The organism is Pseudoalteromonas denitrificans DSM 6059, from assembly GCF_900112265.1.
In the GTDB taxonomy this organism is placed as follows: Bacteria; Pseudomonadota; Gammaproteobacteria; order Enterobacterales; family Alteromonadaceae; genus Pseudoalteromonas; species Pseudoalteromonas denitrificans.
Genome location: NZ_FOLO01000024.1, coordinates 1 through 57,671 on the forward strand (window position 1 = coordinate 1; position 57,671 = coordinate 57,671).

The 57,671-nt window shown below is 34.6% G+C and carries 43 protein-coding genes; 30 read left to right on the plus strand and 13 right to left on the minus strand.

The features are described from left to right. Positions 1-22 precede the first annotated feature (22 nt). Positions 23-1,000, plus strand: coding sequence for a sensor domain-containing diguanylate cyclase (locus BM088_RS14715; RefSeq protein ID WP_091985601.1), 978 nt, complete (start codon positions 23-25; stop codon positions 998-1,000). A 73-nt stretch (positions 1,001-1,073) separates the two neighbouring features. Here the strand turns inward: BM088_RS14715 and BM088_RS14720 are convergent, their stop codons facing one another. From BM088_RS14720 to BM088_RS14735, 4 genes are all read right to left on the minus strand, one after another. Further along, positions 1,074-2,636 (minus strand): SpoVR family protein, encoded by a 1,563-nt coding sequence (locus BM088_RS14720; protein ID WP_091985604.1) that lies wholly within the window; start codon positions 2,634-2,636, stop codon positions 1,074-1,076. A gap of 135 nt (positions 2,637-2,771) precedes the next feature. Next, positions 2,772-4,046, minus strand: coding sequence for a YeaH/YhbH family protein (locus BM088_RS14725; protein WP_091985612.1), 1,275 nt, complete (start codon positions 4,044-4,046; stop codon positions 2,772-2,774). Between the two features lie 22 nt (positions 4,047-4,068). Beyond that, positions 4,069-5,991, minus strand: a complete 1,923-nt coding sequence (locus tag BM088_RS14730) for a PrkA family serine protein kinase (protein WP_091985616.1) — start codon at positions 5,989-5,991, stop codon at positions 4,069-4,071. 211 nt (positions 5,992-6,202) lie between these two features. After that, the gene (locus tag BM088_RS14735; protein ID WP_091985619.1) at positions 6,203-6,784 is read right to left on the minus strand and encodes a Fe-Mn family superoxide dismutase; all 582 of its coding nucleotides are present in this window, start codon (positions 6,782-6,784) and stop codon (positions 6,203-6,205) included. A 160-nt stretch (positions 6,785-6,944) separates the two neighbouring features. Between BM088_RS14735 and BM088_RS14740 the strand changes: the two genes are divergently transcribed. The 4 genes from BM088_RS14740 to BM088_RS14755 all read left to right on the plus strand — a co-directional run bounded on the left by BM088_RS14740 (position 6,945) and on the right by BM088_RS14755 (position 14,578). Next, positions 6,945-7,289, plus strand: a complete 345-nt coding sequence (locus BM088_RS14740) for a Grx4 family monothiol glutaredoxin (RefSeq protein WP_091985623.1) — start codon at positions 6,945-6,947, stop codon at positions 7,287-7,289. A 115-nt stretch (positions 7,290-7,404) separates the two neighbouring features. Continuing rightward, a complete protein-coding gene (locus tag BM088_RS14745; protein ID WP_091985808.1) occupies positions 7,405-8,298 on the plus strand; it encodes a substrate-binding periplasmic protein in 894 nt (297 codons plus the stop codon). 396 nt (positions 8,299-8,694) lie between these two features. Then, entirely contained in the window at positions 8,695-13,152 is a 4,458-nt protein-coding gene (gene gltB, locus BM088_RS14750) for a glutamate synthase large subunit (RefSeq protein WP_091985627.1), read from the plus strand. Positions 13,153-13,162: 10 nt separating this feature from the next. Next, positions 13,163-14,578 carry an FAD-dependent oxidoreductase gene (locus BM088_RS14755; protein WP_091985631.1) on the plus strand — a complete coding sequence of 472 codons (1,416 nt, stop codon included), beginning with the start codon at positions 13,163-13,165 and terminating at the stop codon, positions 14,576-14,578. Positions 14,579-14,641: 63 nt separating this feature from the next. On the opposite strand, the gene BM088_RS14760 is transcribed toward BM088_RS14755, so the two are convergent. Then, positions 14,642-15,175, minus strand: coding sequence for a hypothetical protein (locus BM088_RS14760; RefSeq protein ID WP_091985635.1), 534 nt, complete (start codon positions 15,173-15,175; stop codon positions 14,642-14,644). Positions 15,176-15,269: 94 nt separating this feature from the next. Beyond that, a complete protein-coding gene (gene nadK / locus BM088_RS14765) occupies positions 15,270-16,151 on the minus strand; it encodes an NAD(+) kinase (protein WP_091985638.1) in 882 nt (293 codons plus the stop codon). Positions 16,152-16,257: 106 nt separating this feature from the next. Here nadK and BM088_RS14770 point away from each other — a divergent pair, with 106 nt between their 5' ends. Beyond that, on the plus strand, positions 16,258-17,193 hold the full coding sequence (locus BM088_RS14770) for an HrcA family transcriptional regulator (protein ID WP_091985642.1): 936 nt from the start codon (positions 16,258-16,260) through the stop codon (positions 17,191-17,193). A 118-nt stretch (positions 17,194-17,311) separates the two neighbouring features. Then, positions 17,312-17,899 carry a nucleotide exchange factor GrpE gene (grpE, locus tag BM088_RS14775; RefSeq protein ID WP_091985646.1) on the plus strand — a complete coding sequence of 196 codons (588 nt, stop codon included), beginning with the start codon at positions 17,312-17,314 and terminating at the stop codon, positions 17,897-17,899. A gap of 41 nt (positions 17,900-17,940) precedes the next feature. Here grpE and BM088_RS14780 read toward each other — a convergent pair whose 3' ends face one another. After that, the gene (locus tag BM088_RS14780) at positions 17,941-19,140 is read right to left on the minus strand and encodes a multidrug effflux MFS transporter (RefSeq protein WP_091985651.1); all 1,200 of its coding nucleotides are present in this window, start codon (positions 19,138-19,140) and stop codon (positions 17,941-17,943) included. A gap of 183 nt (positions 19,141-19,323) precedes the next feature. On the opposite strand from BM088_RS14780, the gene BM088_RS14785 reads away from it, so the two are divergent. After that, complete coding sequence (locus BM088_RS14785; RefSeq protein ID WP_091985655.1) at positions 19,324-20,121, plus strand: M48 family metallopeptidase; 798 nt, start codon at positions 19,324-19,326, stop codon at positions 20,119-20,121. A gap of 89 nt (positions 20,122-20,210) precedes the next feature. Here the strand turns inward: BM088_RS14785 and BM088_RS14790 are convergent, their stop codons facing one another. Continuing rightward, positions 20,211-21,530: a Na+/H+ antiporter NhaC family protein gene (locus BM088_RS14790; protein WP_091985659.1), complete on the minus strand. Its 1,320-nt coding sequence runs from the start codon at positions 21,528-21,530 to the stop codon at positions 20,211-20,213. A gap of 245 nt (positions 21,531-21,775) precedes the next feature. Here BM088_RS14790 and dapB point away from each other — a divergent pair, with 245 nt between their 5' ends. From dapB to BM088_RS14825, 7 genes are all read left to right on the plus strand, one after another. Further along, complete coding sequence (dapB, locus tag BM088_RS14795; protein WP_091985663.1) at positions 21,776-22,579, plus strand: 4-hydroxy-tetrahydrodipicolinate reductase; 804 nt, start codon at positions 21,776-21,778, stop codon at positions 22,577-22,579. 203 nt (positions 22,580-22,782) lie between these two features. Beyond that, on the plus strand, positions 22,783-23,916 hold the full coding sequence (carA, locus tag BM088_RS14800; RefSeq protein WP_091985668.1) for a glutamine-hydrolyzing carbamoyl-phosphate synthase small subunit: 1,134 nt from the start codon (positions 22,783-22,785) through the stop codon (positions 23,914-23,916). A gap of 32 nt (positions 23,917-23,948) precedes the next feature. After that, positions 23,949-27,167 carry a carbamoyl-phosphate synthase large subunit gene (carB, locus tag BM088_RS14805; protein WP_091985673.1) on the plus strand — a complete coding sequence of 1,073 codons (3,219 nt, stop codon included), beginning with the start codon at positions 23,949-23,951 and terminating at the stop codon, positions 27,165-27,167. Positions 27,168-27,274: 107 nt separating this feature from the next. Next, positions 27,275-27,751, plus strand: coding sequence for a transcription elongation factor GreA (gene greA, locus BM088_RS14810; RefSeq protein ID WP_091985678.1), 477 nt, complete (start codon positions 27,275-27,277; stop codon positions 27,749-27,751). A gap of 134 nt (positions 27,752-27,885) precedes the next feature. After that, on the plus strand, positions 27,886-29,151 hold the full coding sequence (locus tag BM088_RS14815) for a tetratricopeptide repeat protein (RefSeq protein ID WP_177208062.1): 1,266 nt from the start codon (positions 27,886-27,888) through the stop codon (positions 29,149-29,151). Positions 29,152-29,357: 206 nt separating this feature from the next. Then, positions 29,358-29,756 carry a hypothetical protein gene (locus BM088_RS14820; RefSeq protein ID WP_091985687.1) on the plus strand — a complete coding sequence of 133 codons (399 nt, stop codon included), beginning with the start codon at positions 29,358-29,360 and terminating at the stop codon, positions 29,754-29,756. A gap of 267 nt (positions 29,757-30,023) precedes the next feature. After that, positions 30,024-30,242 carry a hypothetical protein gene (locus BM088_RS14825; RefSeq protein ID WP_091985692.1) on the plus strand — a complete coding sequence of 73 codons (219 nt, stop codon included), beginning with the start codon at positions 30,024-30,026 and terminating at the stop codon, positions 30,240-30,242. Between the two features lie 272 nt (positions 30,243-30,514). On the opposite strand, the gene BM088_RS14830 is transcribed toward BM088_RS14825, so the two are convergent. From BM088_RS14830 to BM088_RS14840, 3 genes are all read right to left on the minus strand, one after another. Beyond that, on the minus strand, positions 30,515-33,685 hold the full coding sequence (locus tag BM088_RS14830) for an efflux RND transporter permease subunit (RefSeq protein ID WP_091985696.1): 3,171 nt from the start codon (positions 33,683-33,685) through the stop codon (positions 30,515-30,517). Between the two features lie 58 nt (positions 33,686-33,743). Further along, positions 33,744-34,943 carry an efflux RND transporter periplasmic adaptor subunit gene (locus BM088_RS14835; protein ID WP_091985699.1) on the minus strand — a complete coding sequence of 400 codons (1,200 nt, stop codon included), beginning with the start codon at positions 34,941-34,943 and terminating at the stop codon, positions 33,744-33,746. Positions 34,944-35,225: 282 nt separating this feature from the next. Further along, positions 35,226-35,792, minus strand: a complete 567-nt coding sequence (locus BM088_RS14840; RefSeq protein WP_091985703.1) for a DUF4136 domain-containing protein — start codon at positions 35,790-35,792, stop codon at positions 35,226-35,228. Positions 35,793-35,960: 168 nt separating this feature from the next. Between BM088_RS14840 and radD the strand changes: the two genes are divergently transcribed. Continuing rightward, positions 35,961-37,718 (plus strand): DNA repair helicase RadD, encoded by a 1,758-nt coding sequence (gene radD / locus BM088_RS14845; protein WP_091985707.1) that lies wholly within the window; start codon positions 35,961-35,963, stop codon positions 37,716-37,718. 48 nt (positions 37,719-37,766) lie between these two features. Here radD and BM088_RS14850 read toward each other — a convergent pair whose 3' ends face one another. After that, a complete protein-coding gene (locus BM088_RS14850; RefSeq protein WP_091985711.1) occupies positions 37,767-38,108 on the minus strand; it encodes a ribonuclease E inhibitor RraB in 342 nt (113 codons plus the stop codon). Positions 38,109-38,294: 186 nt separating this feature from the next. Between BM088_RS14850 and BM088_RS14855 the strand changes: the two genes are divergently transcribed. The 4 genes from BM088_RS14855 to BM088_RS14870 are packed head-to-tail and all read left to right on the plus strand — an operon-like array spanning position 38,295 to position 45,452. Further along, complete coding sequence (locus BM088_RS14855) at positions 38,295-40,022, plus strand: autotransporter assembly complex protein TamA (RefSeq protein WP_425439318.1); 1,728 nt, start codon at positions 38,295-38,297, stop codon at positions 40,020-40,022. Continuing rightward, complete coding sequence (tamB, locus tag BM088_RS14860; RefSeq protein WP_091985714.1) at positions 40,019-43,684, plus strand: autotransporter assembly complex protein TamB; 3,666 nt, start codon at positions 40,019-40,021, stop codon at positions 43,682-43,684. The genes BM088_RS14855 and tamB overlap by 4 nt, the downstream gene beginning before the upstream one ends. Before the next feature lie 3 nt (positions 43,685-43,687). Further along, positions 43,688-44,509 carry a type 2 periplasmic-binding domain-containing protein gene (locus tag BM088_RS14865; protein ID WP_091985719.1) on the plus strand — a complete coding sequence of 274 codons (822 nt, stop codon included), beginning with the start codon at positions 43,688-43,690 and terminating at the stop codon, positions 44,507-44,509. Continuing rightward, entirely contained in the window at positions 44,499-45,452 is a 954-nt protein-coding gene (locus BM088_RS14870) for a peptidylprolyl isomerase (protein ID WP_245763832.1), read from the plus strand. The genes BM088_RS14865 and BM088_RS14870 overlap by 11 nt, the downstream gene beginning before the upstream one ends. Before the next feature lie 69 nt (positions 45,453-45,521). On the opposite strand, the gene BM088_RS14875 is transcribed toward BM088_RS14870, so the two are convergent. Further along, a complete protein-coding gene (locus BM088_RS14875; RefSeq protein ID WP_177208063.1) occupies positions 45,522-47,591 on the minus strand; it encodes a winged helix-turn-helix domain-containing protein in 2,070 nt (689 codons plus the stop codon). 168 nt (positions 47,592-47,759) lie between these two features. Here BM088_RS14875 and BM088_RS14880 point away from each other — a divergent pair, with 168 nt between their 5' ends. The 10 genes from BM088_RS14880 to BM088_RS14925 all read left to right on the plus strand — a co-directional run bounded on the left by BM088_RS14880 (position 47,760) and on the right by BM088_RS14925 (position 57,600). After that, entirely contained in the window at positions 47,760-48,842 is a 1,083-nt protein-coding gene (locus BM088_RS14880) for an efflux RND transporter periplasmic adaptor subunit (protein ID WP_091985725.1), read from the plus strand. Next, on the plus strand, positions 48,839-51,934 hold the full coding sequence (locus tag BM088_RS14885; RefSeq protein WP_091985728.1) for an efflux RND transporter permease subunit: 3,096 nt from the start codon (positions 48,839-48,841) through the stop codon (positions 51,932-51,934). The genes BM088_RS14880 and BM088_RS14885 overlap by 4 nt, the downstream gene beginning before the upstream one ends. A 105-nt stretch (positions 51,935-52,039) precedes the next feature. Continuing rightward, positions 52,040-52,339: a hypothetical protein gene (locus tag BM088_RS14890; RefSeq protein ID WP_091985732.1), complete on the plus strand. Its 300-nt coding sequence runs from the start codon at positions 52,040-52,042 to the stop codon at positions 52,337-52,339. 96 nt (positions 52,340-52,435) lie between these two features. Further along, a complete protein-coding gene (locus BM088_RS14895) occupies positions 52,436-52,834 on the plus strand; it encodes a PaaI family thioesterase (RefSeq protein ID WP_091985736.1) in 399 nt (132 codons plus the stop codon). 49 nt (positions 52,835-52,883) lie between these two features. Beyond that, positions 52,884-53,351, plus strand: coding sequence for a GNAT family N-acetyltransferase (locus tag BM088_RS14900; RefSeq protein ID WP_091985743.1), 468 nt, complete (start codon positions 52,884-52,886; stop codon positions 53,349-53,351). Between the two features lie 373 nt (positions 53,352-53,724). Continuing rightward, on the plus strand, positions 53,725-54,069 hold the full coding sequence (locus BM088_RS14905) for a 5-carboxymethyl-2-hydroxymuconate Delta-isomerase (RefSeq protein ID WP_091985748.1): 345 nt from the start codon (positions 53,725-53,727) through the stop codon (positions 54,067-54,069). Positions 54,070-54,081: 12 nt separating this feature from the next. Further along, the gene (locus tag BM088_RS14910) at positions 54,082-54,489 is read left to right on the plus strand and encodes a hypothetical protein (RefSeq protein WP_091985753.1); all 408 of its coding nucleotides are present in this window, start codon (positions 54,082-54,084) and stop codon (positions 54,487-54,489) included. A gap of 678 nt (positions 54,490-55,167) precedes the next feature. After that, complete coding sequence (locus BM088_RS14915) at positions 55,168-55,512, plus strand: hypothetical protein (protein ID WP_091985756.1); 345 nt, start codon at positions 55,168-55,170, stop codon at positions 55,510-55,512. Between the two features lie 15 nt (positions 55,513-55,527). Then, positions 55,528-56,292, plus strand: coding sequence for an alpha/beta hydrolase (locus BM088_RS14920; RefSeq protein ID WP_091985761.1), 765 nt, complete (start codon positions 55,528-55,530; stop codon positions 56,290-56,292). A gap of 75 nt (positions 56,293-56,367) precedes the next feature. Next, complete coding sequence (locus tag BM088_RS14925) at positions 56,368-57,600, plus strand: MDR family MFS transporter (protein WP_091985765.1); 1,233 nt, start codon at positions 56,368-56,370, stop codon at positions 57,598-57,600. The last annotated feature ends 71 nt before the right edge of the window (positions 57,601-57,671 follow it).

Sequence of the window (57,671 nt, forward strand, 5' to 3'; positions counted from 1 at the left end):
CTTATTTTAGAAGATTTATATTATGCCTGCTGCCGATTTTGAAATGAATGAAATTCATTGGATGATGGATATGTTTAATACCATTGACGTTGGGTTAGTGGTTTTAGATCGAAAATATAATATCTGTGTTTGGAATGGTTTTATGGAAAACCATTCAGGTTTATTACCCAGCGCAGTAAAAGATAAAGATGTTTTTGACTTATTTCCAAGCATAGATGAAAAATGGTTTCGAAGTAAAGCAGAAGCTGTTTTTGTATTAAAAAATCGCTCATTTACCATTTGGGAACAGCAACCTTATATATTTAAGTTTAAAAACTATCGCCCAATCACAGGTAAAGCCGATCATATGTATCAGAATGCGACCTTTATACCTCTAACAAATACATTAGGTGAAGTAGGGCATTTATGTATTATTTTATATGATGTTACTGATGAAGCTGTCAATAAGCTAGAATTAGAGCTTGCCAATAAAAAATTAGCAGAATTAAGTCGTATAGATAAATTAACCGGTTTATATAATCGTGGTTTTTGGGAAGAAAGTTTACATAAAGAATTTAAACGTATTAATAGAAATAATAATGAAAGTTGTTTATTAATGTTTGATATCGATCATTTCAAATATGTGAATGATAATTTCGGGCATGCGGGTGGAGATGCAGCAATTCGCCATATTGCTGATGTATTAAAAAAGACACTGCGAGAGTCAGATATTGCTGGGCGGTATGGTGGTGAAGAGTTTGCAGTTACTTTGGTGGATACAGATGTTGAAGGTGCTGTTATTTTTGCGGAACGTTTGCGTAAGATTATTGAGAGCTCGACTATTTTTTATGAAGAAAGTGAAATTAAGATAAAAGTGAGCTTAGGTATTGCTAAGCTAGATACACATTTTGCTAAACATGAAGATTGGATTGTCGCAGCTGATAGTGCATTGTATTGCTCTAAAGAAAATGGTCGCAATCAAGTTAATGTCTATAAAAAAGAAAATAATAACCCCGAATAATATCGGGGTTTTCTGAAAAACCATCTGATTTTTTGATCTTAATGCTTACATTATAAAAGCTGTAATAGATAAGCTAAATGGCTCCTTGATCATCCTCATCTATGGGGCATTGTGCTATATCTGAAACAACGCCGGTGGAAGAAATTGACTCTAACTTTACTTTAAATCCCCATAATCTATGTAAATGTCTTATGACCTCTTCTTTAGAGTCTGCTAAAGGAATGTCGTTATGTGGTATGTATCTAAGTGTTAGTGAGCGATCACCTTTTAAGTTCACGTCATATACCTGAATATTAGGCTCTAAGTTACTTAGGTTATATTGAGCTGATAAGGTTTGACGTATATCTTGGTATCCTTGTTTATCATGAATTGCACTAATATTTAAATAACTTTGTTTTTCATCATCTAAAATTGAAAAAAGTTTAAACTCCCTGATGAGTTTAGGTGATAAATACTGACTTATAAAACTTTCATCTTTAAAGTTACGCATTGCAAAATGTAAGGTATCTAGCCAGTTACTACCTGCAATATCTGGGAACCACTCTTTATCTTCATCTGTTGGGTTTTCACACATTCTGCGTATATCAACCATCATATTGAATCCTAAAGCATAGGGGTTTATTCCTGAATAATAATTACTATGATAAGGGGGTTGATAAACAACATTAGTATGGCTTTGTAGTACTTCAAGCATAAAGGCATCTGTCACTTTACCTTCATCATATAAGTGGTTCAGTATTGTATAATGCCAAAAAGTTGCCCAGCCTTCATTCATGACCTGAGTTTGTTTTTGAGGATAAAAATACTGTGAAATTTTTCTTACTATGCGAATTATTTCTCGCTGCCAGGGTTCAAGAAGGGGTGCATGTTTTTCAATAAAATAAAGTATATTTTCCTGTGGTTCAGCTGGAAAACGCAGAGTATCTTGTTTTGCTTCTTGTTGCTGTTGCGGAATCGTTTTCCAAAGCTCATTAACTTGAGATTGCAGATAATCAGCACGCTGCTCTTGTCTTTTTTGCTCTTCATATAATGAAATTGACTGAGGGCGTTTATAGCGATCTACGCCATAATTCATCAATGCATGGCAAGAATCAAGGAGTGACTCTACTTGAACTAAGCCATGTTTTTGTTCGCAATTTGCAATATAGTTTTTAGCAAAAACAAGATAATCAATGATTGAACTAGCATCTGTCCAAGTTTTAAATAAATAATTGCTTTTAAAAAAAGAGTTGTGGCCATAGCAAGCATGAGCAATTACTAGCGCTTGCATAGGTAGGGTATTTTCTTCCATTAAATATGAAATACAGGGTTCAGAATTAATTACAATTTCGTAGGCTAAACCCATTTGACCGCGTTTGTAGCTTTGTTCAGTTTGTATAAATTTTTTACCAAATGACCAGTGGCTATATCCGATAGGCATACCAATACTAGAATATGCATCCATCATTTGCTCGGCTGCAATGACTTCTATTTGATTTGGATAAGTGTCCAATCGATAATGCTTGGCAACCCGAGCAATGTTTGTTTGATACTGCCCAAGAAGCTCAAATGTCCAGTCTGGCCCATCACTTAATCTATTATTTGATTTATCAGTTAATTTATTTTCAGGCTTATCAATTATGCTATCTTCTGTCATATTGAATTTCCTTTTAAAATACGGAACCAAAATTGAAGGTAAATAAATTTAAAAACAACCATGTTATTTAATTTTTTATTAGGTTCGTTAAATACTTTATTGTTTAGCATATTGACCCCTTAATTATTATTTTAGTTAAGCTTTCTGGCTATTTTTTTTGAAAAGCTCTCTAAAAATAGGGTAAATATCTTCCACAGAGCGAATATGTTGGATTGCAAAGTTATCAAAAGTCTGTGTTATTTTTTCATACTCACGCCATAAACTTTGATGAGCTCGGTTTGTAATTTCAATGTAAGAATAATATCTTACTTTAGGTAAAATATTATTAAGTAATAAATCAGTGCAGTTGGGGGAGTCATCAGCCCAGTTATCACCGTCCGAAGCTTGAGCAGCATATATATTCCACTGAGTTGGGTCATACCGTTTAGCTACAATTTCATCCATGAGTTTCAAAGCACTTGATACAATTGTGCCACCGGTTTCTTGAGAGTAAAAAAATTCTTGCTCATCAACTTCTTTTGCTTGTGTATGATGTCGAATATATACAACTTCAATATCTTTATATGTTCTGGTTAAAAACATATAGAGTAAAATATAGAACCTTTTTGCCATTTCTTTTGTTGCTTGATCCATAGAACCAGATACATCCATTAAACAAAACATTACGGCTTTACTGGTTGGTTTTGGCCTAAGCTCATAATTACGGAACCTTAAATCAAATGAATCAATAAAAGGGACTTTTTTGATTTTTGCTTTAAGTTCTTCAATTTCTTTAAGCAAAAGCTTTATAGCGGCTAAATCAGGTTCAATATTTTGCTCAAGTTCTACTAATGAAGCTTCTAAAGCCTTTAGTTTTCTTTTTTTTCCAGCTGACATTGCAATGCGACGAGCCAGTGAACCTTGAAGAGAGCGGACTATGTCAATATTCGTAGGCACACCGTCAGAGCAAAAACCAGCCCTATGAGTTTCCATTTCCATTAATTTATCTAGCTGTGTTTTTTGCAAGTTAGGAAGTTCTAAATCTTCAAATAACAAATCTAAATATTCATCTTTAGAAATTGAAAAGACAAAATCATCTTCGCCTTCACCTTTATCGCTGGCTTCACCTTCTCCGCTACCAGATCCTTGACCACCTAGAGGGCGTTTTATTTTATCTCCTTTGGTAAATTGATCGTTTCCTGGATGAACTGTATTTCTGGTACCACCTTTTCCTTGATGAAAATTAGGTTCACCGATATCTTTGCTGGGAATAGATACACTTTCTCCTTGATCAATATCTGTCACACTACGTTTATTTATTGCATCTGATACTGCTTTTTTTATTTGTTGTTTGTAACGGCGAATAAATCTTTGTCTATTCACCGTACTTTTATTTTTGCCATTTAATCGGCGATCTATAAAGTGGGCCATATATTTCCCCCTTTGATTAAAATTACTGCGACTTACGTACGCGTAAGTACCATTCAGATAATAGTCTTACTTGTTTTTGGGTATAACCTTTTTCAACCATGCGATTTACAAAGTCTTGATGTTTTTTCTGATCATCACCTGATGTTTTTGCATTAAATGAAATAACAGGTAATAAATCCTCGGTATTAGAGAACATTTTTTTCTCAATTACTGTTCTTAATTTTTCGTAACTTGTCCAAGTTGGGTTTTTACCATTATTGTGCGCTTTAGCCCTTAGTACAAAATTAACGATTTCATTTCTGAAATCTTTAGGGTTGGAAATTCCAGCTGGTTTTTCAATTTTTTCAAGTTCTGCATTTAATGCAGCTCTATCAAATAATTGGCCAGTATCCGGATCTCTATATTCTTGATCTTGAATCCAAAAATCTGCATAAGTGACATATCTATCAAATATATTTTGTCCGTACTCTGAATATGATTCTAAATAAGCTGTTTGAATTTCTTTACCAATAAACTCGACATACTTTGGAGTTAGGAACCCTTTTAAAAACTCAAGGTAGTGCTCTTGAAGATCTTGAGCAAATTGCTCCCGCTCAATTTGTTGTTCTAATACATAAAACAAATGAACCGGGTTGGCTGCTACTTCGGTATGATCAAAATTAAATACTCGTGATAATATTTTAAAAGCGAATCGAGTTGAAAGCCCTTGCATACCTTCATCAACACCCGCATAGTCTCTATACTCTTGATAAGATTTAGCTTTAGGGTCTGTATCTTTTAAAGTTTCACCATCATATACACGCATTTTTGAATAAATACTTGAATTTTCGGGCTCTTTTAAGCGAGATAAAACACTAAACTGCGCTAATGTTTCAAGCGTACCTGGCGCACATTGTGACGTTTTTAGTTCACTGCTTTGAATTAACTTCTCATAAATTTTTATTTCTTCTGATACACGTAAGCAATAAGGAACTTTTACAATATAAACACGATCTAAGAATGCTTCATTATTCTTGTTATTTCTAAATGTTTGCCATTCAGATTCATTTGAGTGAGCTAATATTATTCCTGTAAAGGGTAATGCCGACAGCCCTTCAGTACCGTTGTAGTTGCCCTCTTGTGTTGCAGTTAATAAAGGATGCAATACTTTAATAGGTGCCTTGAACATTTCAACAAATTCCATTAAACCTTGATTCGCGCGACATAAAGCGCCAGAAAAGGCGTATGCATCAGGATCATTTTGTGCAAAATGTTCTAATTGTCTAATATCTACTTTACCAACTAAAGCACTGATATCTTGATTGTTTTCATCACCTGGTTCCGTTTTAGCTATGGCAACTTGATCTAAAATTGAAGGATAACGTTTTACAACTTTAAATTGACTTATATCACCATTAAATTCATGTAAACGTTTTGCAGCCCAAGGTGAAATAATTGTTTTTAAATATCTTTGATTAATGCCGTATTCTTTTTCTAACAGCTCACCATCTTCTAAAGAATCGAATAAGGATAAGGGGTGATCATTTACAGGAGAGCCTTTAATGCAATATATTGGCATTTTCTGCATCAAAAATTTTAGTTTCTCTGCTAATGATGATTTACCACCACCTACAGGGCCAAGTAAATACAGAACCTGTTTGCATTCTTCAAGACCTTGCGCTGCATGTTTTAAATAAGAAACGATTTGTTCAATCGCTTCTTCCATACCATAAAATTCATTAAAGGCGGGATAACGAGCAATTACTCGGTTCGAGAAAATGCGACTTAGTGTAGGATCTTGAGAAGTATCAACCATTTCAGGGTCACCGATTGCTAATAAAAGGCGTTCTGAAGCACTCGCATAGGCTGACTTATCATTTCGACAAATTTCTAAAAATTCAGAAATTGTATATTCTTCTTCTTTGGCCGCTTCATATCTGGCCTGGTAGTGATCAAATATTGTCATATGGACCTCCAATCAGTATCACAAAAACATTGTTAAAATGAATCGCTGTATTTTAAGCTTAGTCGCAGTTATGAAATAAAGTGAAGATTTTTAAAGAAAAATTTTACTATTGAATTGTAATTGTTGATGTTTTTGCAATAAAGGCTTGTTCATTGATAGATGTGGAAATAAAAAAAGCACTCAATGAGTGCTTTTCATCTTTGATTTGAAATTATGCAAAGTTCTTATTTGCAAATTCCCAGTTCACTAATGACCAGAAACCTTTCAGGTAATCAGGACGAACATTACGGTAATCTATGTAATATGCATGCTCCCATAAATCAACTGTTAAAATTGGTGTAAGGCTTTCATCAGTTAACGGTGTTGCCGCATTTGAAGTGTTCACGATATCAAGAGAGCCATCAGCAAGTTTAACTAACCAAGTCCAGCTTGAACCAAAATTGTTAACTGCTTTATCATTTAATGCAGCTTTAAATTCTTCAAAAGAACCCCACTTTGCATTTATTGCATCAGCAATTGCACCAGTTGGTTCTCCACCTGCATTTGGTGCTAGTGAGTTCCAGTAAAAAGTATGGTTCCAGATCTGTGCTGCGTTATTAAAAACACCACCTTCAGAAGAGCATACAATTTCTTCTAAAGTTTTGTTTGCAACATCAGTACCTTCTATTAAACCATTTAATTTTACGACATAAGTATTATGATGTTTTCCGTGATGAAACTCTAAAGTCTCTTTTGAAATATGAGGTTCAAGTGCATCGATTGCATAAGGTAGTGACGGTAATTGAAATGCCATTTTTTATTTCTCCATGGGCTTTTGTTAAGTACAACGGTTAATAATGTGGTAATATACCTGAGTATTTTACTCAAGTTTTACTAAACAGCAATATTATTGTTGTTTAGATTAAATTACTTATATATTTTCTGTAGCCAATTATGGCGTTTTGAGGTTGTAGATGGAAACCATTGATAAAATTAAACAACAAATTTCTGAAAATCCAATAATTCTTTATATGAAAGGTTCACCAAAATTACCAAATTGTGGCTTTTCATCTCAGGCAACCCAAGCTTTAATGGCTTGTGGTGAGCAATTTGCCTATGTAGATATTTTGCTAAACCCTGATATAAGAGCTGAATTACCAGCTTATGCAGATTGGCCTACTTTTCCACAATTATGGGTTGAGGGTGAATTAGTTGGCGGGTGTGACATTATCATGGAAATGTTTCAAAAAGGTGAACTTCAACCTTTAATAACTGAAACAGCTGCAAAGTATAAAACAGAAGATGACTCAGCAGAGTAATATTTCAGGCGTCAATATACTTTATAGAAAGCGAGCTTAGCTCGCTTTTTTTATGTCTGAAATTTGTTTACTATACTACTCATTACAGAATTTAGCACAGCCATGCTGCAAAGAAATGAGTCAAAAATATTACCTTATATTATTGTTTTTTGTTTTCGCAATCCAAGCGCGTGATGTGAATGTGCAATACAAAATAAATGAACATGTATATAAAGTAATAGGAAATGAAAAAAAAGGTCTTTATATATTTAATAAAGGAGCGACGAAGCAGGTTAAACTTGTCACATTAAACTGGCCTCCTTATATATCTGAACATATGTGTGGGCAAGGTTGGGTGCAGCAACTGGCAATTTCTCTTTTAAGTCATAGAGGTTACCAAGTCCAAGTACAATTTTTACCTTGGGCAAGGGCGGTGAGAAATACAGAACTTGGCAATGTAGATATATTATATCCTGAATATTTTATAGAACAACTTGCTCAGAGTGATGTGACCCCCAATACGACTAGAAACCAACATTTGATTTTATCAGATCCCTTTCTTGGTGGAACGATTGGCTTTATTAAGCGTAAAGGTGAAAAAGATAAGTACCAAGGTCAATTTGAGAACTTAAAGAATGTGAAAATCGGCGTTGTAAGAGGGTACCAAAATACACCTGAATTTGACTCCCTTTTAGATCAAAACTATTTCACGAGGCAACTTGCCAGAGATGATTTGCAGAATGTACGGTTATTATTAGCTAAAAGAGTTGACCTTATTATTGGTGATCCTCTTGTGATTAAGCACACAATTTTAAGCTCTCAATTAAGTGACGCCATCAAAAAAAGCATGCTTGAAAGTATAGAAACTGTTTTACCTCTCATTCAATATAAGCCTTTACACTTTGCTATTTCAAAAAAAGTACCGTATTGGAAAATTTTATTACAAGATATAAACCATGCTTTAAAAGAATTTGAGAAAAAGGGTGTAATTACTTATATCAAAAATCAAGCCAAAAACTGTTTAAACTAACCCTCTATTTGCCTATTTCTGTCTATAAATTCAATTCATTTTTAATTAAAAACCTTAAAAAGGTTAATTGGTATTACCATGAATAGTTATTCAGCGTTTCTATGCTTTACGTTTACGTAAACGTATTTGCATTGTTTTTTGTATTTACATTTTTAACAATATGACACCAGTGTCATGAATTTTTAGCAGGTGTTTTTCCGTGATTTATGCGAAATGTTAATTTTAATGTGTATTTGTACATTGTGGGAAATATTCAGTTTAATGAATAGCTATTCAAAAAAGAATTGACTAAGAGTGATTAAATGGTTAATTTTACTCACTACTAGGGTTCATTACTTTTAAAACTGAGCACGTCGCATTTTCAAGCTCTGGTGATAGCAAGGGAGAGGTTCATACATGTTATATGACTCAACATATGAAAAAGATAACTGTGGCTTTGGGTTAATTGCTCATATAGATGGGCAGCCAAGTCATAAATTAGTTCGCACGGCCATTACGGGTTTAGATCGTATGCAGCATCGTGGCGGTATTGCTGCTGATGGTAAAACGGGCGATGGTTGTGGCTTATTGTTGCAAAAGCCTGATAGTTTTTTCCGTGCTATTGCCGAGGAAAATAAGTGGCATTTAGCTAAAAATTACGCTGTCGGTATGGTTTTTTTTAATCTTGATATTGACATCGCATCTCGTACTCGCGCTATTATTAATGAAGAACTAGAAAAAGAAACATTATCAATTGCAGGTTGGAGAGAAGTACCAACAGATACATCAAGTTTAGGTCCGATTGCAATAGAGCAATTACCTCGTTTTGAGCAGGTTTTTATTAATGCGCCGGAGGGCTGGCGTTCAAAAGATTTAGAGCGTAGGTTATACATAGCACGAAGAAGAATTGAAAAACGCATTGATTTTGATAGTGACTTTTATTTTTTGAGTTTATCGGGGTTAGTCACTATTTATAAAGGCTTGGTTATGCCAGCTGATTTACCGAACTTTTATCTTGATTTAGCGGATATGAGAATGCAATCGGCAATTTGTGTATTTCATCAAAGGTTTTCTACGAATACACAACCTCGTTGGCCATTAGCGCAACCATTTAGATATTTAGCCCATAATGGTGAAATTAATACTATTGCAGGTAATCGCCAATGGGCAAGAGCAAGAGAGTATAAGTTTTCATCACCGTTATTACCGGATCTAAAAACCGCTGCACCTTTTGTAAATGAATCAGGTTCAGACTCTTCTTCACTAGATAATATGCTTGAAGTTTTTTTAGCTGGAGGCATGGATATTTTCCGTGCTATGCGTATGTTAGTGCCCCCTGCTTGGCAAAAAAATCGCGCTATGGATGATGACTTACGTGCTTTTTATGATTTTAACTCTATGCATATGGAACCTTGGGATGGTCCTGCTGGTATTGTTATGTCTGACGGGCGATTCGCAGCCTGTAATTTAGATAGAAACGGTTTACGTCCTGCACGTTATGTGATCACTCAAGATGGGTTTATGACACTAGCATCAGAAGTCGGTATTTGGGATTATTCACCTGATGAAGTTATTGAAAAAGGCAGAGTTGGACCAGGTGAGTTGCTCGTAATTGATACTTTAAAAGGTAAAATTTGGCAGTCAGATGAAATAGATCAAGATTTAAAATCACGTCATCCTTATAAAGAATGGTTAGAAAAAAATGTAAAGCGTTTGGTCCCATTTGAAAAAGTTGAAAATGCATTAGATAGTGTCCGAAAGTGGGATGCTGAACAATTACATTTATATCAAAAAATGTTTGGTTATTCGAATGAGGAATTAGATCAATCACTTAGGATTATGGGTGAAAATGGTCAAGAAGCAACAGGGTCTATGGGTGATGATACACCATTTGCTGTACTTTCAAGTAAAGAACGTTCTTTATTTGATTATTTTCGCCAAAAGTTTGCACAAGTCACAAATCCTCCAATTGATCCGTTACGTGAAAACCATGTGATGTCGTTAGCAACTTGCATAGGTCGTGAGCAAAATGTATTTAATGAAACCACAGGTCATGCCAAACGGTTACAGTTTGATACTCCGATTTTAATGTGTTCAGATATTGAACAACTTGTAAATGAAGATCAAGCGCATTATTCAAATGCAAAAATTAGTTTAAATTATGAAGCAAAAGAAGGTTTAAAATCTGCAATAGAACGTATTTGTGATGAGGCACAATCATTAGCTAAAGATGGTACAGTACTAATTATTTTATCTGATAGAAATTTAACAAAAGAGACTTTACCAGTGCCAGCAGCTATGGCAGTAGGTGCGGTTCAAAGGCGTTTGGTTGATAACAGTTTAAGATGTGATACTAATGTTGTAATAGAAACAGGAACGTGTCGTGACCCGCATCAGTTTGCCGTCTTACTTGGTTTTGGTGCAACTGCTATTTATCCATATTTAGCATTTGCTTCGCTTGCACGAATGGTACGAGACAAAGTAATAGAAAAAGATGAGTCGCAAGTTTTTATCTCTTATCGAAATGCGATTAATAAAGGTCTGTATAAAATCATGTCCAAAATGGGCATTAGCACTATTGCTAGCTATCGCTGCTCTATGTTATTTGAAGCAGTAGGTTTAGCTGATGATGTTGTTGAACTTTGTTTTAAAGGTGTGGCAAATAGAGTGCAAGGTGCTGATTTTAATGACTTTCAGCAAGATTTAATTAACCTTTCTCGAAAAGCTTGGATCAAGCGTAAAGCACTTGATCATGGTGGTCTATTAAAATATGTCCATGATGGTGAATATCATGCTTATAATCCTGATGTGATTGATACATTACAAAAGGCTGTTAGGTCAGGTGAATATAATGACTATGTAAAATATGCAGATCTTGTAAATAATCGCCCCGCAACGACATTCAGAGACTTGGTAACATTGAAGTCGAATGAAAATGCTATTTCAATTGATAGCGTAGAGCCTGCCACTGAGTTATTTAAACGCTTTGATTCCGCCGCAATGAGTATAGGCGCACTATCACCTGAAGCGCATGAAGCTTTAGCAATAGCAATGAATACTTTAGGTGGTCATTCAAATTCAGGTGAGGGTGGTGAAGATGTTAAACGTTACGGCACCATTAAAAACTCACGTATAAAACAAGTTGCATCAGGCCGATTTGGTGTTACCGCACATTATTTACGAAATGCTGATGTCATTCAAATTAAAGTTGCACAAGGTGCTAAACCTGGTGAAGGCGGGCAGTTACCCGGCGATAAAGTAACTCCTTATATTGCCCAGTTGCGATATTCTGTACCAGGAGTGACATTAATTTCACCACCACCACATCATGATATTTACTCTATTGAAGATTTAGCACAACTTATTTTTGATTTAAAGCAAGTGAACCCTGATGCACTTATTTCAGTAAAACTAGTATCAGAACCAGGTGTTGGCACTATTGCAACGGGTGTTGCAAAAGCATATGCCGATTTGATCACTATATCTGGTTATGACGGTGGAACAGGAGCAAGCCCACTAACATCGGTAAAATATGCGGGAAGTCCATGGGAGTTAGGTCTGGCTGAAACACAGCAAGCTTTAGTTGAAAATGGTATGCGACATAAAATTCGTTTGCAAACAGATGGCGGATTAAAAACGGGTCTTGATATTGTTAAAGCTGCTATTTTAGGTGCTGAAAGTTTTGGCTTTGGAACCGGGCCTATGGTTGCTTTAGGTTGTAAATTTTTAAGAATTTGTCATTTAAACAACTGTGCTACCGGAATAGCCACACAGGACGATAAACTTCGACAAAATCACTATCACGGTCTACCTGAAATGGCGATGAATTATTTTAGATTTATTGCACAAGAAGCACGTGAAATTATGGCTGGTTTAGGTATTACACGTTTAGTGGATTTAATTGGTCGTACGGATTTACTTGAAGTACTTGAAGGTAAAACATCTAAGCAAAGTAAAATTGATTTATCAGGGTTACTTGCAAAACCACATAATAAATCAGGTGAAACTTTATATAATTCAGCAAAAAATATTTCACACTATTGTGGTGAACTAAATGAAACTTTGTTAGCACAAGCAAAAGAAGCAATAGACTCTAAATCCGCAATACAATTACGTTCTTTTGTAAGTAACACAGATCGTTCTGTGGGAGCCATGTTATCTGGCTATATTGCACAGCAATATGGCAATCAAGGCTTGGCAGCTGAACCTATTCATATCGAATTAACCGGAACTGCAGGGCAGTCTTTTGGTGTTTGGAATACGGGTGGATTAGATATGACTTTAATTGGTGATGCTAATGATTATGTTGGTAAAGGTATGGCAGGAGGTAAGCTTGTGATACGTCCACCTGTAGGCTCTGCATTTAAATCACATGAAGCGAGTATTATTGGAAATACATGTTTATATGGCGCAACAGGTGGAAAACTACTTGCTGCAGGATGTGCAGGTGAGCGTTTTGGTGTTCGCAATTCAGGTGTTATTGCTGTTGTTGAAGGAGTTGGTGATAACGGTTGTGAATATATGACAGGTGGAATAGTGTGTATTTTAGGGTCTTGTGGGATCAATTTTGGCGCTGGTATGACGGGCGGTTTTGCTTATGTATTAGATGAAGAAGGCGATTTTGAAAAACGTATTAATTCTGAGCTTGTAGAGTTAGTTGAAATGCAAGATTTAACAATTCATCATGAACATTTACGTGGTTTAGTTGCAGAGCATTTAGATGAAACAGGTTCCTGTCGAGCTGAAATGATCTTAGCGGATTTTGAAACTTACTTAACGAAATTCTGTTTAATAAAACCAAAATCTAGTGATGTAAGCAGTCTTTTAGGCCATCGCGCCAGAAGTAGTGCCGAGCTAAGAGTTCAGGCACAATAGGAGTATTCTGATGCCAAAAAATGTTTATCAATTTATCGATGTACAACGTGTTGATCCACGAAAAAAGCCCATATCTTCACGGAAAAAAAAGTTTGTAGAAATTTATGAACCATTTTCAGACAAGCAAGTAGATTCTCAAGCGGATCGTTGTCTCGATTGTGGTAATCCATATTGTGAGTGGAAATGTCCAGTTCATAATTATATTCCACAGTGGTTAAAGTTGATTAAATCAGGTCGCATTTTAGAAGCTGCCGATTTATCACATAGAACAAATAGTTTACCTGAAGTATGTGGAAGAGTGTGTCCGCAAGATAGATTATGTGAAGGTGCATGTACTCTAAATGATGAGTTTGGTGCTGTCACTATTGGTAATATTGAAAAATATATTACTGATACGGCTTTTGAAATGGGTTGGAAGCCTGATATGTCACATGTTGTTTTTTGTGATAAAAAGGTGGCCATTATTGGAGCCGGTCCCGCTGGTTTGGCTTGTGCCGATATTCTGGTCAGAAATGGTGTAAAACCTGTTGTTTTTGACCGCCATCCTGAAATTGGTGGTTTATTAACTTTTGGTATTCCATCATTTAAGCTTGAAAAAAGTGTAATGCAAAAGCGCCGAGCAGTATTTGAAGAAATGGGTGTTGAATTTCGCTTAGGAATTGAAATTGGTAAAGACATTACACTGAAGCAAATAGAACAAGACTTTGATGCAATATTCTTAGGTGTCGGTACATATAAAAATATGCGCGCAGGTCTTGAAAATGAAGATGCTCCAGGTGTATATGATGCATTGCCATTTTTAATATCTAATACAAATCGTGTTATGGGTTATGAAAAAAATATCGATGAATATATCGATATGTCTGATAAAAAAGTGGTGGTATTAGGTGGTGGTGATACGGCAATGGACTGTGTACGAACTTCTGTACGCCAAGAGGCAAGTGAAGTTATTTGTGCTTATCGCCGTGATAAAAAAAGTATGCCTGGCTCTAAACGTGAGGTTAAAAATGCTCAGGAAGAAGGCGTGAAGTTTATGTTTAATTTACAGCCTCTGGGTATTGAGCTTAATGACTCAGGAAATGTATCAGGTATTAAAATGGTAAAAACCCAGCTTGGTGACCCGGATGAAAAAGGTCGTCGCCGTGCTGAAGTGATTGAAGGTTCTGAGCATATTGTAGCCGCAGATGCCGTTATTATGGCATTTGGCTTCCAACCTCATGCAATGCCTTGGCTTGAACCATTAGATGTTGAACTTGATCAATGGGGTAGAATTAAAGCACCAGAAAATGCAACCTTCACCCATCAAACAAGTAATCCTAAAATATTTGCTGGTGGAGACGTGGTTAGAGGTTCTGACTTAGTTGTTACTGCAATATTTGAAGGGCGAAATGCGGCAGAGGGTATTATGGATTATTTAGAAGTTTAAATTTGTTAACAAATAAAAAAAGGCTTGATTTATCAAGCCTTTTTTAGTGTCAAAATTAGAGGGTTAGTCTTTTTCTAATTCATTTTCTGGTGTTAATAAAGGGTCTTCTGCAGCCTCATCTTCAATAACTAAATCTGGTGTTTTAAGAGTTACAATTAATGCGGGCATTATTTGTGTGTAAAATTCATTATGATAATCGCGAGCGCTAGTTGGTAATTCTTGGATAAAATCTAAAATTTTATTTGCAATCGTTTCTTTGTCATTGGAAATATTCGCTTTTGCTAATTCACTGTTTAACGTATTAATTAAATTTTCTAAAGTAGATTCAAGGATTAATAAATTATCTTCGTTGTGTGCTTGAACAACAAAGAAATTTCCCGCAATGGCTTGCAAGTTTTGACCATGTTTTGGTCTTAAAATTTTAGCTTCTATAAATTGTGATATTTGAGTTTTAAAATGTGAAATAGCGTGATTTTGTCTTTCAGTAAAATTTTGCTTTTTAAGTAAAATGGCTTTTTTCTTATTACTTTCAATGGTTAAGAAAACACCTAAAAGTGTAATTAATAAAATAATGGTGAAAAATACTACGTAAGTCATAAATATTCCGTATAAAATAAACTGTGCTTCAATAAGGGAGCACTTCTTCTTGTTAAAAATCTAATTATAATTATATAAACAGAGTGTGAATGAATTAATACAATGGGTTACCCCAATTTAATTTTTGTCTTAAAACATTAAAATATGAATAATCTTTTGGATGAACCAATCTAAGTGGGCTATCTCCTTTTTTAATAACAATTTCATCACCAGGCATCACAGCTAAAACAATATGGCTATCACAGCTTACTTGTAAATTATCATCGTTATTTAAACTTAATTTTAGTCTGATTTCACTTTGTGCATCTACCACTAATGGCCTACTTGATAAAGTATGTGGAAACATAGGCACAAGTGCCATGGCATTGAGATCAGGTGTTAAAATGGGACCTCCACCAGATAGAGAATAGGCAGTTGAGCCTGTTGGTGTTGATATAATTAAACCATCAGAGCGTTGCGAAAAAACAAAATCATTATCAATAAAGGCTTCAAATTCAATCATGTGAGCTACTTTATCAGCATGTAAAACAGCTTCATTTACGGCTGAATTGGAACTTTTCAACTTTTCGTGACGGTATACTTCAACTTCAAGTAAAAACCTTTCTTCTTCTCTGTATTCACCGCTTATAACTTGCTCCAATGCGGCTTCAAATGAATCTGGATTTAAATCGGTTAAAAACCCAAGGTTTCCCCTATTAACGCCAATAACGGCAATGTTGAAGCGAGAAAGTACTCTAGCCGCGCCTAACATATTGCCATCACCGCCAACAACAATGGCTAAATCACATAATTTTCCGAGGTCAACTAAATCCACTAATTCTTTGTCTTCTAGTTGCATTTGTTGGCCAGCTCTTTGTTCAATCAATACGTCACAGCCAAGTGCGATAAGAAAAGAATGTAGGCTTTGTAAAGTTGAATTAGCGCCATCATGGTTAGGTTTACCAATCAAGCCTATTTTTTTAAATTTTTGAGTCATAATTCATCTACAAATTATTAGGTACTTAACTGAGTCTTAAGTATATAGAAAGGTTAACTTAAAAACACCACTTGAAATCAAATGATCTTGCCCCATATCATTGTTTATGAAGTTAAGTTCCCGTGATCAACAAATATTTACAGCAATAATGAGTCTTTACTGTGATGGTAAAGGTTGTGCAATTGCATCTTCCAAAATTGTGAAGCAAAAAGGCATGTCAATGTGTTCTGCCACTGTCAGAAATGCAATGGCACGACTAGAAAAACTGGGTTATCTTTACTCCCCTCATACCTCTGCTGGACGGATCCCGACAAAAAAAGGGTATCAGTATTGGTTTGATGAGTTTTTTTCTTTAAAAAATATTGCACCTTTTTGGCAGCCAACCCAAGAAGCATTGATTGAACTTTCTCATTTTATTAGTCAAAAATATCAAGTCTGTATTTTTGCAGGCTTAGGTCAAAAAATTTCACAAAATGTATTTAGAGTTGAAGTTTTGGACTTTGATAAAACGCATTGGCTTGTGTTATTAATTGACAGACAAGGTCAGAGTCAAAATATAAAAATCACTAAGCCTTTAGAAGCGAATGAAGATATTAGAAACCAATTTAATGCTTGGTTAAATATGGTGTTTGGTCAACAAACATTAGCCGAAGGTTTAAAAAGAATGCAGGCTATGGCAAATACCGCGCCTATGTTCTGTCATGGCTCTTTAACACAGTGGACTCGCGCTCTGGCAGAAAAACTGGGTGATGAAAATTGCATCGTTGTTGGCGATAGCTATTTATTTAATCATATTAAGCTCTCAGAGCAGCCTTTAATTGGTGCGCCATTATTAAATTATGTTGAGGATAAATTAGCACTTAAAAAAGGGATTTCAGTTATTTATGGTAATGATTTACCGTATGAAGGGTTTGAAAATTTAATACTTTTAAGTTTGCCATATTTTTCAGAGCAATATTATCAAAGTCGCTTTACTATTTTATGTGAAAGCTCGGCTAAAATTGAAGCAATCATTAATGAATTTGCAACTTTTGATATGTAATTTTTTAAGTTTTATACTTGAAACTTTATTTTAGATCCCCATCTAAGTTATTATAAAATTTTGAAGCTGTACCACGTTAATAACGGGTAACAAAAGAATTACAATCGGAGAAAGATTAATGTCTGAGCAGACAAACCAGACTTCACCTGAAGTAGAAAATATTGAAGAAGTAGTAGAGCAAGCTGAAACAGTGAATGATGATGCATCGTTAGAGCAAAGTCCTGAAGCTGAAATTGCTGCTTTATATGCTGAATTAGAAGATGCTAAAAATACGATTGTTAATCAAAAAGACAGTGTTGTACGTGCAGCAGCTGAAGTTGATAATGTTCGCCGCCGTGCTGCATTAGATGTTGAAAAAGCACATAAATTTGCACTTGAAAAGTTTGTAAATGAGCTTTTACCAGTTGTTGATAACTTAGATCGCGCAATTGAATTTGCAGATAAAGAAAATGAAGCATTAAAACCTTTGCTTGAAGGCATAGATATGACGTCTAAAAGCTTTGTTGATGCAGTGAAGAAATTTGGTGTTGAAGTCGTAGACCCACAAGGTGAAACATTTAATCCAGAATTCCATCAAGCAATGTCAATGCAGCCAAATGCTGATTTAGCACCAAATACAGTTATGGCTGTAATGCAAAAAGGCTACACATTAAGTGGTCGTTTATTACGCCCTGCTATGGTTATGGTATCTAAAGCCGCTGAATAATGAATTGCGTTGTCTTTAGAAATAAAAAGGTTTAACTTAGGTTAAACCTTTTTTAGTTTTTCTTTACTCAAATTTAATTTAATTTTCCACTGACATAAAATTATTAAAATAACAGCGGATAACATCAAAGTTGAAAAGGGCAGTGTGTTTTTTACCCAGAACAATGCCAATAAAGGTCCAGCTAATGCACCCACCCCAAATCGTAAAGTGCCGATTACTGCAGTTGCTGTGCCAGACTTCTCTTCAAAACGTAATAAAACAAGCGAGTCAGAATTACTGGCCATCACACCTAAACTCATCATTAAAGGCGCTAATGCAGCAATTGTATAATATAACCCTGAATCATAAAGGCTTGTGGTAAACAATAAACTTGATGAAATAAGTGCTAATAACAAACCATAATGTAACATTTTTCTTGAGCCGACTTTAGGCACTAATCTTGTATTTAAAAAGTTTCCTAACATAAGAGCGATAACATTAAAGGCAAACAAGAAGCCAAAGCGACTTTGTGGCACTTCAAAATAATCAAGGTAGATAAAGGGTGCCGAAGTTAAAAAGCAAAAGAAAGCAAAAGAGGCTAATACTGAAGTTGCAATATCTAAGCGTGCTTTTTTATTGCTGAATACAGCACCGTAATTATCTAAAAATAAACCAAGACCTGTTTTATCTGATTTAAAAATAGGTATCTCAATAAAATATTTAGCGACTAATAACAAAATTATTAAGCTATAGGCAGATAATACAAAAAATATACTCGACCAATGCCAGTAACTTATTAAACTGGCACCAATTGTTGGTGCGATTAAAGGGGCTAACATCATGATCATAGAAACATATGACATGCCTTTAGCTGTATCTTTTTGATAAATATATCGGATGACACCAGGGACAACCACTGTTGCTGCTGCACCAGTAAATGCTTGAATAGCCCTGAATATAAAAAATACTTCAATTTGTCGTGTAAAAGCTAAGATTAATGAGCTAACAAGAAAACCAGACAATCCTAAAATAGCTAATTTCTTGCGTCCAAACTGATCGGCTAAAGGACCAAAAAATAACATTCCTAGCGCATATCCAGCTAAATAAACACTTAAAGAAATTTGGATATTACTAATTGATGTATTGAAATCTTGACTCATAATCAACATAGCAGGTAAGTACATATCAATTGCCAGGGGTGTGATAGCCACTATACTTGCAAACAAAGGCAGTAATAAACGTGTATTAAAAGTTTTGATCATGGGTATTTCTTACATGGGATACAAAATTGAGAGCGCATATCATACTCTGCAAAAGACTGCGCGTGAATATAAAGTGTATTCTAAATTGTATCTTGTTATGTAAGTTTATTTTGTATACCAGAGTAATAAACTGCTTTAAAATAATGCTATAAAATTGGTTTTGATTGAATGAAGAGATTATTAATGAAAAAAACACTCATTGCATTTGTTACTTTAGCGACATTAGTTGGTTGTAAAACATCACCCACAGGTAGAACACAAATTGCGCTTTATTCAGATACTCAAATGAATAAAATGGGCGTGCAAAGCTTTGAACAACTAAAAGCAGATAAAGCGATTAATACCGATGTTAAAATAAACCGCTATGTGCAATGCGTTGCTGATAATGTCATTTCTGTATTACCGACGAAATACACAAATCAACAATGGGAGGTTGTTGTATTTGAAGATGATTCAGCCAATGCTTTTGCATTACCAGGCGGAAAAATAGGCGTTCACACTGGGTTATTAAAAATAGCTGCAAACCAAGATCAGTTAGCAACAGTATTAGGGCATGAAGTTGGTCATGTAATAGCAGAGCATTCAAATGAACGTGCGTCTCAAGGCAACCTTTTACAATATAGTATGCAAGCGACCAGTGCGGTGTTACAAACTCAGAATGTTAAATATCAAAATGAAATTATGTCGGCATTGGGGATGGGGGCACAATATGGTGTCGTATTGCCTTTTAGCCGAACGCATGAAACTGAGGCTGATTCAATCGGTTTGGATTTAATGGCAAAAGCGGGGTTCAACCCAAAAGAGTCTGTTACTTTATGGCAGAACATGTCAAAGGAGGGTAGTGGTGCAACTCCTGAATTCTTGTCTACACATCCAGCCCCAACCAGCCGCATTAGTGAGTTACGTTCTAAAATGCCTGATGCAATGAAATTTAAAAATGTAGCTGCAAAATCAGGATTAAAACCGGGTTGTAAACTTTAGAAATATACTTATAAAAATATTGCGCAATGGAATTGCGCTATTTATAAAAAGCTAAATATATTAATAATATTGAATCAAAGTGGGTATTTCTATTTTTCTTTATTACTTCTGAAGCAGATCACCAAAATTGCCGTCAATGCCAATATAAAACAATAAAAAGCTGATGTAGATACTTCCCATGGTGATAATTTAAATGTAGCACCTAAAAGTAGAGCCTGTGCTCCATAAGGTAAAATACCTTGTACAATACATGCAAAAATATCTAACAAGCTTGCAGAGCGTTTTGAACTAATTTTTCCATCTTCTGCTAACTTTTTAGCGATCGGTCCAGAAACAATAATCGCAACAGTATTATTTGCGATACATAAATTTGAAGCAAATACTAAGGCTGCAATACCAAGTTGGTCAGCAATTTTTTTATTGAATTTATCTGAAATGATATGAGTTAAAAATTGAATTTTTTTCGCGATATATTCCAACCCCCCATTGATGCGAATAAACTCAGATAATCCGCCGATTAACATAGATAAAAGAAAGATCTCTTGCATGCCACTAAAACCTTTATAAATATCTTTTACAAAAGCACCGGCTTCATAATTACCTGTGAAACCAATTACTCCCGCAAATATAATACCGCTTATTAATACGGCAAAAACATTAAATCCCATTACAGCTAAAATAAGTATAAAAGCATAAGGTAATACTAATAATAAATCGTATTCTGTTACATCAAATGCTTGTGTTTGTGGGCTTAGAATAAATAAAAGTATCATTGTTATGATAGCTGCAGGTACAGAAAAAGATAAATTTTCTTTAAATTTATCTTTCATTTCACAGCCTTGAGTTTTGGTCGCTGCAATTGTGGTATCAGAAATAATAGATAAATTATCACCAAATATAGCCCCTGATACAACAGTACCAGCTATCAATGCGGGGTCTATACCTGTTTTGATAGAAACAGCATAAGCTATGGGTCCAATGGCACCAATTGTGCCCATTGAAGTGCCCATAGCAGTTGCAATTATACCTGATATTAAAAATAGTCCAGGTAATAAAAATGCTGCGGGGATCACATCAAGTCCTGCATTTACAATTGCATCAACGCCCCCTGTTGCACCAGCGACGGTAGAAAAAGCACCAGCCAATAAATAAATTAAGCACATGGTAATGATGTTGTTATGTCCAGCGCCATTAACAAATGTCTCAACTGATGAATTGATGGTTTGTTTATTTAGAAAAAAAGCTAATAAAATTGCAGGTAATATAGCAACAGGTGCTGGAAGTTGATAAAAAGCGTAATCAACGCCATTTGATTGTAAATATATACCTGTACCTAAAAATATACTGACAAAAACCAATAAAGGGAGCAAAGATAACTTAGCCTGCATTTTATTATAATCGTATTTCATAAATTACCTTTTTTCTTGTTTTCCTATTGTTTACTGATTTCATTTAATATTTCAAGTGAAACTCAGTATTGTGTGTTTAGAACTGTATGGAATATAATTTGGATGCGTGAATGTATAGACGTCTAGATGTTTTGTCAATCAATTCTTGATAGACTAAGAAACAATAAATAAACTGGCAAAACTTAGTCGCTTGTAAGTTTGTAGGCAGGTAAAATAATATTAATTGCAAATAAAAAGAGAATAAAATGAATCGAATTGGAGTTTTTGGTGCAAATGGTCGTATGGGCAGAGCCTTATTAGAAGTGATTTCACAAGACAATAATTGCCAATTATCTGCATTTTGTCGTACAGGATCTGACTTAATAGGTTTTGATTTGGGGCCAACTACGATGGGGGCGAAAGGTCCTATTTTACTCAAAAGTGAGCAAAATATTAACCATAATGAAATAGATGTTTTAATTGATTTTACTTTGGCTTCAGGTTTAAAAAATCATTTAGCTGATGCAGTAAAAAATAAAACAGCTATGGTTATTGGCACAACAGGTTTAACTGAAAATGAAATGTTGGCACTTGAGCAAGCAAGTAAAACTATTCCTATTGTTTTTGCGCGTAATTTTAGTGTAGGTATTAATGTATTGCTTAGTTTAGTTAAGACTGCAGCAACAACATTAGATGAAAATATTGATATTGAAATATTTGAAGCTCACCATAGAAATAAAATTGATGCTCCGTCGGGTACAGCTTTAGCGATTGGAGAAGCAATTGCTGATGCAAAAGGTTGGCAGCATGACAAAGTCGCAAAATTTGACCGTTCTAGCGATGAAGTTGCAAAAACACAAAATGAAATTGGCTATTCTGTGTTGAGAGCTGGGGACATAGTTGGTGAACATACGGCTTACTTCGCAACTATGGGGGAAAGACTTGAGTTAACCCATAAAGCGAGTTCTAGAATTACCTTTGCACAAGGAGCTGTAAGGGCTGCGGCTTGGTTGAAAAACAAACCACCTGGACTTTATACTATGCAAGATGTGCTAAGTTTGCATGACTAAAGTGTTTTTTATAGGGGTTTAAAGGTTTTTTTTGATTGAAATGGTTATTTTTAGTTAAATTGTATTTTTAGTTAGATTTTTTCACCTTTTTATTCTAAAATACTTCGGATTTGCCAAATTTTTGTTTTATGTGTCTAAAATGCTTTAGATGTGTTGTAAATCGTCAGTTTTTACAGCACATATTTTCCTGTTAGGAGGTTAACTTGACTAAATCCGCTTTGTTAGTTCTAGAAGACGGTACAGTATTTCGCGGTACTGCCATTGGTGCTGAAGGTATATCAGTAGGTGAAGTAGTATTTAATACGTCTATGACGGGTTATCAGGAGATATTGACTGATCCCTCATACGCTGAGCAAATTATTACACTGACTTACCCGCACATAGGTAATACAGGTACTAACAGCGAAGATGAAGAAGCGAATAAAATCTGGGCGAAAGGATTGGTCATTCGTGATTTGCCTTTATTGGCGAGTAATTTCCGTAACGAACAATCGTTAGGTGAATATTTAAAACAACGCAATATTTTAGGTATTGCTGACATAGATACACGTAAGCTCACACGTATATTACGTGATAAAGGTGCGCAAAAGGGTTGTATTCTTGCTGGCGACATCGATGAAAATAAAGCATTGGAAGCTGCTAAAGCATTTCCTGGCCTAAAAGATATGGATTTAGCCAAGGTTGTATCGACATCAAAAAATTATCAATGGAATGAAACAAGTTGGGCTTTAGGTAAAGGGTTTTCAACATTAAGCGAAGCAGATGAAAAGTTTCATGTTGTTGCTTATGATTTTGGTGTTAAACGTAATATTTTACGTATGTTAGCAGACCGTGGTTGTAAATTAACCGTTGTACCGGCTCAAACTTCCGCTGCTGACGTATTAGCATTAAATCCAGATGGAATATTTTTATCAAATGGACCTGGTGATCCTGAGCCATGTACTTACGCGATAGAAGCAATTAAAAGCTTTTTAGAAACTGATATTCCTGTTTTTGGTATTTGTCTGGGACATCAGCTTTTAGCCTTAGCTTCGGGTGCTACAACTAGCAAAATGAAATTTGGTCATCACGGTGGTAACCACCCGGTTAAAGATCTTGATAAAGATGTAGTGATGATCACAGCTCAAAATCATGGTTTTGCAGTTAATGAAGATACTCTTCCTAAAAATTTACGAGCAACACATAAATCATTATTTGATGGCACTCTTCAAGGTATTCATCGTATAGATAAGCCTGCATTTAGTTTCCAAGGACATCCAGAAGCGAGTCCTGGCCCTCATGACGCAGCTCCATTATTTAATCATTTCATCGACTTAATGCAAGCTCGTAAACAATAATTAAAGACTGATACTTTAGGAACTAGAGAATAATGCCAAAACGTAACGACTTAAAAAGCATACTAATCTTAGGCGCAGGTCCAATTGTAATTGGTCAAGCATGTGAGTTTGATTACTCAGGCGCGCAGGCTTGTAAAGCACTAAGAGAAGAAGGTTATAGAGTTATCTTAGTTAACTCTAACCCTGCAACAATTATGACAGATCCAGAAATGGCAGATGCGACTTATATCGAGCCAATTCACTGGGAAGTTGTTGAAAAAATTATCGCTAAAGAAAACCCATGTGCGATATTACCAACTATGGGTGGCCAAACAGCATTAAACTGTGCACTTGATTTAGAAAAGCATGGTGTACTTGAAAAGTACAATGTTGAAATGATTGGTGCAACTGCTGATGCAATTGATAAAGCAGAAGACAGATCTCGTTTCGATAAAGCAATGAAAGCAATAGGTCTTGATACACCCGTTGCTGAAATAGCGCATACAATGAGCGAAGCAAAAGACATCAATACACGTATTGGTTTCCCTTGTATTATCCGTCCATCTTTCACTATGGGTGGCACCGGTGGTGGTGTTGCTTACAATATGGAAGAGTTTGAAGAAATCTGTACCCGTGGTTTAGACTTATCTCCAACAAGTGAATTATTGATTGATGAATCATTAATTGGTTGGAAAGAGTACGAAATGGAAGTTGTGCGTGATAAAAACGACAACTGTATCATAGTGTGTGCAATTGAAAACTTCGACCCTATGGGTGTTCATACAGGTGACTCAATCACTGTGGCACCCGCACAAACATTAACAGACAAAGAATACCAGTTAATGAGAAATGCTTCTTTAGCTGTATTACGTGAAATTGGTGTTGAAACGGGTGGTTCAAACGTACAGTTTGGTATTTGTCCTGATACAGGTCGCATGGTTATTATTGAAATGAACCCGCGCGTATCTCGTTCATCAGCACTTGCTTCAAAAGCAACGGGCTTCCCAATTGCTAAAATTGCAGCAAAACTTGCGATAGGCTATACGTTAGATGAACTTCAAAATGATATAACAGGTGGAAAGACACCTGCATCATTTGAACCTTCAATTGATTATGTTGTAACTAAATTACCGCGCTTTAATTTTGAAAAGTTTGCTGGTGCAAACGACCGTTTAACGACACAAATGAAATCTGTGGGTGAGGTGATGGCGATAGGTCGTAACTTCCAAGAATCATTACAAAAAGCATTACGTGGTCTAGAAGTTGGCGTAAATGGTTTATCACCTTTTGTTGATTTAACTGATTCAAATGCAAAAGCTAAAATTATTCATGAATTACGCGAGCCAGGTGCTGAGCGTATTTGGTATATAGCTGATGCAATGCGTTTTGGTATGAGCATTGAAGAAATTCATGAGCTGACTAAAGTTGATCTTTGGTACTTAGTTCAAATGGAAGACATCATAAAAGATGAAACCAAAATTTCAGAAGTGGGTATGGCTGGCCTAAATAAAGAATTCTTACGTAAATTAAAGCGTAAAGGCTTTGCTGATTCTCGTATCTCAGAAATTGCAGGTGTATCTGAAACTGAAATTCGTAAAAAGCGTCATCAATTAAATATCACACCTGTATACAAGCGTGTTGACACGTGTGCTGCTGAATTTAGCTCTGATACTGCTTACATGTATTCATCTTACGATGAAGAGTGTGAAGCAAATCCTTCTGATAAAGATAAAATAATGGTCATTGGCGGTGGTCCTAACCGCATCGGTCAAGGTATCGAATTTGATTACTGTTGTGTTCATGCTGCACTTGCAATGCGTGAAGATGGTTATGAAACTATCATGGTAAACTGTAATCCAGAAACGGTTTCAACAGATTACGATACTTCAGATCGCTTATATTTTGAACCTATTACACTTGAAGATGTATTAGAAATAGTACGTATTGAAAAACCAAAAGGTGTAATCGTTCAATATGGTGGCCAAACACCACTTAAATTAGCGAGAGAATTAGAAGCGAATGGCGTGCCAATTATTGGTACCTCACCTGATGCTATTGATCGCGCTGAAGATAGAGAACGTTTCCAAAAAATGGTGGAACGTTTAGATTTATTACAACCGGAAAATGCGACCGTAACTTCAACTGAAGAAGCGATTGCAAAATCTGCTGAAATTGGTTTTCCACTTGTAGTGCGTCCATCGTATGTACTTGGTGGCCGTGCAATGGAAATTGTATATGACGAAGCAGATTTACGTCGTTATATGACAGAAGCTGTATCTGCATCTAATGAAGCACCCGTATTACTTGACCGTTTTCTAGATGATGCAATTGAAATTGATGTTGATGCTATTTGTGACGGTGAGCAAGTAGTGATCGCTGGTATTATGGAGCATATAGAGCAAGCGGGTGTTCACTCAGGTGATTCAGCATGTTCATTACCGCCATATACATTAAGCCCTCAAATTCAAGATGTTATGCGTGACCAAGTAACACGTATGGCTTTAGAGTTAGGTGTTGTAGGTTTAATGAATACTCAGTTTGCAGTTAAAGACGGCGATGTTTATTTAATTGAAGTAAATCCGCGTGCTGCACGTACGGTACCATTTGTTTCTAAAGCAACTGGAATGGCAGTTGCTAAAGTTGCAGCCCGTTGTATGGCAGGTCAAAGCCTAGTAAACCAAGGTATAAAAGGTGAAATAATTCCACCATATTACAGTGTAAAGGAAGTGGTTCTTCCTTTTGCTAAGTTCTTAGGTGTGGATCCAATTCGTGGTCCTGAAATGCGCTCTACCGGTGAAGTAATGGGTGTGGGTGAAAACTTTGCTGAAGCATTTGCAAAAGCACAGTTAGGCGCAAGTAATGTTTTACCTCGTGGAGGCCGAGCGTTATTATCTGTACGCAATGCAGATAAAAAGCGCATTGTTGAACTTGCTCGTATCATGAAAGACTTAGGTTTTGATTTAGATGCAACGGGCGGTACAGCAAAAGCAATAGAGTCTGCTGGTATTGAAGTTCGCCATGTGAATAAAGTATTTGAGGGTCGCCCTCATATTCTTGACCGCATTAAAAACGAAGAATATAGCTATATTGTCAATACCACCGAAGGCCGTCAGGCAATAGAAGACTCAAAAGTACTTCGACGTGGTGCATTGCAACATAAAACAAACTATACTACGACGCTTAATGCTGCTTTTGCCAACTGTAAAGCAAATGCTGCAGATGACAGATCTGTTGTTACTTCGGTACAAGAACTGCACAAAAGAATAAAATAAGCGCCTAGAGTAAAACAAATATGCCTTTATTTATGATAATTTAGGCATAATTCAAATAACCTGAAAGTTGAATTTCAGGTTTTTTGTTATAAAAAATGGACAAGTTTATGCAAAAAATACCAATGACAGTTCAAGGTGAAGTACTTTTACGTGAAGAACTGGTTGAACTTAAAACTGTAAAACGCCCTCGAATCGTAGCGGATATCGCAGAAGCACGTGAACATGGCGATCTTAAAGAAAATGCTGAGTACCATGCTGCCCGTGAAGAGCAAGGTTTTTGTGAAGGCCGAATTCAAGAGATTGAAGCCAAATTATCAAATGTACAAGTGATAGATGTTACAAAAATGCCGAATAATGGCAAAGTCATTTTTGGTACAACCGTCACGATTGTAAATATCGAAACTGATGATGAAGTGACTTACAAAATTGTAGGTGATGATGAAGCTAATATTAAAAAGAATCTTATTTCTGTTAACTCGCCAATTGCACGTGGCCTTATCGGAAAAGAAGTAGATGATGAAGTCAGTATTGCGACACCAAAAGGCAATGTTGGTTTTGAAATCATAGAAGTACAATATAAATAAGTGCGAATATATTTAATTGATTAAGGTGTGCATAATTGCTAGCCTAAATTAATAAGAGAATAAGCTCGGATTTTCCGAGCTTTTTTATTGGCTCATTTTTTATGATATTGTCATTTTGGCAGAAGGATTTTGACTTGTTAAAACTTCTATCTTATTCATTTATTTTCTGTTTATTTATGCTTGCTTCACCTGTAAAAGCCGATTGTCAAAGTGAATTTAACAATAAAAATTACATCGAAGCATTTGGCATATGTCAGAATGAAAGTGAAGAATCAGCAGATGCACAATTTATCATGGCCCAAATTTATGCCAAAGGGTTAGGTGTGGGTCGAGACTTAACTCAAGCAATCAATTACTTAAGTCAGGCTGCTCAAGCAGAACATACCCAAGCCATGTTTAATTTAGCTGTGGCATTTGAACTTGGTAAAGGTGTTGAAAAAAACCTCGTTGTATCACATGAATGGCAATTAAAATCGGCACATAAGGGGTGGTTAAAAGCACAGCGTAAAGTCGCTAAAATGTACGAAACGGGTCAAGGTGTCCGTCCTGATGCTGAACAAGCCTATATTTGGTATAAAAAAGCGGCGGAGCAAGGCGATGCAGATAGCCAACTAGAATTGGGTGCAGTTTTATTACAAGGTATTAATTTACCAGGAAAAACAGTGCAAAAAGATATTGATAAGGGTTTGTATTGGATCAAAGAGTCAGCAAAGCAGAATAATGCAGAGGCGCAATTTGCCATAGCAACTTTAATTATTGATAAAGCGCCTGAAGAAGCAATGAGTTTTTATTTAAAAGCTGCTGAAAATGGAAATAAATTTGCAATGCATAACCTCGCTTCTATTTATTTAAAAGGTGAAATAGTGCCTCAAGATGTTGTAAATAGTAAACACTTTGCTGTAATGGCGATTGCTAAGGGGCAAAAATCTAGCCAGAGTATTCTAGATCATATTGTTCAATTAGAAAACTTGAACAAAAATGGGAGTAAAAAAGAAAACACAAAAGAAGTTGAAAAAACACCTCAATTGGCATCTTCAGAACAAACATCACCAGCTATAAATGAGCAAAACATTACTGAAAATAAAGGTGAAACCGAAGCAGAAACTACAGTTAAAACTCAAGTTGAAAATGAATTTATCACCTCACTTAGAAACGCTAATTATGTTTTACAATTAGCGAGTATGGCAAAAAAAACCAGTGTAAATGGCTTCATAAAAAAATATAACTTAATGAATAAAGTACATGTTTTATTTATACCCAATACAAAACGCTATTTAATTTTGTCAGAACCAAAAGAATACTTAACGCAAGCTAGGGAGCTACAAAAGCAATATAACGAATTATTAAATAGCAGCGCTTGGTTAAGAAAAACACCTGCTGTTTTAGCTTTGTTACATTAGGTTTTAAAATAGAAGAATCGAAAAAGATGTGAGCTACACTTTAGTTAAATCATGCCCTAAGGGCGAAACATTAACACAAAGTAGTACATACTTTAGAAATACAGCGTAACGAGTGTAATTTTATACTTGATTTTTTTAACTCGTAAATTATCTCTTTTTAAGAGAGTTATTCATTTTTAACTTCTGGAAATATTTGGAAGATTTTTATGAAATATATATTACTAATGATTTCCCTCATTTTTGCCTTAGTTTTTTACTTGTTTGTAGTAGTTCCTTTAGATCTCAACAGGGTTTCCTTTTCTAAAAAAATAATGAAAGATCCTTTAACCTTAGAGTTACTATTAAATAAAACGCCAGCACCAATTTTAAAAACTTCTTTAGTATCTATACATATAGCTAGTTTGATAGATCCTGTGCAACTCACAAAATTACAAATATATAATAAATATCTTCAAAGAGCTAAGTTGGGTGTAGCAGAAGCGAAATATCTTGTCTCTTCAATTCAGAATAGTTGTAGCTCTTATATGACCTTAGAGCAAATAGATATAGTCAGAATAGAAGAAAGTCAATTTTACTTAGATGGAACTCTTTCTTTAGCGTTATAAAATGTTCATCATGAATGTCATGAATGTCATGAATGTCATGAATTAGCTGGCTCTTTAAAAGGTGGAACGATTAAAAAGTTACATAAATTTTGGCGAAAAAGTGCAGCAGCTCAAGGTTATGCACTTGCAAAAATTGAAATTGAAAAAGGTAATATTGAACGTGGGGAGTTATTAAAATTACTTCAAGTTTCATTTAAACAGTTGAATGGTCATGCCTATTTAAAGAACACCTTAACTCATTACATGAGATATTTTTACACTGAATTTATGGATAACTCAAATAACATAGAGCAAATAGTTGATCCTAACTCAATTGCGTGGGAATACCTCAGCTGTATTGCTAATGTAAACTGTGATCAAATAGATTTTGAATTAATGCTAGAGTTACATTTTGATAAGAGCGATATAAATAAAATATTGAGTGCCAGTGAGTATTATAAAAAAGCGATAAAAAATGAAGACTGGAAATCTTTAGGTTTAAATTAAAACATATGTAACCATTCTGAATGGGATAAATATGCAATAGCTGCGCTACTTACAATCCCACTTAGGTTTAGTTGAGAGCTATAAACCTGTGCTCTTTAAAAATTATCCTCAGCTATAGTTGATCACTAATTTAAAAGAATTGGTATAATACATTATTCAGTTATAAATTCATTCCAAAATATCAGACATAAAAAGGCGCTTTTAGCGCCTTTTTGGTTTATGCAAAATAAAGTTGCTCTGGGTGAGCAACGATAGGTTTTTTATTAAAGTGTTTACAAATCTGATTGAGCTAAAGTATCCAGTTTCTCATTGGTAGCAGCATCATGTTTTTTATTGCGACTAATAAGGCGTTTTAGAAGATGTTTTAAGTCCTCTAAAGCAACATACTGACATGGAATCAATAATAAAGTGATCACAGTTGCAAACAATACACCAAATGCAAGTGATACAGCCATAGGTATGACTATTTTGGCTTGTAGGCTTGTCTCTGTAATGATTGGAATTAAACCAATAAATGTTGTTATTGATGTTAAGAATATAGCTCTAAAGCGTTTACAGCCAGCTTCTACAACGGCAACTTTCATTGGAATGCCAGCAGCACGGGCTTTATTGACAAAATCAACCATGACCAAAGAATCATTTACCACAACACCTGCAGCGGCAATAATGCCAAAGAAAGATAAGCTACTCATAGTCATGCCTAAAATAAGGTGGCCAAACATAGCGCCAATTACACCAAAGGGGATCACCGACATGATTAAAAACGGCTGAGAATAAGAGCGTAATGGAATTGCCAGTAGTGCAAATATCAACATCATAGATAAAGCAAAATTACGAATTTGCTCATTCATGCTGTCCATTTCTTCTTGAATCTTACCTGCTACTTCGGTACGAATACCTGAGTGTGCTTTAATAAGCTGAGGTAAATAATTATCTCTAATATCTTTGGTTATTTTGAAGGGTTCCGCTTGTTCAGTATCTACAGATGCCCATACATTAATAGTTCGCATTGCGTTTTCACGACGTATGCTATTTACACCTTGAACAAGTTCTATTTTGGCTACTTCAGATAACAGTACTTCGCCACCTGTTGGTGTACTAATACGTACATCTTGAATTTGACCAATTGAATTACGTTCTTCAATGGGATAGCGGATCATGACTTTAAGCTCTTCACCATCGCGTAAAATACGTTGTGCTTCTAAGCCATAAAAGCCAAAACTGACCTGAGATGCAATATCTGCAAGTGTTAACCCTAAACTATGGGCAACAGGCTTTAAATCTAAACGTACTTCATCTGTTGCTGTTTGCATTGAATCATTCACATCACCAATACCTTTAATTGTATTGAGCTTTTGCTTTAGCTGATTTGCCGCTAAACGTAAGGTTTCAATGTTTTTGCCTTCAAGGCGAAAGCTAATATCACCGTCATCTCGACCATTGCCGCCTATGCTATCTCGAATGTTTAATGTTTTAATCCCTGCAATTTGTGGCATTTGTTCACGCCACATATCGGCCAGAGCAAAGGTATCCATGACTCTGAGTTCTGGTGAAACCAGTTTTGCCATAATACGTGCACGCGTTCTACCTTGAAGGCGAACCGTTAATGCCTCAACCATTTTTGAACCATATTTTTGTTCAATTTTTTTATCAACATCTACAATCAATTGTTCAAATTGAAGCGCAGCTGTTAAAGTTGCTTGCTCAGATGAGGATAGTGTCATGTCTATATCAACGTTGGCAAAATCGTGAGGAATTTTAGGGTTAGCAACAAACTTAACAACACCCCCGACAAACATACCGGCACTAATAATTAAGATACTGACAAAACCCATAATAACGGCATATCTATAATGAATTGCTTTTTCGATAGCAGGGCGATATACATTTTCAATAAAACGTTTTAGATTTGAGTCGATAATTCCACGTAATACATGTAATGGGTTTTTAGGATTAGAAGGTCTGGGTGTCATTTTTGCTAAATGTGCTGGCAATATTAGTTTAGACTCAACCAATGAGAATATTAAACATAAAATAATGACACCACCAATAGCCATTGAGAATGCACTACTTGGTCCATCATCAAGCATCATAGGTAAAAATGCTGCAATCGTTGTAAGTACACCAAAAGTTGCAGGCATAGCAACACGTTTTACGCCGCGAATAACACTTTCCATACTATGACCGTGCTCTTCAATTTCGGCATGGGCCGATTCACCTATCACTATGGCATCATCGACCACTATGCCCAATACAAGAATAAAGGCGAATAGAGATGCGATATTAATTGTGATATCAAGACCTGCAGTTGGCATGAATAAAAACGCACCTAAAAATGAAACTGGTAGCCCCATCATGACCCAAAATGCTAAACGTATTCTTAAAAATAGTGCCAACATTAAAAATACTAATAAGCCACCCCAAATCATATTACTGATCATCATATCTAAACGGCCATTCAGGTAATAAGTCATATCAACAAATGACTCTATGGTGACACTTTGAGGTAGCTCTTTATTTTTGGCCTCTAAATAGGCATACATTACTTTGGCAACTTTAGTTATGTCTTGATCTTTAGATGCACCAATAGAGAAGGTTAGTGAGTTTTGACCATTAAATTTAGAGTATTGGATGCCTTCTTGAAAACCGTCGTTGATTGTTGCAATATCACCTAAATGAATTAATGTACCATCTTCAAGAGTAATCAAAGGAAGTTGTTCAAACTCATGACCTTTATAAGCTTGATTTTCAACACGAAGAGAAATATAGCCATTTTCAGCTTTAATTTGACCGGCCGACATATTAGCAGAATAACCACGTACTTTAGCTGCAATGTCTCTAAAACTTAAACCATATTCCCTGAGTTTATCCGGACTGATTTCAATACTAATTTCATAAGCTAAGCCACTAAAAAAATCAGCAACATTAATACCTGGTAAAGCTAAAATCTCATCATGTATTTTATTACCTAAGTCTTTGAGTTCATGGTTTGATAAATCACCATGAAGACTTAAAAACATGACTTCTTGAGTAAATTTGTCTTGACTGACAATCGGGCGTTCCATACCTTCAGGAAAGCTTGAAATTGTATCAACTTGCAGTTTAACTTCGTCTAATACTTCTTTTGCATCGTAGCCTTCGTCTACTTCAATCCAAGATTGTGAAAAGCTTCGACGAGAGTAAGTGATCACACGTTTAAGGCCTTGTAAGCCTTCAAGAGACTCTTCAATTTTTACAGTGATCCCTTCTTCAACTTCTTGCGGTGCTGCGCCTGGGTAGGCAACTTGTACTTGAAGCCAGTTATTTTCATAATCAGGAAACATTTGTTTACGTATAGTGGTAGCCGTTAATAGGCCGCCTACTAAAATAAATATCATTAACAAATTTGCAGCGACTGAATTCCGGGCAAACCAGGCTATGATCCCTTTATTAGTATCTATCATATTTAGACCCCTTGTTTTTAAACCTAGCGATGATGTTATTCAACTTATCTCTCATGGCTTAATCCTTCTTCATCGCAATTTGAGTTTCGTTTTTTTCATCAGAGTCTAATTGAGAAGGCTTTGCATGTTCAGTTGTTAACTTCATGCCTTCACTTGGGTAATCAAGGGCTGTAGTAATAATTTTATCGCCGTTTTGTAAACCATTGCTTAATACAATTTTGTCATCAAATTCTCTTAAGATATCAACGGTTTGATAAGTAAGTGTATTGTCAGTTGTTAATACTGCAATTTTATTATTTTTAACTAAGTGGCGGGCGACAGTGGCTGTATTGTTTATTTTTAAACCTTGAATTTTGGCATTTACATAGGCACCAAATCGAAGAGGCGGAAAATCAGTGTTTTGAGCGTATGGATTTTTTACTTGGGCCACTAAATAACTCATGCGACTTTTTTGATTAATAACACCTTCGCTACGTACAATGTTAGCTTGCCAATCATATTGTTTACCCGCATATTGCGTGGTTAAAACAACATTCGCATTGATGCCGCCTTTAATAAGATACTGCATATCTTTATCTGCAACAGGGAGCCTGACCTCTGCAATACTGATTGAATTTAGTTCTCCAATATTGCTGCCAGGGCTGACAACACTGCCTAAACTCACATCACGTTTGGCAATAATAGCATCATATGGTGCACTGATATAGGTACGTTCTAAATTACGTTTTGCACGTTTTAAAGAGGCTTCGGATGCTTTGAAACGGGCTAATTGCTCTGCTAATTGTGGTTTTCTTAAGTAAAGTTCTGATGGAATAAATTCATTACTGTTTTTACGAATACGTTCCCATTCCGATTGAGCAACATGGCCTTGAGCACGTTCTACTTCTAGTGCTGAGCGGGCTTGAGCAAGTGTTGCCTGTGCTTCTATAAGAGCTGCTTCATAATCATTAGGATCAATGCGCGCAAGCACATCTCCTTTTTTAACAAATCCACCTACTACAAATGTTTCGGAAACATTTACCAGCTGGCCGCTGAGCTGTGCAACAAGTTTGGTTTGATTTTTAGGCGCAATCAGACCATAAGAGCTCACATCTAGGGTGATTGATTGTATTGCTGCTGGCTGAATTTGTACCAGAGGGAAAATTTCTTTTTCGTCTTTCTCTTCTGGTGGTTTTTTCATTGCTGAGAAGCCGGCCGCAATTCCAACTCCTAAGACTAAGATCCCTATTGGGAAAAGTATTTGTTTTTTAGTCGCCACTTTGCATTCCTTAGTAACTTATATTGATGACAGCTATAGAATATCAATATATTATTTACTTAGTACTTAAAGATGTAACACCGTGTGTCATAAATGCTAGGTTTTGAAGGTTTCAAAAATAAATTTATTTTATAAGGGGCTGATTTAACTGTATTTATGTGTTTTTTAGTCTGTGTTTGTGAAACACTAAATTTTACAATTAGAGTGCAACTTTTTCTGAGGTGTTAAAAAGAAGAAATGTAAAAGCCAGTGATCTGGCTTTTCATTTTTTAAAGTGAAATATCAGAGTAATTCTTTTGCTTGAGGTGGAAAATTGCTTAATATGTTGATTACGGTTTCATTAATGACAGTTGTTCTTTTTTCTGGTTTTTGATTTTTATTTAATCTGCCTTCTTTGGCTCCGCGCCAAATGAGTTGGTTAGAATTTTTATCTACAACATCTATGATCAAAGTGCCGACTTCATATTCTCTAACTTGTTTTTCCGTATGAAAACTATTGTTCCATGGACGGTTCCAGTAACTCCATCTAGCGTCATAATGTGTAGAGAAAGTATTAATATCCATTTTTTTATCAACTGAAGCATGGTAGTTAATCAAAATGTCTGCTTGTTCTATAGGTACTTGTGTTAGACCTTTATTAATTAAGTCACTATTAACGGCTTCTCTAACACGTTTTTCCATAATAGGATTGATTTGATAATTTTTAACATCTTTACTCAAACTTGCATTTTTAACCCAGGCAAAAGTTTTAAAATTAGAGAAGTCAGTCGATTGGTCATAATCCCAGTCAGGTGTTTTAGCACAAGCAGCCAAAAATAATACGGTTAGGGCAATTAATAGGTTTCTCATTTTTTACTCCTTACAATTTTTATCTGTCGAGAACATATCATAAAAACTGAAAAATGTGTTTGAAAATAGTCTATGTATTTTTACATGAACCTAATATGAATTCTTTATAGTAAATTAACTTAAGTTATAATTGCTTTCATTTAGTGTAATTTATTTTTAGGAACACCTATCTATCAGTTAAGACATTATCAAAGTGAAGCAGTACAAAATACTGTGGCACATTTCAAACAATCAGATGATGCAGCTGTGATTGTACTGCCAACAGGCGCGGGTAAGAGTTTAGTCATTGCTGAACTTGCACGTATTGCAAAACGAAAGATTTTAGTACTTGCCCATGTAAAAGAGCTGGTGGAACAAAATAGTGAAAAATATAAAAGTTATGGCTTAGAAGCGAGTATTTTTTCTGCGGGTTTGAAACAAAAATCTTTAAAATATCAAGTGACATTTGCCAGCATTCAATCAATCGCAAAAAGTTTAGATAAACTCGATGAGGCTTATTCTTTGGTAATTATTGATGAATGCCATCGCGTTAATTTAGAAAAAACCTCTCAATATGCACAAGTTATTAAACAATTAAAGCAACATAATACGTCATTAAAAGTACTCGGATTGACAGCAACACCTTATAGGATGGGGAGTGGATGGATTTACCATGAACATTACCATGGCTTTGTAAGAGGTAGTGAAGATTCAGTATTTAAAAAGTGTATTTATGAATTACCGCTCAGATATATGATCAAACATGAATTTTTAACTCCGCCGAATATGCTTGATGCTGCCATAAATCATTATGACTTTTCTGCTATATCAACAGATAGCTTTGGACGCTTTGATAATCAAGAAATGAGTCTATTACTGAAAGGTTCACAAAGAGTTACTAAGGCGATTGTAGGGCAAATTATTGAGTTTGCCCAAACGCGTGAAGGCGTGATGATTTTTGCATCGACCATAGAGCATGCAAAAGAAATACTCAGTTACCTAGGGGATGATGTGAATAATAAGTCTGAATTAGTGATAGGTGACACAGATTTAAAAGACAGAGATAGGATCATCAGTGAGTTTAAACAAAAAAAAATAAAGTATTTAGTGAATGTATCAGTATTAACGACGGGTTTTGATGCACCTCATGTTGATTTTATTGCGATTTTACGACCAACGGAGTCTGTAAGTTTATATCAGCAAATTGTAGGGCGGGGATTACGTTTAAGTGACAATAAAAAAAATTGTTTAGTGGTTGATTATGCCGGAAATGGCTATGATATTTTTTACCCAGAAGTGGGCGATAAAAAGCCCGACTCTGATAGTGAACCTGTTCAGGTACTGTGCCCAGGTTGTGGTTTTGCTAATTTATTTTGGGGTAAAACCGACGACTCAGGGAAAGTAATTGAGCATTTTGGACGCAGGTGTAAAGGCATTTTAGAAGACGATGATATTAAGCATCAGTGTGATTTCAGGTTTAGGTTCAAGCAATGTGACAGTTGTGGCGCTGAAAATGACATTGCAGCCAGAAGGTGTCATGAATGTGATTGCGCTATTGTTGACCCTGACGACAAACTTAAAGCTGCTCTTAATTTAAAAGACGCGTTAGTCATACGATGTTCGGGCATGCAATTTGAAGTCACTAGCGTCCATAAGCTTAAAATTACCTATTTTGATGAAGATGGCGCAAGCTGTGATGAAGTTTTTAATTTTGAAAATACAGGTTCTGTATATTATTTTAATCAGGCATTTGGTAAACGTTTAGCTGGAGGGCAAAAGCCTAAATATCTTAAAACACTTACTGAAGCAGTTGAAAATAAAAACTACTTTAGAGCGCCTGATTTTGTGATTGCGAGAAAGGCACATAAAAAGAGTCGAGGGGCTTGGCGGATAGCTGAAAAAATATTTGACTATGAAGGCAGTTACAGAAAAGCGAATCAAGAGTAATTTGCCTACATTGAATTAATCTTTGTAGGCTGATTCTTCTTTTTAAAGTTACTCTGAGGCCATTATTCCCCAGCCATCACCGTAACCATTAAGTGGATTTGCAAAGCTTTCAAAATATTGTTCCATTTGGCCTAATAAAGTATGGTCAGGCACCATTTTAATTGAGGTAATGACTTCCCAAACACCTGTATCTGGACACTTTTGCAGTTGTGTTTTTGGTGCTAAATCATCTTTGCCTATTTCAATTTCAAATTTTTCAGCATCTTGCTTTTCTTCGAATAAGATAAAAAAATCAATGATGTGAAGTTGACTAAGATCGATTCCCGCATTTGCCATATCGGCTAATAACTCACCATTATCATCATTTGGGAATTGTACTTGTGTATCCATTTTTGCATGCTCATTATTTCTATTAGGTATATTGTCTTAGAAAAGAAGATAAATAGAAAGCGAAGCTTAGAAAATCGATTAAATTAATACTAGTAGGGAACTAATTTAATATAATTAATACTAACTAAATATGGTATATTCAAAGGCGTGTTGACGTTTTTATTTTTCATATCAAAAGGATGTATATTGTTGCGTTTTTCATATTATTTTTTTTTATTTGTTTTATGCGCTTCAGCACAAGCGGTTGAAAAAAAAGTAACAGAATTTAAAGTCTTTGGAATAGAAGGGGCGTTACTCGAAAATGTGAGTTTTTATTTAGAAAAAGTAAAAAATGAGTCCGCAACAGTTCAGCTAAAACATCACAGTATTGAACAAATTCAAATAAGCTTAGAGGCATTAGGGTATTACAAATCACAGGTTCAGCTACTTTTTGAGCAAATAGGTGATAGCGGTAATGCTGTTTTAATGTCAATAACGATTGAAAAAGGGCCAGAAACACGTATTGCTAAGCTTGACTATTTATTTGAAGGTGAAGGCAACAAAGATCAAAACCTTACAGGTATTTTAAATACTTTGCCCCTAAATCAAGGCGAGGTTATTAATCATGGCTTATATGAAAAATCAAAGTCGATTATAGATAGCCAATTGCTAGAATTGGGCTATTTTGATGCAAAATGGAAAGTAAACCAACTCGCTATCTCTTTAAAAGAAAACTCTGCATTTGTTAAATTTCAGATTAGCACAGGCGTGCGTTATCACTATGGCCCTATTGTAATCGCTCCCCATACACCTGCTGCAAAATATATACGCTCTTTAGCAAGGTTTAAAACAGGAGAAAATTATCAGGCAAGTACGATCTCAGAATATAATTTAGACTTAGCCAGCACGCCTTATTTTAAAAGTGTCAGAGTTTATGCCGATATCGAACAACGAGAAAATAAACAAGTACCTATCAGAGTTGATGTATTACATAAACCGGCAAATAGCTATGATGTTGGTGGTGGGTTTTCAACGGATACCAAACTCAAAGGGCGTTTTAAGTGGACTAAGCCTTGGGTAGGCAGTGATGGACATTATTTTGAAAATAATATTGTGGCATCTAAAATTGAACAAGAATTTTTATTTTCTTATACCATTCCTGTTGATGATCCTATCGATGATGTTTGGCGTTATGCTTTTGGTTATAAAAGAGAAAGTAATGATGAGGCAAAAAAATACAGTCGAAAGATCACAACGCAACTTCAAAGGCAATGGTTGACTGAATCTCACTGGGTAAGAACCGCTTTTATTAAACATGAAAGAGAGGACTTTGAATTAGCAAGTCAAAAAGATACTACAGAAATGTTGTTACCAGGGATTAGTTACGCAAGAAAACGAAGCCGTGGCGGTACAACTCCTTATTGGGGGGATCAACTTTTAGTCTCTTCAGAGATAGGTCTTGAAGATGTATTATCGAGCACAGATCTTTTAAAAGTGCAATTTCAAACCGCTTTATTACGTACATATAAAAATAATCATTTATTTTATGCCAGAGCAACATTAGGCGCCATTTGGGTAGAAGATATCGTAAATGTACCTGCATCTATGCGATTTTTTGCGGGTGGCGATCAAAGCATAAGGGGGTTTGCATATGAATCAATATCACCTATTGAAAATGGCGAAAAACTTGGCGGCCGCTATTTAGCAACGGGCACTTTGGAATACAACTATCAATTTGCACCTAGTTGGCGAGTTGCGTTATTTGTTGATGGTGGTACAGCTACAAATGACTTTTCTGAAGATATTGAAATAGGCGCGGGTTTTGGACTTCGCTGGCTTACACCTGTCGGACCTATTAGAGTTGATCATGCTTGGGCTATGACGCGTGAAAATAAAACCACTCGACTCAGTATCACAATTGGGCCTGAAATATGACATCAATAAAAGAATCGCCTGCAAACAATGATTTTAAAGGAAAGAAAAAATCTGTACTTAAAATAACATATCAGTATTTTTATCGCAGTATAGTAGCGATTCTAACGATTTTATTTTGTCTTGTTTTCACAGAGCCCGGTAATAAATTTATTGCGTTTTCAGTTAACTATTTTGTACCAAATGTAACAGTTAAATTAGAGGAAGGGCGTTTTTTATATCAGGATCCCTTTTCGATATCCTTTGATAATAGTCGTGTTAAGTTAGAGGCTGACAATTTAACACTGAAGTTAAATATTTGGCAATGCTTAGTCGCTTACTCACAAAATACGGATGCAGTGTGTTTAGAGAATATGTCATTTGAAAAAGCCTTTGTAGCGTATGAAAATAGTAAAGTTAAAATTAATAAACTGAACTTTAGATTAAGTTTAATGAAAGGAATTTCAAGTCCAAGTTTAAATTTTAATCATATACGCATCAATAATATATTAATTAATCAACTTTCTAATAAAACTGAAAAACACTCTTATTCTACTTTAATATTCGAACCTATTAGTGATATTTTGTTAAAAACCCCAATCGATATTAAATTAACGCGTTTTAGTTTAAATCAATTGGAGATTATTCAAAATACATCTGAACATCTTGTAAACAATATTGAATTACAATCCAGCTTTATTTCAAATAAGCTGACTTTACAACAACTTGATTTAAGCTATCAAGATATACAAATAAAGGCCGAAGGTAACCTTAAATTTATTCATAATAATCCCATACATTTTAACATTCAGTTAGAAAAGGGTTCTAAAAAAACTAACTTATACTCCTTGGAAGCAAAGGTATTGGGCGATTTTTCAAATTTAAAGATAGATTTAAAAACAAATGGAAAATATTCGTCTAAACACGATGCTAGATTAAATTTAAAACAACAAAATTACCCTTTTAGTTTGCAGACAGAAATTGAAAACTGGCAATATCATATTGATGATAAAGTGATTAAATTAATCGATTTAGGGCTATTTGTAGAGGGCTCTCTTAAAGCTTATAATATTAATTTAATGAGCCAGCAGGGGATTAATGCATTTCCTCTTATAGACTTAAATCTGACAGGGAAGGGAGATTTATCTCAATTTACCTTTGATAAATTACGTATTAATACTGCAAAAAGTGACGTCAGTTTGAAGGGAAGTATTGAATTTGAAGATCAATTTGTTGCAAACTTGACTGGAGAAATAAATAAATTAAATCTCCATGATTTTATGGCTGATTATAACAGTGAATTATCGGGAGCCTTTTCAACACACTTTAAACAAAATAATGAAAAGTGGCTTTTATCTGTAGAGCAATTTGATTTAGGTGGTGTTTTTTCAGTATCTGAAGGACAAGATATACATCTTAATTTAGTGAGTCAGTTTTTATTTGACGAAAAAGGTAATGCAGAGATAAACAGGATTAGTTTACAAAGCGGAGTGAATTATTTATCTCTAGCTGGAAATATAGATGACAACTGGCAGCTTGCCGGAAAACTAAGTTTAACGCAAGCAAGTCAAATTTCATCTGAGCTATCGGGTATTGGTTTAGGGAGTATTAAAATATCAGGTCAAAGATTAAAACCTGAAATAAACTGGTTATTTGATTTTAAAGACATCATTTATCAAAATACAAAAGTAAAACAGGCTCAGTTACAAGGTTTAGTATCATTAAGAGATGACTTTGAAAATAAAATATCCTTGTTTTTAGAAAATGCTGAGTTTAAAGGTAAAGAAATTAAAACATTAGCCCTTAATGCTTTTGGTAATAAAAACAAACACCATGCTGATTTTAATGTGAACTCTGATTGGGGAAACTCTTATTTTGAGCTCAATGGCGTGATTAAAAATGATCTTTGGACATCGAAAGTGTCAAATTTATTACTTTCTGATAATACCATTACTTTTAAACCTTTATCAGATATTGATTTGCAAATTGATTTACACAAACAATCGGCTCAGTTACAGCCGCATTGCTGGCAATCACTTGATTCTCAATTTTGTATTGATGAGTTTGATATCAGTGAAAAAAATGGTGAGGTTCAAATAGATTTAAATCAATTTGACTTAAAAACGATAGCACACTTATTACCCGAAAGTTTAATGTTAAAAGGTCAGGTTTTGGGTGAGTTTCATGCTAATTGGCAACAAGGTAAACTAAAAGCTATCACAACTGTGCTGGATTCAAAGTTAATTGAAATTGCGCTTCAGCAAGATGAAAAACACTTTAAATTACCTATAAATAACATTCATCTTTCTCTTGATGGAGATACACAAAAGGCTAATATTAGTACACTTCTTTCTTCCGAATTGTTTGGTAAGTTTGAAAGTAAATTAATTATTTCTGATATTTTAGAGCAAAGGTTTCTTGATGGCTTTATAAAGTTGGATGGCTTTAAACTAGATAAATTTAAACCTTTTATTCAAAAGCTAGATACATTAGCTGGAGATGTACAAGGTGATATTAATATCGCAGGATCTTTATTACATCCTTTATTATCTGGAGATTTAGTAGCAGAGCATATTGCTTTATCTGGGGTTGATATTCCAGTTTCAATTACAAATTCGAATTTAGCTATTGCTTTTGAAGAGCAAAAATTAAATATGCAAGCAGATATATTTGATGATCAACAGGGCAAAGCAAAACTGACCGGTACATTAAATTGGAAGCCATCTCTCATTGAAGGGAAGTTAAATATTATAGGGAAAGATTTTAACCTTACTCCTGAAAAAGGTATTAAGTTAAAGTTAGATCCCGCCTTAGAGCTCATTATCTCAAACAATCAATTAGATATTATAGGCAAAGTATCTGTGCCGTATGGGCGCATAGAAATTGCTGACTTGCCCAAAGGTGCGGTGAGAATAACAGATGATCAAGTGATTTTAGAGCATAAAAAAATTAAAAAAGACCCTAAAATTAACTATGCATTAGATCTGGCTATTGCTATTAAAGAAGATGTGAAAATTGACTCGTTTGGATTAACTTCTGAATTGTCAGGTAACATGTTTTTGAAAAAAGCACATAAAGGTCCTTTGTTAGCCACTGGCTCCGTTGACTTAATTGATGGCGTATATCAATCTTTTGGTCAGGAACTTCAAATTCAGACTGGTCAAGTTGGTTTTAGTGGTGCAATAGATAAACCTTATTTAAATATAAAAGCGATCCGTGATCCAGATAAAACAGCTGATGAAGTGATTGCTGGTGTCAGACTTACAGGTAATATAGATAAACCTAAATTAGACATTTTTTCAGAACCTACTCAAGATCAAGCACAGGCATTATCGTATTTATTAAATGGTCAGCCATTAGGGGAGGACAATAATTCCAATAGTAGTTTATTAACGCAACTATTACTTTCAAAAAGTTTATCTCGAAGTGAAAGCTTAGTGAGTAAAATTGGGTCTAAACTTGGAATTAAGGATATTTCATTAGGATCAACTGGCTCTGGTGATGATACGAAAGTTGAAATATCGGGGTATTTATTACCTGGTGTGCAAGTAAGATATAGTGTTGGGGTATTTGATCCTTTTACAGAAGTTGTTATACGTTATCAACTTTTACCTCAGCTTTATATTGAGGCCATAAATGGAGTTTATAAGTCTTTAGATATTTTATATAAATTTGATTGGGATTAAATTATGAAATTTATTTTGGTCAATTTATTGATTTTAATTAGCTGTAGTTTAAGCGCAGCTGAGAATTTTTTACAAATTCGATATCCAGGCCCTGCTAATGATTATGTAACTGAACTTATTTTATTAGCATTAGAGAAATCAGGTCATGCTTTTAAAAGCACGCCCGTATTAAATTTACCAAGTCAAAAACGTGTGTTTTTTATGTTAGGTAAAAATAAAGAGCTAGACCTGATTTGGACGGTTACAAGTGTTGAGCGGGAAAAACAAGCTTTAGCGATTAAAATTCCCATAGATAAAGGTTTGCTCGGCTATCGCATTGCTTTGATAAAAAAAGAAAATCCTGATTTATTTAAGCATGCAAAATTTACATCCGACTTAAGAAAAACACTTTTTGGTTTAGGATTTGATTGGCCTGACTTAGAAATTTTCAGAAAAAACGATATTCCATCTTTAAGTTTTCATAAAAACTCTCAGCAAGTTAATATGCTGAAAAATAAACGGTTTGATGCCATTCCTATGGGGTTACTGGAAGTAAATGATTCGCTTATAGAGAAAGGGCTTGTTTATGATCAACATATGGTGATGTATTATCCATCAGCAGTGTACTTTTTTGTTGATAAAAATAATTTAAAACTTTATGAAGCACTAAAAGAAGGGTTAAAGACGGCGTTAAAAGATGGCAGTTGGCAAATTTTATTTGATAAACACTTTGCAAAAACAATTGAAAGAGTTCAGCTAAAAAAACGGACTTTAATTCGATTAAAAAATCCATTACTCCCTCGAACTGCACCAACTGATATTCCAGAATATTGGTATGAACAATAATGAAGATTTCAGTACACTAGAAAATAATACAACAATAAAAATAAGGTTCAGGATGAAGCAAATAAACAAATTAACTCAATTTAGTCTTTTATGTGTCAGCTTAATGTTTTCAGCAGCGGGTTTATCTATGCAAAAGGTTTCAGCACCTGCTGATATAATTGCAAATGCCCCGAATGAACACTGGCGTAAGCTAAACCCAGAAAACACCTTATATTTAGAACTTGAACGCGGTACTGTCATTATTGAATTAAACCCTTTACTTGCACCACTTCATGTTGAAAATATTAAAAAATTAGCACGTGAAGGTTTTTATAAAAATTTGAATATTTATCGCTTTGTTGAGGGCTTTGTAGCTCAAGGCGGCGATGTAACTGAGACTAAAAAACCTAAAGTGGGTAAGTTAGCAATAAAAGCAGAGTTTTATAAAACAACGCATACAGAATTGGCTATAACGCTTGTTGATGATAAAGATGGTTACGCAAAACGCACCGGTTTTTTAAATGGATTCTCTGTTGCACAAAATATCCATGGTACCCAGACTTGGCAAACACATTGTCCAGGTACATTTTCGATGGCAAGAGGTGACTCCGCTAACAGTGGCGGAACAGAGTTTTATGTTGCCTTGGGTGCAATTCGTTATTTAGACCATAATATTACCTCTTTTGGTCGCGTTATTTCAGGTATGGAGTACATTCTTAAGTTAGATCGTAATCCAAAAGACGATAGTGAGGCATCTTTAAAAGCCTATAATATGATCAAAGACATCAAAGTGGCTGCGGACCATTTAAAAGATACCCCACTTGTAATTGATATTATGAAAACCGACTCAGACTCATTTAAAGAGCTTATTAAAGCCAGAAGAAACCGCCCTGAACCTTGGTTTTTAGCAACACCAAATTATACTGATATTTGTTCTGTGTCAGTACCTGTACGAAAAGGTTAATTTGTTTTTTGCATTGTACAGTGAAAATATCAAGGACTTGCCTCGGTACTTTTCTACTTTACCCAAAGACTATTTCCACTGTACTTTGACTAAATCACTTTTTGCTAATAATGATTGTGTTATTAGCATTTTTTGCCCGTTAGGATGCAACATAAATTCAAAATTCCACGTATTTTTAAATAATAATTTTTTTTGTGTCTCACCTGACTTTAAGTTTACTCTGTGAATATAAGTATCAAGCTTATTATTGACAGTGAAATACAAGTCGTTATCTACTATTTGCCAGTGCTGACTAAATCTATCACCTAATGTAATAATAAACTCTCGGGTACCATCTTGCTGTTGTTTATAGAGTTTGTGCTCTGCATCTAATAGATATACATCTAAACCTTGTGTTTCATACCGGGAAAATAAACCTTCTTCTATTTTATGAGTTGTCCCATTTACTAAGTTAAATTTTTGCAAGATAAAAGTATTTCGTTCAAATCGTGAAAAGTAAATATTCTGACTTTGCGCATCCCAAAGTGGGCTAAAAACTTGCTCCTGCTGTGTCGTAATAAACTTTATGCTTTTAAGTTTTATATCAAAAACAAAAATACGGTCTTCTTTTATTCCTGTTATAAAGAGTTCATTTTGACTGATTTGAAGCGAATGGAGTACATGCCTTGGATTAAACTGATAAAGCGTTTCAATATCCCCCATGGCGGTTATTCGCATCAATTTTGCTGCTACATCATCTTTACTGGTAAAATAAACTGTAGAACCATCATGGTTATATACTGGGTTAAAATCAGCATTATCGGACTCTAAATGCATACCCGTTGCATATTCTTTTTTAATAAATGGATTGGGAACTTCTTTGATATCAGAGTAATTCATTTCATGTTGGCGCATATAAAAACATTTATTACCACAATGATAAAATGCATCATTGACTCCAGGTTTACTACCAACTTGCTGTTGTAAGCTATCAGTTAAAATATTGTAATAGTAAAAATCACCTTTAAAGCTTGAAAGTACCAAATCAAAACTTTCATCTTCATCTTCATTTTTAAGCCAAACAATACCAGATGGAAAAAATGGTACGTGACGCTCAACTACAATTTCTTTAGCCTGTAAATCTAATATAAGTAAAGAAACTCGGCGCTGTGCCGTATTTCTTAAAACAGCTAGATATTGTCCGTTTAATGACTCTTTTGCTAAATAATCTCCCATGCCTTTAGTATGTGAGAAAGTGATCTGTTGCCAGTCTTTTATTTCAGTGTTGTAGCGAGTGATAACTGAACTCGTGCCTGTTACTTTAGGGCTTGGATTAAATTCAAAATATAGTTTTTTCCCATCTGATGACCAAGAGGTGATTAACTGTTCATCTTGATGCTCTTTTTTTTCTTTTGATATGATTTGTGGCGCTATTAATCCTTGTTCTGTGTATTTTGAAATATAATTAAATACGCCAGACTCATTACTGATATTAAAAGCAACTTGTGAACAATCGGGGGAAAAAAAGGCACCATAAAAATTATCATCATTAAAACTTAGCCGCTGAGTTATTTGGGTCGTTAGATTTTTACTATAAAGCGAAAATGGTGCATCGTTATTGGTTCGGTAAGTAAATAAAAGTGTATTATTTTTTTCACAAAAATCAGCAACAATTTCAGATCCTGAAAGGTGTGTTAATTTTTCTATTTTAGGCGTGAAATCAGTTTCGCTTATTGCTGTTTCCCAATTCATTAAACTAAAGGTCAAAAGTATTAAGACGCTAACAATAACAAATTGTGGCTTTTTAAATAATGACTTAGAGATGATTTTTTCAGTGATATTTTCAACTTCAGAAATAGGAGCTATTAAGGCGTAACCTTGCATAGGGTAAGTTTTAATATAACGGGGTGATTTAGCGTCATCACCTAATGCACTTCTAACCTTTTTAACAACACGTCTAATTGCATCATCAGTAACTTGGCGGTTATGCCAAACAGTTTCAATAAGTTGTGCCCTACTCATTATTTGACCTGGGTGATCATATAAGTATTTTAAAAATGCTAAAGGTAAGGGTTCTAATTTGGTATTAATATTATCATCAATAATAAGAGAAGATTGCCAATTAATGATTTTATTTCCAATTTTACTTTTGTTGGGCATATTATCCGAAATACATTTTGTCATTTAAAAACAGGTGGTTAGTTGTATGACTATTTGTGACCATGTAATAAGACACTTAAGTTCATTTATATTCCATGGTTAATCATAATAAATTAATTTTAACTCTTGGTATTGTTAATTAAGTCACCTACAAAGACAAGCCTCAGTATGAATAAACCAAATTTAATTACGCTAAACTTATTACAGTTACTTGCAATTTTGCACATTATTATTATGTTTTTATTCTCAACAAATTCACAAGCCGCAAACCCTTTAGTGAAAGTGACACAAGTTGAAGCATGGAATAAAGGCTTATTTAATATATTAAATTGTGAAATCGATGTGCCTTTTATGCGTATTTTGTCCAGTGAAACGCAAGCAAAACTTAAATACATACTGCCCAAAGGTTCTGATGTACAAAAAGGCGCTTTAATTGCTGAACAAGATGATTACTTTTTAATGCAGTCACTTCATCGTTTACAACAAAATTTGAAAATTAGTTTGATAGCGGTGGAGTATAACCTTGATGAATATAATAGATTGTTTTCTTTAAAAAATAATATGGTATCACCATCCGTTTTAAACGAATTTTCCTTTAAGCATAAGCAGGCAAAGTCTAAATATATAGTGCTAAAAAATGAAATTTCAGAGTTGGAATATCGCATCAAAAGTATGAAATACTTTGCGCCTAGCGATGGGGCCATTGCCCATACTTTTATACGCCCAGGAGAGTATTTAAATCAAGGAGATAAACTTATTTCTTTTGTATCTGACAATGATAAAGAAATTAATTGTGAGGTGCCAATCGCACTATTTGATGTTAAGACAACACAGAAACAGAACCAATTTTCAATTGAGCAACTTCCCTTAAAAGTAAAACGTATTAGTAAAATACTTAATAAAAATAGTCAGTTTGTGAATGTTTACTTACAGGCTTCAGCTGACGTATTACCATATTTGTTAGGGCAAAGAGTCAAAGTTGAAATGACCTCCCACAATGATAACTTAGCTAAATTACCGTTAGATGGCATTAATTTGTCGCCAGATGGTCATTATACTTGGCGAGTGAGTGGTGACGGTGAAATTGAAAAAGTACAGATCAAAATTGTCAGTAATTTAACGAATGCTTTTTTAGTTGAATCTAAGCTTAAGCAAGGTGACAAAGTGATCACTTTAGGCAAGTCTGGTTTAGTAAATAAGCAAAAGGTTTCGTTTGCTGCTTCAGGTAAAACACAAGGGGACAAGCTATGATTTTAAAACATTTTTTTAGTAAAAAAGCATCCTCAGTCATAATAGGTTTAACCTTTTTAATTTGTTTGTTTGGTATTTTTATGGGGTTAAAGTTACCCAATGCATTATTACCACCGATAGACAGACCTGAAATAGAACTTTTTATGGCTTGGCCTGGGAAAAGTGCGTTAGAAATAGAGCAAACATTAATAGCCCCACTAGAAGAAAGTTTAGAACGGATTAATAACTTGATTGAACTTAGGGCTGATATCGGCAGTGGTAGCGCTCAAATGCTATTACGCTTTAAATCAAAGACAGATATGCAGCAAACTTATATCGATGTACTTGCAGGTGTAAATCAAGTACCGACTTGGCCAAGCGAAGTGCCTAGACCTTTCATTGTGAATAATGCAGATGGCACAAATACAACACTTGCAACAGCCATGTTATATGCTAAAAATCCAGCATCTAAAGATGAGGTCATAAAAGCTTTTAAAAAAGTTGTAGAACCAACTTTAGGTAAACTTGATGGTATATCTTCATTGATCCCTGCTGGAAATCCGCCTCAGCAAAGGATTGACATTGAATTTAATGTGCAAAAACTCAGTGACTATTCATTAGAGCTTAATAAAATAATAGAAACGCTTAATAATTTATCTGATGGTTCAGGTGATACTTTAATACTTGGTAATCGTGAATACTCATTACACTTTAAAGGAAAAATGAACTCTAAGGAACTGGCAAATCTACCGATTCATCATATAGGGCAGCATATCATTCGGCTTAAAGATATAGCTCAAATTCATAAAAGATTAGACTCACAGTGGAGTTATTCATCTATTAATGGTCATTATGCATTGTATTTTATGTTACAGCCTTCAAAAGGTGTTAATGCACTGGCTACAGTAAAGCAAGTAAAACAGGTTATTGAAGCGCTTAATCAAAATCAGCTTAAAAATTTAGATATGAAACTGGTTTTAAGTCGAGATGATTCAAAGGATATAATTAACGCCATAGAGCAAGTTTATATGGCGTTATTACTGGGTATTTTTTTATCGGGACTCATTTTATATTTCTTCCTAAAAGAAATAAAAAAAGTAAGTCTTATTTTTATCAGTATACCTGTATGTTTAGCCCTGGTTTTAATTGCTATGAATGTGTTTGGTTTTAGCCTTAATGTGATTTCTCTAGCCGGACTCGCTTTATCGGTCGGTTTGTTACTTGATGCAGCTATTGTGGTAATTGACAGTATTTTGGCTTATCAAAAGCAAGGCTATCAATTAAATGATGCTATTGTAAAAGGCACTCTGGAAGTCAGTTCTGCCATATTTTCATCTACGATTTCAAGCATCATTATATTTATTCCTATTTTATTAATTGACAGTACACAAAGTCAGCTATTTGAAGATTTAGCATTTACGATTTCAAGCGCTTTATTTGCATCTTTAATTGTTGCGCTTGTTATATTACCTGCCTTTTGCCGTTATATGCTGATAAGTCAGCTAAAGCCAAAACAAAAGAAAAAGTCTCAACTATCACATATTCTGTGTTTTAGTGCACGCTCTAAAAAGGTCGCTTTAATTGTTTTAGTGACATGTATTCCATTAGCACTATTCGTCAGTGTATTCGCGATGCCTGATATTGATGTATTACCAGATCCAAAGCAAAGATCTATTAATACATTTATTAGTTTTAATGAACCTTTATCACCTGAGGCCGTTGAATCTGGCATAGCACAAGTTATGATCCAAAGAATTGAACAGCAAAAATCTAATGAAAATGCACCAAAATATGATGTAACAGGTATGTTTTGTGGTGATGATTATTGTTTGCTTTATTTCTATCCTAAAGCGGGATGGGATTATAATAACTTTAAAACTTGGGTTGAAACACATATTACTCAAGACTTAGCTGGTACAGACATATTTAGCCAACAAGGTAGTTTATTACGATTTGCATTACCCAATAGCAGAACAACACAATTAGATGTTCAGGGAGATGAATTAAGCATTTTGCAAGATGCAGGACAGCATATACTTAATGAACTAAAAACAGTATTTCCAGATGCAAATATACGCCAGTCTACCCCTTTAGAAAATCAATCTGCACGAGTGGAATTTACGCCAAAATATGAGCAATTAGTTTATTACGGCATGACAACTCACACATTAAACCGTCAGTTGTTAGTACTTACTCAAGGCGTATATTTAGGACGTTTTTTTGATTTGGGTGATAGTTATCCGCTTTATTTAAAAGCACAAGATCCCAGTAATATAAACCAATTATTAAATACTGAAATTTATATTCCAGATTTTGGTTTAAGGCCATTATCTGAAATTGTGTCTGCAGAACTGTCTTTATCGCCTAATGCACTATTAAGAATTAATAAAAGTGCGACCATTTCTATTGCCTTAACACCACCACAAAATATGACTGTAGGTGTTTTTTCGAAAAAAGTAGACTCTGAGCTTAAATCAATATTAGCTAAGAGTGAATATCAACATTTAAATATGAGTTTCAGAGGTAGTGTAGATGAGTTAGGTATATTTATTAAGTCGTTTTTGCAAATGTTTGCTTTTTCGGTACTGATTTTGCTCTTTTTACTGTGGTTAAGTCTAAACTCATGGAAACTGGCATTTGCTGTTATGTTAAGCATGCCCTTATCATTTGCTGGTGGCATGCTATTTTTACAATTATTAAATTTATTTGTTAATCAGGCATTAGATGTTATTACTATGATAGGGTTTATTATATTGCTTGGATTAGTGATTAATAACGCTATTTTATTAGCAACAAAATTTCAAACAGGTATTAATAATAATTTAAGTCAATATCAGGCAATTTTTGATGCGGTTGAAAGTCGAAAAAGGCCGATATATATGAGTACCGCAACCAGTATTTTTGGTATGTTACCACTTATGTTATTACCTGGTGAGGGCGCTGAAATATACAGAGGGTTAGCTGCGGTGATCATTGGCGGCATGACATTTAGTGCTGTATTGAGCTTAAGTTTTATGGCTGCTTTGTTGTCATTGCCTATTTTTAGTACAAGTAAAGTAAATCAGACATCAAAAAATGAGCAAAAAACCAATGGGTTTTTAGTATCAGATTAAAAATAGTTATAGCTGTTAAATACCTTTAAAAGAAATTGTGAAGTTAAATAAATTATCAGTTAGTCATTACAGCATATATTGTTAACTGATACATAGGAAAAATAAATGACTTGGCATTGTTTAAATTGCGAAACAAAAATTGATGATGATGGATTTGAAACCTGTTGGAACTGTGGTTGTGAAAAAGGCTTGTCGAAAGTAGTAAAACCCTTAGATAACAATTATGACTGTTTCAGGTGTCGCTCTGAGTTAACATTTTTAGGAACTAGAAATTTTCATGAAGGTTCTCGGTGGGGAGTTTTAGGGGACTTAGGAGAGTTTTTTGTGGATAAAGAAAATTTAGACATGTACGCATGTAAGTCTTGTGGCAAAGTCGAGTTTTTTATTTCAAAATTTAAAAAGTAGCCGTGTGTTTTTAAGATTTAAATACTAATTCATAGTATTTTTTTTAACGATAAAATACATTACATATTCAATTATACTTTTAAGATTAAAACAACTATGTTGGATTACGCTAAAAAAATATTAAATGAGCAGCCTTTTAGCATGTTACTGGGGGCTGAAATAACCTCTTTTGAAGAAGGTAGTGCAGAACTCACCTTGGTTATACGTGATGACCTTAAACAGAATTATGGTTTTGTGCATGGTGGTGTTTTAAGTTATCTTGCGGATAATTGTATCACTTTTGCTGCAGCCTCAGTTTTAGGTCAATGTGTTACTTCTGAATACAAAATAAATTATGTGCGCCCTGCAATAGGGAATAGCTTAATTGCTAAGGCTAGGGTTTTGTCGGCAGGTAAAAGACAAGCAACGTGTGATTGCAAAGTTTATGTGCTTACAGAAAAAGGCGAAAAGCTGGTTGCTGTAGCTTTAGGCACGATTAATAAAGTTGAAGTATGAGCTAAGCTGATTTAGTCTGTTTGTTCAATATAATAAACAGACTAATAAAATGGTAAATATACATCTCAGAGCTGCGTCTATTCAAGATTTAGCTATATTGCTTGAGTTTGAGCAAAATGTCATCGCAGCAGAACGACCTTTTAATGATGCAATAAAATTAACACCTACAAGTTATTATGATTTAAATGAACTCATTCAGGATGATAAAAGCAATTTATTAGTTGTCGAGTCAAAAGGGGATATTATCGGCTCAGGTTATGCGCAAATCAGGTCATCAAAAATATCATTAAAACATGAGCAACACGCATATTTAGGTTTTATGTATGTAGACTCACAACATCGTGGTTTAGGCATAAACAAACTCATCATGGACTCTCTCATTCAATGGAGTAAAGCCCAAGGCATTACCGATTTATATTTAGATGTTTATGAAGGTAATGATGCCGCTATTCGAGCTTATGAAAAGGTTGGTTTTTCAAAGTCTTTAGTTGAGATGAAACTAAGTTTAAATAATTAAACTTGTATTTTATCGTAAATAAAATACTTCGGTGTTTTTGCCAAAGTGAGTCCATATGGCACTTATTGAAATGTCATCTCTGTCAGGATTATTTCAAGCGCTTATTTATGTTTTATTGAATATTTAAATACTTATTGATTTGTTAATCTTTGTGATGGTATCTCATTCCCTTAATTTTAATAAAAGTTTTTAACCCTGTAATAGCTAATTTCTCATGATTGCATTGTGCTAAAGTCTTCTAAGCATAATTTAATTGATTATGTATCTAAATATTAACAAATTAAGTTTGTTAATTTAATTTTACACTTTATTTTAGATTGAAGGGAATAAAATAAAGTAGAGTAAATCTCTTGAACCCGATTTAGGTAAATATATGCCGCATTTTATTATCGATTGCTCAGATACAATTTTAAAAATACATAGTGAGAAAAATATAATACAAACAATACATAAAGTTGCTTATAGCACTAATTTATTTGATGAAAATGACATTAAAGTAAGGTTAAACCCTTATGAGATTTATTCTGTTGGTAATAAGCGTGACGATTTTATTCATGTATTTGCACATATTATGCAAGGTAGAACAACAGAACAAAAAGCTCATTTATCTAGGCAAGTTGTAAATAAACTTGTTTCCATGTTTCCTCAAATATCTAACATCGCTATGAATGTTAGTGACTTTGAAAAGGCGACTTACTGTAATCGTGCAATGCTCTAAGAGACAATTAATATGGATATTACTGTACTTGAAAAGTTTAATGCTTACCCTGAAGAGGTAAAGCTAAAGCTTAATTTTATTCGAAGTTTAATTTTTGATATTGCTCAGGAATTTGAGCTTGGTGAAGTGACTGAAAGTTTAAAGTGGGGTGAGCCAAGTTTAAATGTAAAAAATGGCAGTGCCGTTCGTATAGATTGGAAAGCCAATGAACCCGAACAATATGTTATATATTTCAATTGTAAAACAAAATTAGTGGATACGTTTAAAACGCTTTATACTGATGGCTCTTTAAATTTTGAAAATAATAGATCCATTGTTTTTTTACTGTCAGATCTTATTCCTTTAGTTCAAGTCAAACACTGTATTTCATTATCTTTAAGATATCATTCAATTAAAAACCTCCCATTATTAGGGGCATGATAATTTTATGAATATTGCCATATTAGGAGCCGACGCTGCTAATTTGGGTACCGTGATAACTTTAAACAAGCAGACTTCAATGTTGAAATTTATGAAAGCCATACAGCTATTAGTGAGATTGGACCTGGTATTGTATATTGACCAATTACATCATTCATATGAGATAAATTAAATGTTTTACATGATGTAAAAAAAGGTATCAGGCTCATTTAATTTTATGGAACGTTTCACCTCTCAAGGTGAAAAACTTGGCTGATTAGATATCAAAAAATCATCTTATTTAATGGGCTACCCGAGCCTTTGCATTTTACGTAAAGGCTTAATGCTCAAAATAGAAAAGTACATTTTAATCATAGTGTTACATCTATATCAAAATAAAACAATATAGCCCAAGGTTTATTTGAAAATATCAACAAGATTTATGTACATGATAACGATCCTTCCAAAGCATTGAACCAATATAATAAATTGTAAGTTACAAAAACCACAATATTATTCATAGTGGCAGAGCATTCACTTCATCAATTTTTTAATGATGACCCTCAATTTTGTTTACAAAGAAACCTCAATATTAAAAATACCGGTTATAAAACCATGGTAAAAGGCGTGGCACAAGCCTAGGCAAGTGGTTTATCATTAGTCAAAATTGTTAGCTCAAATATTAAAAAGGAAATTTAAATGCAAGACTTAGTGACAGAATATATCAATATGAATCAAGCGGGTTTAGTGCTTGAGTTATGTGAAAAATTTTATGATGAAAATGTACTTATGCTAAATAATGGTTGTGTATTTGCGCAATCAATGCGCGAGTCGTATAACAAGCAACAAGGCTTTGTTAAATTGGTAAAAGAGTTTGACGTTAAATTAATTTCAAAATTAATCAAGGGTAATATAGTAGAACTTATATTTAGCTATAAGATGATCAATTTTGATGCAAAAATTACTGAGTTTAAAGGTAAGCATATACAAACTTGGCAAAATAATAAAATCATTAAAGAAGAATATATATCAGTTAATGAATAAGGAAAATAAAACTAAATGTACAAAGGTAATTTAATTAAACACAGTTTGCATAGTGACTTTTATCTTGGCACCGTTAGAGATTATTGGCTATATATCCCTGCAGGTTATACCGCAGATACTTGTGCAAATTTAATGGTATTTCAAGATGGTTTTTATTATATAGATGAAACGAAACCTATGCAGGTACCTATTGTTATCGAGCAATTAATTGCGGAAAACCTAATACCTCAAACGATTTGTATATTTATAAATCCTGGCATTTTTGAAGTTCCCAGTAAAGCTGAGCATCACCCCGATACACAAAGAAGCCTAGAGTATGATGCAATGAACGATCAATATACGCGTTTTTTGTTAAATGAGCTTTTACCACAAGCATTAGATGGATTAAATGTTTCAAACTCTCCTGAAGACCGTGCAATTGTTGGTTTTAGTTCTGGTGGAATTTGTGCATGGTCAGTCGCCTGGCATAGACCCGATATGTTTGGCAAAGTACTAAGTCATTGCGGTAGTTTTGTTGATATCAGAGGCGGTGGAAACTTCCCTTATTTAATTCGAAATGAAATTGTGAAACCTATCAAGATGTATTTTCAAAGTGGTGAAAATGACTTAGACACTAAATATGGCAACTGGGCATTAGGTAATAAACAAATGGCAGCAGCGCTTAAATTTAAAGGGTATGATTATCACTTTGAATTTGGTGAACAAGGACACAATTTAATACATGGTGCTGAACTCTTAGCTGATTCAATTAAGTGGTTATTCAGTAAGTCTATAAAATAAATAATTCATTCCCTTGACCTTAAGTTATCTTGAGGTTTTATAGTCTGTGCCAGTTCAGGATATCAAGGAATAAATATGGCAACAGTGATTTCAATAGACAGATTAAAACGTTTCACAAATTTAATATGGGTACTGCAACTGGGGAATTTTTTCATTCGCGGTACTTATTACATGGTATGGCCATTTCTAGCGGTTATTTTATATCAAAAATTTAACCTGAGTGCGACAGAAGTTGGCATGTTATTAACGGGATCGTCAGTATTTTCGGTTATTTTAGGCTTTTATACGGGCAACTTATCCGATAGATTTGGTCGAAAACCAATAATGGTCGCAGCCGCCGTCATTGGTATTATTGCATTTAGCTGGCTGGCTTATGCAGATTCCTTATTATCATTTTGCAGTGCTATATTTTTAGCAACACTCCCGCGATCTTTATGGGATGCACCTAGTAAAGCCGTTTTAGGTGATGAATTAAAAGATCCTAAAGACAGAGAGCTTGCCTTACAGCTTTTATATTTCTTAGTTAATGCTGGGGCTGCGATTGGTCCATTAATTGGGATTTGGGCTGGGTTAACAGGAGAGCAGTCGAGCTTTTTACTGACTGCAATCGCTTATGTCGGTTTATTAGGAGCGTTATTATATACTTTTAAAAATACTCACAATACAAACCAAAAGAAACTGGCAAGCTCCCATGATTTTACGAAAATTATAAAATTATTAAAAAATGATCATGTATTTTTATTGGTATTGCTAGCTAACATGTTAATTTTATTAATTTATGCTCAGGGTGACTCTAGTTTAATTCAATATTTAACTCGTGCAGAAGTGCCTGAACTGGTGACTTTAATATCGTCAATATTGATCATGAACTCATGTGTAATAGTTGTGTTTCAGTTTCCTTTACTGAAATTAATGGAAAATATTGAAATTAAACAGCGCATATATATTGGCATCGTATTTTTGGCTATATCGCAATTAGTTTTTGCTTTTAACTCAGTTGACTATTATTGGGGCTGGTTAATCGGCACTTTTATTTTAAGCATTGGAGAAGCGATATTATTTTCTAACATGAATGTGCACTTAGACAGATTAGCACCAGCTAAATTAAAAGGGAGTTACTTTGGTGCTGCGGGTTTATGTTCACTAGGATTTGCAATTGCACCTTTATTGGGAGGGATCGTACTCGATATTTGGGGAGGTCCGATATTATTTGTTATTGCATCAGGTTTAAGTATTGTCACGATTATTTTGTATCAATTAAGTGATGAATTAAAGCGTCCTGATTTTGAATCTTTGCAATTGAATTAAAGGTTATCAGCATTTTTAAAATAAAAATTAATGCAATTTAAACGCATTAATTTTTTTGAATGAGGCGATTT

What these genes read in the sequence shown, in the direction of transcription:
- BM088_RS14730 (WP_091985616.1), bottom strand. Translation starts at nt 5,991, where the DNA reads ATGACAATATTTGATCACTACCAGGCCAGATATGAAGCGGCCAAAGAA.
- BM088_RS14840 (WP_091985703.1), bottom strand. Translation starts at nt 35,792, where the DNA reads ATGAGAAACCTATTAATTGCCCTAACCGTATTATTTTTGGCTGCTTGT.
- BM088_RS14910 (WP_091985753.1), top strand. Translation starts at nt 54,082, where the DNA reads ATGGATATTACTGTACTTGAAAAGTTTAATGCTTACCCTGAAGAGGTA.
- BM088_RS14870 (WP_245763832.1), top strand. Translation starts at nt 44,499, where the DNA reads ATGAACAATAATGAAGATTTCAGTACACTAGAAAATAATACAACAATA.
- BM088_RS14770 (WP_091985642.1), top strand. Translation starts at nt 16,258, where the DNA reads ATGAAGTTAAGTTCCCGTGATCAACAAATATTTACAGCAATAATGAGT.
- BM088_RS14890 (WP_091985732.1), top strand. Translation starts at nt 52,040, where the DNA reads ATGACTTGGCATTGTTTAAATTGCGAAACAAAAATTGATGATGATGGA.
- BM088_RS14900 (WP_091985743.1), top strand. Translation starts at nt 52,884, where the DNA reads ATGGTAAATATACATCTCAGAGCTGCGTCTATTCAAGATTTAGCTATA.
- BM088_RS14715 (WP_091985601.1), top strand. Translation starts at nt 23, where the DNA reads ATGCCTGCTGCCGATTTTGAAATGAATGAAATTCATTGGATGATGGAT.
- BM088_RS14920 (WP_091985761.1), top strand. Translation starts at nt 55,528, where the DNA reads ATGTACAAAGGTAATTTAATTAAACACAGTTTGCATAGTGACTTTTAT.
- BM088_RS14915 (WP_091985756.1), top strand. Translation starts at nt 55,168, where the DNA reads ATGCAAGACTTAGTGACAGAATATATCAATATGAATCAAGCGGGTTTA.
- carB (WP_091985673.1), top strand. Translation starts at nt 23,949, where the DNA reads ATGCCAAAACGTAACGACTTAAAAAGCATACTAATCTTAGGCGCAGGT.
- BM088_RS14790 (WP_091985659.1), bottom strand. Translation starts at nt 21,530, where the DNA reads ATGAAATACGATTATAATAAAATGCAGGCTAAGTTATCTTTGCTCCCT.
- BM088_RS14895 (WP_091985736.1), top strand. Translation starts at nt 52,436, where the DNA reads ATGTTGGATTACGCTAAAAAAATATTAAATGAGCAGCCTTTTAGCATG.
- greA (WP_091985678.1), top strand. Translation starts at nt 27,275, where the DNA reads ATGCAAAAAATACCAATGACAGTTCAAGGTGAAGTACTTTTACGTGAA.
- BM088_RS14725 (WP_091985612.1), bottom strand. Translation starts at nt 4,046, where the DNA reads ATGGCCCACTTTATAGATCGCCGATTAAATGGCAAAAATAAAAGTACG.
- BM088_RS14880 (WP_091985725.1), top strand. Translation starts at nt 47,760, where the DNA reads ATGAATAAACCAAATTTAATTACGCTAAACTTATTACAGTTACTTGCA.
- BM088_RS14850 (WP_091985711.1), bottom strand. Translation starts at nt 38,108, where the DNA reads ATGGATACACAAGTACAATTCCCAAATGATGATAATGGTGAGTTATTA.
- dapB (WP_091985663.1), top strand. Translation starts at nt 21,776, where the DNA reads ATGAATCGAATTGGAGTTTTTGGTGCAAATGGTCGTATGGGCAGAGCC.
- grpE (WP_091985646.1), top strand. Translation starts at nt 17,312, where the DNA reads ATGTCTGAGCAGACAAACCAGACTTCACCTGAAGTAGAAAATATTGAA.
- BM088_RS14735 (WP_091985619.1), bottom strand. Translation starts at nt 6,784, where the DNA reads ATGGCATTTCAATTACCGTCACTACCTTATGCAATCGATGCACTTGAA.
- BM088_RS14785 (WP_091985655.1), top strand. Translation starts at nt 19,324, where the DNA reads ATGAAAAAAACACTCATTGCATTTGTTACTTTAGCGACATTAGTTGGT.
- BM088_RS14720 (WP_091985604.1), bottom strand. Translation starts at nt 2,636, where the DNA reads ATGACAGAAGATAGCATAATTGATAAGCCTGAAAATAAATTAACTGAT.
- nadK (WP_091985638.1), bottom strand. Translation starts at nt 16,151, where the DNA reads ATGACTCAAAAATTTAAAAAAATAGGCTTGATTGGTAAACCTAACCAT.
- BM088_RS14740 (WP_091985623.1), top strand. Translation starts at nt 6,945, where the DNA reads ATGGAAACCATTGATAAAATTAAACAACAAATTTCTGAAAATCCAATA.
- BM088_RS14780 (WP_091985651.1), bottom strand. Translation starts at nt 19,140, where the DNA reads ATGATCAAAACTTTTAATACACGTTTATTACTGCCTTTGTTTGCAAGT.
- BM088_RS14830 (WP_091985696.1), bottom strand. Translation starts at nt 33,685, where the DNA reads ATGATAGATACTAATAAAGGGATCATAGCCTGGTTTGCCCGGAATTCA.
- BM088_RS14865 (WP_091985719.1), top strand. Translation starts at nt 43,688, where the DNA reads ATGAAATTTATTTTGGTCAATTTATTGATTTTAATTAGCTGTAGTTTA.
- gltB (WP_091985627.1), top strand. Translation starts at nt 8,695, where the DNA reads ATGTTATATGACTCAACATATGAAAAAGATAACTGTGGCTTTGGGTTA.
- BM088_RS14825 (WP_091985692.1), top strand. Translation starts at nt 30,024, where the DNA reads ATGGATAACTCAAATAACATAGAGCAAATAGTTGATCCTAACTCAATT.
- BM088_RS14875 (WP_177208063.1), bottom strand. Translation starts at nt 47,591, where the DNA reads ATGCCCAACAAAAGTAAAATTGGAAATAAAATCATTAATTGGCAATCT.
- BM088_RS14820 (WP_091985687.1), top strand. Translation starts at nt 29,358, where the DNA reads ATGAAATATATATTACTAATGATTTCCCTCATTTTTGCCTTAGTTTTT.
- BM088_RS14755 (WP_091985631.1), top strand. Translation starts at nt 13,163, where the DNA reads ATGCCAAAAAATGTTTATCAATTTATCGATGTACAACGTGTTGATCCA.
- BM088_RS14905 (WP_091985748.1), top strand. Translation starts at nt 53,725, where the DNA reads ATGCCGCATTTTATTATCGATTGCTCAGATACAATTTTAAAAATACAT.
- tamB (WP_091985714.1), top strand. Translation starts at nt 40,019, where the DNA reads ATGACATCAATAAAAGAATCGCCTGCAAACAATGATTTTAAAGGAAAG.
- BM088_RS14760 (WP_091985635.1), bottom strand. Translation starts at nt 15,175, where the DNA reads ATGACTTACGTAGTATTTTTCACCATTATTTTATTAATTACACTTTTA.
- BM088_RS14925 (WP_091985765.1), top strand. Translation starts at nt 56,368, where the DNA reads ATGGCAACAGTGATTTCAATAGACAGATTAAAACGTTTCACAAATTTA.
- BM088_RS14745 (WP_091985808.1), top strand. Translation starts at nt 7,405, where the DNA reads ATGAGTCAAAAATATTACCTTATATTATTGTTTTTTGTTTTCGCAATC.
- BM088_RS14885 (WP_091985728.1), top strand. Translation starts at nt 48,839, where the DNA reads ATGATTTTAAAACATTTTTTTAGTAAAAAAGCATCCTCAGTCATAATA.